A 56,322-nucleotide genomic window follows, 5' to 3' on the forward strand; every position below is an offset into this window, starting at 1 on the left:
CCAGCTGTTCCTGGCCGGGCACGTGGTAGTAGTTGCTGGTGTGGATCAGCTTGGCGATCTGCTCCTGCAGCGCCGGCACCAGCTTGGGGTGGTTGTGGCCCAGGGTGTTGACGGCAATGCCGCCCAGACCGTCCAGGTATTCCTTGCCGTTCACATCCCACACGCGGCAGCCTTGGCCTCGTTCCAGCGCGATGGGAACGCGGCCATAGGTGTTCATTACGTGGGGCGAGGTTGCCTCGATGTGAGCGGTCATGAATACTCTCCTGACAAAGCAGTGGTGGCGCATATCTTGCTGGTATTTTGGATACTTGCTGCACGATGGAGCGCCAGGTTGGCAAAGCGCAATTCTAGAGTGCGCGTGCTGTGCGAGAGTTGAGGATTGCGCATCACAGCCATGCGAACGCACCCAGGTTCTGGTCGGGTAGCTGCCTCGCAATAAGGCCGGTCTTGTATAAGAGCTAGAATCCCAGGGCTTGGCACACCTGGCGGCGATCCTGCAGTTGTGGCCTGTCTCTCTTAGAAATCGATCCGATGGTCTCCCCTACCTCCAAAGAACTCTTTATCCAGGGTGTCACCCTGGATGGAAAAACCTTCCGCCCCAGTGACTGGGCCGAGCGCCTGGCAGGGGTGATGAGCCAGTTCCGGCCTGGTGGTGCCACGCGCGGCAGCCACCTCAGCTACTCGCCCTGGTGCGTGCCCACCTCGATCGACGGGGTCAAGTGCGTGATCATCCATTCCGACCTGCGCGCCCATGAGCCCATGGCCTGGGATTTCGTGCTGAACTTTGCCAAGGACAACCGCCTGCAGGTGGTGGAGGCGTGCACGCTGCCGGATGCGCCCGAGGCCTGACCACGGCCTTTTGAGGCGACAGAACAGACCGAGGGCTTCCGCAGGAAGCCTTTTTTATGCCCGCAATTTTTTGAGGGGGAATGCCCTGCAGCCAGGGGCGGGCCACCGCCACAGCGGCCCAGGCCCCCTGCGGACCCACAAGCATAAGCATGCAGGCACAAAAAAACCGCCCGAGGGCGGTTTTCTTGTTTCGCTGGCAGCGCACCGAAGCAAACAGCAGATGGCCTAAGCCATCCGTGCGATGCCTAAAGTGACTTTTAGGCGGCGGCCAGGGCCTTGACCTTGGCGGACAGACGGCTCTTATCGCGAGCAGCCTTGTTCTTGTGGAAGATGCCCTTGTCGGCAATCGTGTCCAGCACGGATTGCGCCTTGGCGAACAGTTCGGTGGCCTTGGCCTTGTCGCCGGTCAGAACAGCCTTTTCGACGTTCTTGACAGCGGTGCGGTACTTGGAACGCAGCGAGGTGTTGGCTGCGTTCAGCTTGACGTTTTGGCGAGCGCGCTTGCGGCCGGAGGCCAGGCGGGGGTTCTTTTTGGCTTTGGTTGCCATGATCTATATTCCTTGAGTGTGTCTGGGATGATGCCAGCGAAGCCGAGCAGTATAGCATTCCCGGCGGTCCCCTGGGTTCTGCCTCTGCGAAGGGCCGGCACCACGCAGGTGGGCATGCACGGCGGCACGCGGCACAGCCCGGGCGCCGGCAGTGGGTGTGCGCTCTCGCTACACTGCCGGGGTGTCACTCTTCAAAGCTGCCTCCACCGTCTCCCTGTTCACGCTGGCCTCCCGCGTCACAGGCCTGCTGCGCGATCTGATCATGGCCTCCATGTTCGGGGCCAATGCCCTGACGGACGCCTTCAATGTCGCTTTTCGCATTCCCAATCTGTTTCGCCGGCTGTTTGCCGAAGGGGCCTTCAGCCAGGCCTTTGTGCCGGTGCTGGCCAGCACCAAGGCCCAGGACGGCGAGGAGCGCACGCGGGCACTGATCTCCGACGTGGCCACAGTGCTGTTCTGGGTGCTGCTGCTGGTGTGTGTGGTGGGCGTGGTCGGTGCCCCGGCACTGGTGTGGTTGCTGGCCAGCGGGCTGGAGCAGGACCCCGGTGGCATGGATGCGGCCGTGCAGATGACGCGCTGGATGTTTCCCTATATCGGCTTCATGTCCCTGGTGGCGCTGTCGGCCGGGGTGCTGAACACCTGGCGGCGCTTTGTGGTGTCGGCGGCCACGCCGGTGCTGCTCAATCTCAGCATGATTGCGACGGCATGGTGGCTGGCACCGTACTTCCAGTCGCGCGGGATCGAACCCATCTATGCCATGGCCGCCGGGGTGATGCTGGGCGGCGTGCTGCAGCTGGGGGTGCAGATTCCCGCACTGCGCGGCCTGGGTCTGCTGCCGCGCATCGGCATGTCTTGGTCGGCCATCCGCCAGGCCTGGAGCGATGCCGGGGTGCGCCGCATCCTGCGCCTGATGGGCCCTGCGCTGCTGGGCGTGGGCGTGGCGCAGATCAGCCTGATGATCAACACCCAGATTGCCTCGCACCTGGCGCCCGGCAGTGTGACCTGGCTGTTCTATGCGGACCGCCTGATGGAATTTCCCACGGCCATGCTGGGTGTGGCGCTGGGGGTGGTGCTGACGCCACAGCTGGCTGCCGCCAAGGCAGCGGGGGACAGCGAGAAATACTCCGCCATGCTGGACTGGGGCCTGCGCCTGGTGCTGTTGCTGGCCGTGCCCTGTGGCGTGGGGCTGCTGGCCTTTGCCACGCCGTTGGTGGCCACCTTGTTCCACCGCGGCGCCCTGCATGCCAGCGATGTGGGCCAGATTGCCATCGCCCTGATCGGCTATGGCGTGGGGTTGGTGGGGCTGGTGGCCATCAAGGTGCTGGCGCCGGGCTACTACGCCAGCCAGGACATCCGCACCCCGGTAAAGATTGCTATCTGTGTGCTGGTGTTGACGCAAATTTTCAATTTGCTGATGGTGCCCTGGTTGGCCCATGCTGGTCTGGCACTGTCGATAGGGCTGGCGGCGTTGGTGAATGCCGCCTGGCTGCTTGTAGGACTTATCCGACGCAAGGCCTTCGTGCCGGCGCCGGGCTGGGGCAAACTATTGATGCAGGTCACGGCGGCGGCCATTTTGCTGGCGGTACCCTTGCTGTGGTTTGCACAATCTTTTGACTGGCTGGCGCTGGGCGAATGGAAGCGCGCCGGCCTGATGGCGGGAGCGTTGGCGCTCTCCTCCTGTGTGTATTTCGGGGTATTGGCAGTGACTGGCTTGCCCTTGCGCAAGCTGTTGCGCCGGTGATCCCGTGCTCAGCAGCGTGAAGTGAATCGAATGACGCTTGATTTTGGACTGCCTACTCCCCTGGAATATTTTGAAACCCTGGTGCGCCGTGATGAGCCGCGCCTGCTGCTCGAGGCGGCCATCAGCCTGGGGCAGGATGCCGATCCGCAGCTGGATATCGAAGACGCGCTCTACCAGTACGAACGCACGCTCAAGCTGCTGCGCGACTGCGTGCCATGGGGTGCCAATGGCCTGCAGCGCCTGACCATCCTGAACCAGTTCTTCTACGAAGACCTGGGCTATGCCGGCAACCACAACGACTTCTTCCACCCGGACAACAGCTATCTGCACCGGGTGATGGACACGCGCCGCGGCATTCCCATCTCGCTGGGCGTGCTGTGGCTGGAGCTGGCCCATGGCATCGGCCTGACGGCGCACGGGGTGTCGTTCCCGGGGCATTTCCTGGTCAAGGTGCAGCTCAAGGAAGGCATCATCGTGCAGGACCCGCTGACCGGCCAGGGGCTGTCGCATGCCCAGCTGGGCGAGCGCCTGGAGCCCTTCAAGCAGGCCTGGGGCCTGGAGCAGGAGGACATGGCGCCGCTGGCCATGTACCTGCAGCCGGCCGGCCACCGCGGCATTCTGGAGCGCATGCTGCGCAACCTGAAGAACATCCACCAGCAGCAGGGCGATGAGGCGCAGACGCTGGCCGTGATGAACCGCCTGATCACGCTGACACCCACCGCCTGGGGCGAGTACCGCGATCGCGGTCTGGTGCGCATGGAGCGTGGCGAGCGCCGCGCCGCCATGCAGGATCTGCAAACCTATGCCCAGCACGCCGGGGCCGCGCAGGATCTGGACATGGTGGAAGAGCAGCTGGCCCAGCTGCGTGCCAGTTCCTGAGTCGGTGCTGGCGAGCCTGTGAGCTGCCCTTGCACAGATGGCAAGGGCTGAAAGGTGAAAGCCTTGGACAGAAAAAGATAAAGATAAAGAGCAGTGCACAGGCACTGCTCTTTTTTTTGCGTGAGGGTGGCGGTCCGCTCCCTCCGTGCGAGAAGGCGGGGCCGCCGCAAAAAACGCGCTGCGGGCTCCGGTGCAACAGGCCCTTGTGGCGGAAAGGCGGCAGGAGGGATGGGGCGTTGCCCTGTGCCCCGGCGCTGCAGGCAGCAGGGCGCGCGCTGCGTCAGATCATGCGCGCGTCGTGCAGCTCTTTTTTCAGGTAGGCGTAGAACAGCGGGGCGGCCACCAGGCCAGCGGGGCCGAACACCGATTCGGCCACGAACATCACCGACAGCAGTTCCCACACGGCCATGTGGGTGCGCTGGCCGATGACCTTGGCGTTGATCACGTACTCGGCCTTGTGGATCAGGATCAGAAAGGCCAGGCAGGCGGCCGCGGCAATCGGGGAGACCGACAGGCCCACCACCGTCAGCACCACATTGCACAGCAGATTGCCCACGATGGGGATCATGCCGGCCACAAAGGTCAGGGTGATCAGGGCCGGGGTGTAGGGCAGGGACAGGTCCCACACCGGCAAGATGATCAGCAGGAACAGCGCGGTCAGCAAGGTGTTGAACAGCGCAATCCAGAACTGGGCGGCCACGATCTGGCGGAAGGACTCGCCCAGCAGCGTCACGCGGCGGTGCAGGGCCTGGGTCAGCGGATGGTGCGGCACGGTGCGCGGGCGCACGGCGGCCAGAGCGCCGATCAGCAGACCCACATAGGCGTGCAGCACGCCGGCCAGCCAGGCTTTGCCGGCCATGGCCAGGGTGCCGGCCTTGTTGGCCAGGTAGTTGGCAATGATGTGCTGGATCTCGGCTGCGCCCTGGGGCAACTGGGCCGTCAGGTCATGGGGCAGCTTGTCGCGCAGTTCCAGCACCGTGCGTGCCAGGTAGTCCAGCAGTTCGCGGTACTGCTGGGGAGCGTCGACGATGTAGCTGCGGGTGTGGGTCAGGGCGCCGGTCAGCAGCAGCAGCGGCGCCAGCATGATGATGCCGGCCGCCAGATTCTGGACCCAGCGCTCGGGCATGGCGCCCTGGGGGCGGCGCTGCAGCCGGGTGATGCCGCCGGCCAGCGCACGGGTGAGCAGAAAGCCCACGCAGGCGCACAGCAGGCCGGGCAGAAGGCCGCGCCACATCACCAGCAGCAAGGCACCTGCCATCAGCAGATAGCTGGCAATCACTACGCCGCGTGGCGGCGTGGGGGGCAGGGAAGGACAAATGCTGGGAAGCTGGGAAGAGTTCTGGCCCATGGTGTCCGCGCCCTGCTGCTGTCTGCTGCGCGATCAGCGAACCTGAACGGCAGCGCCTTCGCTGCGCTCGACGATCTGGCCGATTTGGTAGACCGTCTCGCCCAGGCCGCGCAGCGTGGCCGCGGTGGCTTCGGCGTGCTCGGCGTCGATGACCAGCACCATGCCGATGCCGTTGTTGAAGGTGCGGTTCATTTCCACATCGTCAATGCCGGCAGTTGTCTGCAGCCAGGCAAACAGCTCGGTCTGAGGCCAGCTGCCAGCCTTCAGGTCGGCACCCGTGCCTTCGGGCAGCACGCGGGGGATATTTTCCAGCAGGCCGCCACCGGTGATGTGGGCCAGGGCCTTGATGGGGTGCTGTTCCAGCGCGGCCAGCACGTTCTTCACGTACAGACGGGTGGGTTCCATGATGGCGGCCTTGAAAGGCTTGCCGTCCAGCGTGGCAGGCACCGTGCCGTTGGCTTCGGCGCGCTCGATGCACTTGCGCACCAGCGAGAAACCGTTGGAGTGCACGCCGTGCGAGGTCAGGCCCAGCACCAGGTCACCGGGCTTCACGTTCTGGCCGGTCAGGATCTTGGACTTTTCGACCGCGCCCACGGCAAAGCCGGCCAGGTCGTATTCGCCATCGGGGTACATGCCGGGCATTTCAGCGGTTTCGCCGCCGATCAGGGCGCAGCCGGACAGCTCGCAACCCTTGGCAATGCCGCCCACCACAGCGGCGGCCGTGTCCACATGCAGCTTGCCGCAGGCAAAGTAGTCCAGGAAGAACAGGGGTTCGGCGCCTTGCACCAACACGTCGTTCACGCTCATGGCCACCAGGTCGATGCCGACGGTGTCGTGCATATTCCACTCGAACGCCAGCTTGAGCTTGGTGCCCACGCCGTCGGTGCCGGAGACCAGCACCGGTTCCTTGTAGCGCTTGGGCACTTCGAACAGGGCGCCGAAGCCACCGATGCCTGCCATCACGCCTTCACGCATGGTCTTCTTGGCCAGCGGCTTGATGCGCTCGACCAGGGCGTCGCCCGCATCGATGTCAACGCCAGCGTCTTTGTAGGAAATGGGGGTGGAGGCAGAGGTGGAGGAGCTCATGGGGTCGTCAGTGCAGGAGATGCCCTGGGGCGGGCTGAATCTGCTGATTCTAAGGCGAGACCCCATTCACCGGGCTGGAGGTACGGCGTTTGCAAGGCCTTTTGTCCTTGTCGCCAGCCCTGCGTTGCATGCCTTCTGTCCATGGGGTCGTGCGCTACGGTCTAAAATCTTCCAGCGCAGCCTTGTTACGGGTTGTGTGCAAGATGCTCTGCTTCGGTGGGGCGCACTGCCTGTCCCTTGTTCTGTCTGGAATGCTGCCACCCTTGTCTGTGCCTGCTTTGATCGTCTGGACCCTGTCGGTCCTTCCCCGGGAGGAGGCCTGCGCATGGCCGCGATGAAGCAGCTGGCTCTGGACATCGGCCTGGCGACCGGCCCCTCGCTGTCGCGTTTTTACGAAGGCAGCAACGCCGCCGTGGTGCAGCATCTGCGCACCTGGGTGGGCGAAGGCCTGTCCTCGGATGCCGCCCGCGCCCCGGTGCCCACCTACCTGTGGGGCGTCTCCGGTTCGGGCAAAAGCCATCTTCTCAAGGCGGTGTACGCCGCGCTGCGCGAGCAGGGCGCCGAAGTGGGCTGGATGGATGCCAGCACCGGCTTCCCCCCGGAATTCGATGAGCGCTGGGCCGCCGTCATCATGGACGATGTGCACCTGTACACCCCCATGCAGCAGTCCCGGGCCTTCAACTGGTTCGTCAATGCGATTGCACCGCCGTCCGGCTCGCCGCGCTGGGTGCTGGCCGCAGGCGATGCGCCGCCGGCCGATCTGACCTTGCGCGACGACCTGCGCAGCCGCCTGGGCTGGGGCCATGTGTTCCAGCTGCACCTGCTGGACGAGCCCGAACGCCGGGCCGTGCTGAGGCAGGAGGCCGATGCACGCGGTGTCTTCCTGAGCGATGATGTGATGGATTACATGCTCAATCGCTTCTCGCGCGATCTGGGCAGCCTGATGCAGCTGCTGGGCATGCTGGACGGTTTTGCGCTGCGCAACAAGCGCGCCATCACCATTCCGCTGCTCAAGACCATGCTGGAAACCGAGTAGGCCATGGCCATTTCGCCGCAACCTGCAACTTCTTTCGACACCATGTCCGCACCCACTGCACCGCAGCGCCCCCGGCTGGCGCTGTTCGATCTTGACCACACGCTGCTGCCGCTGGATTCCGACCACGGCTGGGGCGAATTCTCCATTGCCATCGGCTGGTGCGACCGCACCGAGTTCGGCCGCCGCAACGACGAATTCTTTGCCGACTACCTGGCTGGCCGCCTGGATGTGCCCGATTACGTGCGCTTTGCCACCGCCGCCGTGGTGCAGCGCGGACCCGAAGCCGCTGCGGCGGCCCATGCACGTTTCATGGACGAGGTGATCCGCCCGGCCATGACGCCCGCAGCCCTGCAGCTGGTGCAAGGCCACCTGGACGCGGGCGATACCGTGGTCATCACCTCGGCCACCAATGAATTTGTCACCCGCCCCATTGCCGAAGCCTTTGGCGTGCAGGAGCTGGTGGCCACCTCGCTGGCCCGCGACGCCCAGGGCTGGTTCACCGGCGAGATCGACGGCATCCCCAATATGCGCGAAGGCAAGGTGGTGCGTATGGACGCCTGGCTGGCCGCACGGGGGCTGTCCTGGAGCGATGTGGAGACCACGTTCTACAGCGACTCCATGAACGACGTGCCCCTGCTTGAGAAAGTGGACCATCCGGTCGCCACCAATCCTGATACGCGCTTGCGCGCCCTGGCCCAGGAGCGTGGCTGGCGCGTGCTGGACCTGTTTACCGAGACACCATGATCAAAACCTTTATCGACAAACTGCTGGGCAAGGCCCCGGCCGCCACCCGTTCGCGCAAGCCGCAATTCGGCAAGCGCGAAGACGTGCCGGCCGAGGTGCACGGCATCGATCCCGAGCTGGTGGACCGCCGCGCCGTGGATGTGGTGCGCACCCTCAAGGATGCCGGCTACGAGGCCTACATCGTTGGCGGCGCCGTGCGCGACCTGCTGCTGGGCCTGCGTCCCAAGGACTTTGACGTGGCCACCGACGCCACGCCCGAGCAGGTGAAGAACCTGTTCCGCCGCGCCTTCATCATCGGCAAGCGCTTTCGCATCGTGCACGTGGTCTATGGCCGCGGCCGCGAGAACGAGGTGATCGAGGTCTCCACCTTCCGCGCCTTCCTGGACAACAGCCTGGCCGAGCAGGTCAGCGGCAACGAACGCACCAGCAAGGCCGCGCTGGCCCACATGCAGCATGCGGTGGACGCCAGCGGCCGGGTGCTGCGCGACAACGTCTGGGGTCCGCAGGACCAGGACGCCACGCGCCGCGACTTCACCATCAACGCCATGTACTACGACCCGGAAACCCAGGTCGTGGTGGACTTCCACAAGGGCATCCAGGACGCGCAGAAGAAGATGCTGCGCATGATCGGCGACCCGGCCACGCGCTACCGCGAAGACCCGGTGCGCATCATCCGTGCCGTGCGCTTTGCCGCCAAGCTGTCGCCGCTGGGCTTCAAGCTCGAGCCCAAGACCGCCAAGCCGCTGCTCGAATGCGAGCCGCTGCTCAAGGAAGTGCCGCAAAGCCGTTTGTTCGACGAAATGCTCAAGCTGCTGCAGACCGGCCATGCGCTGTCGTCCGTCGAGCAGCTCAAGAAGCTGGGTCTGGAAAAAGGCATCTACCCGCTGCTGGATGTGGTGGTGGAACGTGCCGACCATCCCTTCGTCACCGCCGCGCTGACCGACACCGACCGCCGCGTGGCCGAAGGCAAGCCCGTGGCGCCCAGCTTCCTGCTGGCCTGCGTGCTGTGGCAGGACGTGAAGACCGGCTGGGAAAAGCGCCTGAACAAAGGCTTCCACGCTTTCCCCGCGCTGCAGGAAGCCATTGACGAGGTGTTCGACCAGCGCATCGGCGATGTCTCCGGCCGCGGCAAGTTGGCCGCCGACATGCGCGAAATCTGGGTCATGCAGCCGCGTTTCGACAAGCGCACCGGTTCCACGCCGTTCGGCATGGTGGCCCAGGGCCGCTTCCGCGCAGGCTTCGACTTCATGCGCCTGCGCGCCGATGTGGGAGAGGTCGAGGAATCGCTGGCCAACTGGTGGCAGGAGTTCCAGCAGGCCGACGATGCCCGCCGCGAAGACCTGGTGGCCCAGGCCCGCGAAGAACAACGCCAGCGCCAGAAGAGCCAAGTACCGGCACCAGCCCGCCGTGCGCCCAAGAAGGCCGCAGCAGCCGAAGGCGGCCCCGCGGCCGCCCCGGCTGCACCCGGTGCTGACACGCTGGATGCCCTGTTGGGCGACAGCGATGCCCCGGCCAAGAAGCGCCGCCGCCGTCGCCGCAAGCCCGCCGGCGCGGGCGGTGCCGAGGCCGCAGGCGAGTGAGCGTGGCGGCCGCCAGCCCGTCCTCCTCCCCGTCCGGCCAACTCGCGCAGTCCGCCTTCATCGGTCTGGGCGCCAATCTGGGGGACCGGGGCCAGGCCCTGGCCCAGGCCGTGCAGGCCATGGCCCTGTTGCCCGACACGCAGGTGGTTGGCGTGTCGTCGCTGTATGTCAGCGCGCCGGTGGATGCCGGCGGGCCGGACTACCTGAACGCTGTGGTGGCGCTGCAGACGGCGCTGGCGCCCCTGGCCTTGCTGCACGCGCTGCAAACCATCGAGCAGGCCGCCGGGCGCGAGCGCCCCTACCGCAATGCCCCGCGCACGCTGGATCTGGACGTGCTGCTCTATGGCGACCAGCAGATCGCCAGCCCGGTGCTGACCATTCCCCATCCCCGCTTGGCCGAACGTGCCTTTGTGCTGCGGCCGCTGGCCGAGCTGGCGCCTGAACGTGTTTCCGCCGCACAGCTGGCCGCCGTGGCGGAGCAGCGCATCGACCGCTTCCAGACCGCCGCCGACTGGTGTCCGCAGGTGACCACACCGCACTGAAGCCTCCGCTTGCAGGCTCCATGGCTGCCCAAAGGCCTTCAGCGCCATTGGGCCGTTTTTTTTTATGGGAAATCCGGCGCCGGTGCGCGCTGCATTGTGTGCCCCCGGTGCTAGTGGGAACTGTCGCTGCCAGAGGATCATGTGCCGTGTGCCCGACCTGTACCGGAATGCATAGCGGCTGGTGCCGCGCAGGGGGGCGTTGCGCCCGATCCGGCAGGCAATGCCACGCCTGGCAGTGGGTGATTGGACAGGGCCCGACTGGCGCTGCGCGCCGCACAGGCGCCTAATGGTGGGAGATCGCGCAGGCGCTAGTGGCGGGGCACGCCCCCACCGGCGGGCTGTACAGGGTGCTGGCTTCAGGAGAATCACCATGTCTGTGCACAACGCTCTGGATGTGGCCCTGCACGCAGCGGTGGCCGACTATGTGGCTCACAACCCGCGCAGCCAGACCTTGTGCGAGGTGGCGGCCCATGTGCTGCCCGGCGGCAACACCCGCTCGGTGCTCTACCACCCGCCTTTCCCCCTGACCATGGTGCGCGGTGAAGGCTGCTGGCTCTGGGATGCGGATGGCCATGTCTACATCGACACCCTGGGCGAATTCACCGCAGGCCTCTTTGGTCACTCCGACAAGACCGTGCGCGCTGCCGTGCAGGAAGCGCTGGTGGGCGGGCTCAACCTGTCCTCCCACACGGCACGGGAGGCGCGGCTGGGGCAGGAGATCCAGCGCCGCTTTCCCTCCATGGCACTGATGCGCTTCACCAATTCCGGCACCGAAGCCAATCTGATGGCCCTGGCCGCCGCCACCTTGCACACCGGCCGGCACAAGGTAATGGTGTTCGACGGCGCCTACCACGGTGGCGTGCTGAGCTTTGCAGGCGGTGGATCGCCGGTCAATGTGCCCCACGACTGGCTGGTAGCGCCCTACAACGATCTGGAATACGCCGCGGCGCTGGTACGCCGGCATGGCGCCGATCTGGCCGCGATCCTGGTGGAGCCCATGCTGGGCTCGGGCGGCTGCATTCCCGGCACGCCGGCCTTTCTGCGCGGGCTGCGGGATCTGGCCAGCGACTGCAATGCCTTGCTGATCCTGGACGAGGTGATGACCTCGCGCCTGTCCTTTGGCGGGCGGCAGGCGCTACTGGACATCACGCCGGACCTGACCACTGCGGGCAAATACCTGGGCGGCGGGCTGTCGTTCGGCGTGTTCGGCGGACGCGCGGACGTGATGGACCGGTTCGATCCGCGCCGCAGCGATGCGCTGGCCCATGCTGGCACCTTCAACAACAATGTGCTGAGCATGGCCGCAGGTCATGCCGCCCTGTCCCGGGTGCTGACGGCCGAGGCCCTGGATGCGCTGAACGCGCGGGGTGATCACCTGCGTGAGCGGCTGAATGCCCTGTTCGCCTACGAAGGCGTGGCCTTGCAGGCCACGGGCCTGGGATCGCTGCTGACGCTGCATGCCACCGACCGGCCCATCCGTAACGCAGGCGATCTGGCTGGCAGCGACCTGCGCGTGAAAGACCTGCTGTTCTTCGACCTGATGGCGCGCGGCATCTTCCTGGCGCGGCGCGGGATGATGGCCTTGTCGCTGCCGCTGGGCGAGGCGGAATGCGACTGCGTGCTGGGCGCGATGCTGGAAATCGTGGAGCTGCGGCAGGCATTGCTACCGCAGCGCCATGCCGTGCAACTGATGTAGCCCATCTGATCGAGGCCGTTCGAGGCCGTGCTGCTTGTGCCAGCCTCTGCGCTCAGGCGGTGCGCCACCGTCCCGTGTGACACGGTACGTACCGTCCCCGCCGCGCCTGCAAAAACGCCCTGCGGTGCGGGCACCCAGGGCGTTCTCTTTGAAGCAGCTGTGCAGGTAGCAGGGCAGCAGACTGGAGGTCAGTCCACCTTGGCGCCGGAAGCGGCCACCAGGCCTTTGTACTTGGCGCGTTCGGCGGCCATGAAGTCCTCGAACTGCTTGGGTGTGGTGGCCACGGGCTCGGCCAGCAGGGTCTTGAAACGGGTCTGGGTTTCGGGCGTGTTCAGGGCGTCGGTGAAGGCCTTGTTCAGCTTGGCCACCACATCCTTGGGGGTGGCCGCCGGGGCGATCAGGCCCCACCAGGTGTCAATCGCAAAACCGCGCAGCGTGGCGGCCAGCGGCGGCACATCGGGCAGCATGGGCGAGGCCAGCAGCGACGTCACGGCCAGGGCCTTGAGCTTGCCGCTCTTGATGTTGGGGGCAGCAGCGGCCAGGTTGTCGATGTTGAAGTCCACTTCGCCCGCCAGCAAGGCCAGCTGGGCGGGGTTGGCGCCGCGGTAGGGAATGTGCAGGGCGTGGATGCCGGCACGCTGCTTGAGCAGCTCGCCTGCCAGGTGGCCGGCGCTGCCATTGCCGCCGCTGCCGTAGTTCAGCTTGGCGGGATTGGCCTTGGCGTACTTGATCAGGTCCGCCACGGAATGGATGTTCAGTTGCTCGGCGCGGGCGGCATTCATCACCAGCACATTGGGCACGCGCACCATCTGGGTGATGGCGACAAAGTCCTTCTCGGCGTCGAACGGCAGCTTGGTGTAGAGCCAGGGGTTGACGGCGTTGGTGGCCGTGGTTGCCAGACCGATGGTCAGGCCATCGGGAGCGGCCTTGGCAATGGCGTCCACGCCAATGTTGCCGCCGGCACCGGCCTTGTTCTCGATGATCACGGTGCCCAGGGTGTTGCGCACGCTTTCGGCCAGTGCGCGCGAGGTCACATCCAGCGGGCCGCCGGGTGCAAACGGCACGATCAGGCGGATGGGCTGTTGTTGGGTGCCAAAGGCTTGGGCCAGGGGGGCGAATGCGGTCGCAGCGAAAGCCGCGGTGGCCAGGGCAAGGGTTCTACGCTTCATCATGGTGACGGTATTGTGCAAAAAAATTGCGTGACCATGTTTCGCATGGTTGCATTTCTGCGTTTTCTTGCATGAATGGTGGTCATGCAGGTGCTGTGCGGCACAAATGCACTGCAGTGGTGCGGAATCGTGCGCGCTAACACAGAGCCCATTTCCGTGCACACCGGGCGAGGCCCCGGTGCCGTAGGCCTGCGGCGGTGTGCCAGGCGGCCAGGCCAGCCCCTGCGGCGGTCAGGCGCAGCCGGTCCGGGCGTGTGCTGCCCCGGCCGGGCTGCCGGGCTTACTTGTCGGCTTCCGAGGTGAAGGCGTCGGCGAAGAAGGCTTCCTCCGGCAGGCCGCGCTGGCTGGTGTAGCTGGCGCGGGCCGAATCCACCACGATGGGGGCGCCGCAGGCGTAGACCTCATGGCCGGACAGGTCGGCAAAGTCGTCCAGCACGGCCTGGTGCACAAAGCCGCTGCGGCCGGTCCAGGCGTCTTCGGGCTGGGCGTCGGAGACCACCGGCACATAGGTCAGCGTGGGCAGGGCGGCGGCCAGTTCCAGCAGCCAGCTGTGCATGTAGAGGTCGGCCGGACGGCGACCGCCCCAGTACAGGGCCACGGGGCGGGTGATGCCCTGGTGCTGGATGTGTTCCAGCAGCGCCTTGATGGGCGCAAAACCGGTGCCCGACGCCAGCAGGACGATGGGCTTGGCCGAGTCCTCGCGCAGGAAGAAGCTGCCGAACGGGCCTTCCACGCGCAGGATTTCCTTTTCCTTCATGCCGCCGAACACATGGTCCGTGAACTTGCCGCCCGGCATGTGGCGGATGTGCAGCTCCACGCCGGGGGCCGTCTCCTGCAGGTGCGGGGCGGTGGCCATGGAATAGGCGCGGCGGCTGCCGTCGCGCAGGATGAATTCGATGTACTGGCCGGCGTAGTAGCGGAACTTCTCGGCGGCCGGCAGCTGCAGCTTGAGTTGCATCACATCGTGCGACATCGGGGTCAGACCTGCCACGCGCACCGGCAGCTTCTTGATGGGGTAGGCATTCACATCGGTGACCTGGCGTGACTCCAGCACCACATCGCTCAGGGGCGTGGCGCGGCAGGTCAGCACATAGCCATCGGCCTCTTCGGCCGGTGTTAGCGCCTTGTCGGAATGGGTGTCATGCACCACACTGCCGCTGAGCTTCTTGCACTTGCACGAGCCGCAGGCGCCGTCCTTGCAGCCGTAGGGCAGGCCCACGCCGCTGCGGATGGCGGCGGCCAGAATGGTCTCTGCACCCTGGGTGGCAAACTGGCGGCCACTGGGCTGGACGGAAATCTGGTGGGTGGAGCTGGCAGTATCGGTCATGGGTTTTGGCTATCCTTGGCGGCTGTCACGGGCAGGGGCTGCTGCTGCGCCTGCCTTTTGCAATGCGTGAAAACCTCGCGCGAAAAAACAACCTTCCATTGTGCCTTCAAACCAAAATCCTCTCGGTGCGCTGCCAGCGCGCTTTCGCCGCCAGCGCCTGCTGATCGTGGGCTGCGGTGACGTGGGCCTGCGCGTGGTACGTGCCCTGCAGGCCGGCGGCACGAGCCGCCACGGCCCGCGCGTGCTGGCGCTGACCAGCAGTAGCGACCGGGCGCCCCTGCTGCGCGCCGCCGGCGTGCAGCCCCTGGCGGGCGATCTGGACCAGCCGGCCACCCTGGCCCGGCTGGCCGGTCTGGCCCAGCGTGTGCTGCACCTGGCGCCGCCGCCCACGGAAGGGGCGGGCCCCCAGGCCTGGTGGCGCGATCCGCGCACCGAACACCTCCTGCAGGCCCTGGCACGGCGTACGCTGCCGCAGGCCCTGGTCTATGCCTCCACCACCGGCGTGTATGGTGACTGCGGTGGGGCCTGGATTGACGAAACCCGTGGCATCGCTCCCGGCAATGCCCGCGGTCAGCGCCGCGCCAACGCCGAGCGTGCGGTGCGCGGCTGGGCGCTGCACAGCGGGGTGCGTGCCACGGTGCTGCGCGTGCCCGGCATCTACGCCCTGGACCGCGAAGGCGGCACGCCCGTGGCACGGCTGCGCAAGGGGCTGCCGCTGCTGCAGGCCAGCGACGACGTCTACACCAACCACATCCAGGCCGATGACCTGGCCCGCGCGTGCGTGGCGGCGCTGTGGCGCGGCAAGCCCCAGCGCGTGGTGCATGCCAGCGACGACACCGAGATGTACATGGCCGACTACGTGGACCTGGCCGCCGACCTGTGCGGCCTGCCGCGTCCGCCGCGCATCAGCCGGACCGAAGCCCAGGGCAGCCTGCCGGTGTCGCTGCTGAGCTTCATGGGCGAATCGCGCCGTCTGCGCAACCGGCGCCTCAAGACCGAGCTGCGCGTGCAGTTGCACTATCCCACGGTGGTGCAGGGACTGGCGGGGCTGACGGCGGATTGAGCGCGGCCCGTGTTCGCGGGGCGGGCGCCGGTGGTCGCAACCGCAGGCACCGCCGGCGGTCGTGCAGTCCTGGCGCAGCGGGGTCGGCTGGGCGCAAGCTGACACCCGGCTGAAGACCGGTGTTGCAGGGGCGGCCCGCGCAGCACCACCGCTGTGCGCCATCTTGCGCTGCAGCAAGGGTGGCACAGGCCTGGTGCAGGCGCTGCTGTAGCGCAGCCGAAGACGGTGCGCACCTTGGGGTATCCCCGCGTTTCCGCGGCGCGACGCCACACGTTGTGGAAGGCAGGAGCGAGGAAAAATGTCGCCCATGGGGCCAAAACAGCCGCCGCAGGCACGGTTTCTGCAAAGGGAAAGCACCGATGTGGAATCGCGGGCCAAGGCAATAGCTTGGCAACTTGTTTAACCAATGGAGATAGTCGCATGCGCGTTAAGGCAGTTTCGCTCGCAATCGTGGGCTTGGTAGGTGGTTTGGCAATGTCTGTGGCCAATGCCCAGGAAATCATCAAGATCGGCCACATCGGCCCTGTCTCCGGTCCCCAGGCCCACTTCGGCAAGGACGACGAAAACGGCGTGCGCATGGCCATCGAGGACCTGAACGCCAAGAACCCCGAAATCGGCGGCAAGAAGGTCAAGTTCCAGCTGGTGGCGGAAGACGACGGTGCCGATCCCAAGCAAGGCACGGCCGCTTCGCAGAAGCTGTGCGACAGCAAGGTCGCCGGCGCGGTGGCATTCGTGAACTCGGGCGTGGCCATTCCCTCGTCCAAGATCTTCAATGACTGCGGCATCCCCATGATCACGGGCGCCGCCACTAACCCCGCGCTGACCAAGCCCGGCTACAAGACCACCTACCGTGTGATCGCCAACGACAACGCCCTGGGCGCTGCGCTGGCCACCTACGCTGCCAAGACCCTGGGTCTGAAGCAGGTGGCGGTGGTGGACGACCGCACCGCATACGGCCAGGGTCTGGCAGATGTGTTCAAGAAGGAAGCCGAAAAGCTGGGCGTGAAGATCGTGGCCACCGAGTTCACGAACGACAAGGCCACCGACTTCATGGCCATCCTGACCTCCATCAAGGCCAAGAAGCCCGAAGCCATCTTCTACGGCGGCATGTACGGCCAAGCCGGCCCCATGCTGCGCCAGATGGCCCAGCTGGGCATGGGCGAAGTGAAGATGTTCGGCGGCGACGGCATGTGCGTGCCCGAGCTGGCCAAGGTGGCGGCCGGCGCCAAGCCGCTGGACCACGTGGTCTGCGCGGATGGCGGCTCTTCGCTGGCCAAGATGCCTGGCGGCACCGAGTGGAAGAAGCGCTATGACGCCAAGTTCCCGGGCCAGTTCCAGGTTTACAGCCCGTACTTCTATGACGCGACCATGCTGCTGGCTGACGCCATGAAGCGTGCCAATTCCTGGGATCCCAAGGTCTACATCCCCTTCCTGCAGAAGACCGACTACCAGGGCGTGACCTCCAAGATCGCGTTCGAACCCAACGGCGAAATGAAAAACCCGACCTACACGCTCAGCCGCTTTGTGGGTGGCAACAAGACGGCCATCGAGTAAGCCGTCGGTCGTGGCGGTGCGCAGCCCGCGCTGCCTGCCGCACAAGTCAGGGCCCGCTTCGGCGGGCCTTTGTTTTGGGCCGCTGAAAACACCTGCAGACCCAAGACCCGGCAAGTGCTAAGGTCATTGCCAGAACCCGTGTGGCGATGGGCGGTGGCTGCCCGATGGCAGTCCGCCCCGCCACTGCCAGGAAAGCTGTATGACGACCCGAACCACCCACCGATCCACCTCCACTCCGGCCCGCACCGCGCGCGCCTCCGCCGCGCAGCCCGCCAAGACCCTGGCAGCTGCCATCGAAAAAAGCAGTGCCAGCACCGCGGTGGAACTGCCGCTGCCAGCACCCCAGGCTGCCCCCGGCAAGCGCAGTGCAGCTTCCCAGGTGGCCGCACCCTCCAAGCCTGCGGCCAAGGTGGTGACCGGCAGCACCGCGGCACGCAAGTCCACGGCAGGCAAGGCGGCGGCCACCGTGCCCACAGTGACCGCACCTGCCGCGACCGGTGCTGCGGCGCCGGTGCCCGTTGCCACCGCGCAGAAGGTGCTGGGCAAGGCTTTGCACGGCAAAAAGCCCATGCATGGCCCGCGCCCGGCCGACCAGGGCGATGTGGCGCAGGGCATTCACAGCGGCAAGGCGCTGGAGGAATATGTGGCCGGCCAGGCCACCCAGGCTGCGCAGAAAAAGCGCATTGCCGCCGTCATGGCAGTGCTCGATGGCCCGGGGTCCGAACAGGAGCGCGCCAAGGCGCTGCGTACCCTGCTGGAAGGTGCGGACGCTGACGACAAGCGTGCGCTGGCCAAGGCACTGAACAAGCTGGGCAACGAGCCCGAAGGCAAGGCCAACCCCGACGAAGAGCTGGCCAAGGACTGGAAGGACGGCGGCTACCCTTATGCCAACCTGCTGCGCCGCTCGGTCTATGAAAAAGAGAAATTCCGCCTGCAGGTTGAACTGCTCAAGCTGCAGGCCTGGGTCAAGGAAACCGGCCAGCGCGTGGTCATCGTCTTCGAAGGGCGTGACGCAGCCGGCAAGGGCGGCACCATCAAGCGCTTCATGGAGCATCTGAATCCCCGTGGCGCACGTGTGGTGGCTCTGGAAAAGCCCAGCCAGACCGAGCAGGGCCAGTGGTACTTCCAGCGCTATGTGCAGCACCTGCCCACGGCCGGCGAGATCGTGCTGTTCGACCGCAGCTGGTACAACCGCGCCGGCGTGGAGCGGGTGATGGGCTTTTGCTCCGACTCGCAGTACCGCGAATTCATGCGCCAGGCGCCTCAGTTCGAGCGCATGCTGGTGGGCAGCGGCATCCATGTGATCAAGTTCTGGTTCAGCGTCAGCCGCAAGGAGCAGCGCCGCCGTTTCAAGGAACGCGAGGCCCACCCGCTCAAGCAGTGGAAGCTGTCACCCATCGACACCGCTTCGCTGGACAAGTGGGACGACTACACCCGCGCCAAGGAAGCCATGTTCTTTGAAACGGACACGGCCGATGCGCCGTGGACCGTGGTCAAGAGCGACTGCAAGAAGCGCGCACGCCTGAATGCCTTGCGCTATGTGCTCACCCGCCTGCCTTACACCCAGCGCGATGTCGCCCGCATCGGCCGTGTGGACCCGCTGATCGTGGGCCGTGCGCACGCCATCTACGAACGTGGCGAGCCGCACAGCCGCAACGACAACGAAAACGATGCCTGATGACTGGTGAGGGACAGGCCGCGGCCACCGACGGTGGCTGGGGCCTGTCCCCTGCACATGCCGGCGTTGCTGGCGGCCCGGGCCTGCCCTTTGGCGGACGGGTCACCGCAGCGCCTCAGGCGGTGCGGACCACCCCTTCCAGCTGGCCAAAGTAGGCGCGCAGCACCTCCACGGCCTGGCGCACCTTGGCGGGCAGGGCGTCGCGCTGCGGGGTAACGGCCCACAGGTCCAGCAGGCCCATCTCCCAGTCGGGCAGCAGGCGCAGCAGCCGGCCTTCGCGCAGCGGCCGAACCACGTCCAGCAGCGTGAGCTGGGCCACGCCCAGGCCGGCTTCGCACAGGTACTGCACCGTGCCGCGGTGGTTGCTGGTCATGCGTGGCTGGGCCTGCAGTGCGGCAACGTCACCGGTGGCGCTGTGGCGCCATTCCTGGGCTAGCTGCGGGGGCTCGGTGCGGGACTGCTCCAGCCAGGTGGCGGTGGCCAGATCGGCCGGATGGGCGGGCAGGGCGCCGGGTGCTCGGCCGGCCTGCAGGTTCCAGGTTTCCAGCCACTGTGGCGCGGCGCACAGCACCGTAGGCGAAGCCCCGAGATGGCGGGCTACCCAGCTGGAGTCCTGCTGAGGGCCAAAGCGCAACGCCAGGTCCACCCGGGCCTGGATCAGGTCAATCGGGGCATCGTCCACCAGCAGGCGCAGGCGCAGCTGGGGGTGCTGGCCCAGCCAGGCGCCCAGTGCGGGCGCGGCATGGCGGGCAAAGCCCACGGGGGCGGACAGACGCAGCTCGCCACTGGGCTGCTGGCGCTCGGCCGCCAGCTCGGCCCGGGCGCGGGTGGCCGCCTCGCTCAGGGCCGCGCACTGGGTGTAGAAGCGCTGGCCGGCATCGGTCAGGCCCAGCTGGCGCGTGGAGCGGTGCAGCAGGCTGACGCCGGCTTCGCGCTCCAGCTGGCGGATGTGCTGGCTGACGGCCGAGGGGCTCATGTCCAGCAGGCGTGCGGCGGCGCTCATGCTGCCCTGCTGCACCACGGTGGCAAAGATGGCCATGCGTTTGAGGTCTTCCATGGCGCTTGATTATGAAGCTGTGCTTCAAAGTAATGGTGGTCCAGAGGGCTGTTTCAGGCGCAGGCCGCGGCGTAATCTTGCACCCTGTTGAAACAAACCACTCTCAAGGAGTTCTCTCATGCAAGTCGCTCTGATCGGTGCCACGGGTTTTGTCGGCGCCGCCGTGTTGAAGGAATTGCTGCAGCGCGGCCACCAGGTCGTGGCCCTGGTGCGCGACCCGGCCAAGCTCGCCGCCCAGCCCGGGCTGAAGGCCGTGCAGGCCGATGTACTGGATGCCCAGCAGGTGCAGCAGGGCGTGGCCGGTAGCGATGCCGTGCTCAGCGCCTACAACGCCGGCTGGACCAACCCGAACATCTATGAGGACTTCCTGCGTGGCTCGCGCGCCATCGTCCAGGGGGTGAAGGCTGCTGGCGTGGCCCGTTACCTGGTGGTGGGCGGTGCCGGCAGCCTGTATGTGGCGCCCGGCGTGCAACTGGTGGACACCCCGGAATTCCCGGCTTTCATCAAGCCCGGCGCTAGCGCCGCCCGCGATATGTACACCGAACTGCAGAAGGAGAGCGCGCTGGACTGGACGCTGCTGAGCCCGGCCGTGGGCTTCCACGGCGGCTCCGACGCGCAATCCCGGGGCCGCACCGGCCAGTACCGTACCGGCCAGGATGCGCCGCTGATGCAGGCCGACGGCCAGCCTGGCGATATCTCGGCGCAGGACCTGGCCGTGGCCCTGGTCGATGCGCTGGAGCAGCACCTGCACAGCAAGCAGCGCTTCACGGTGGCGTACTGAGGCATGGGCATGGGGCAGTGAGCGGCACAGCCGCCGCTGCCTTGTGCTATCCCTGTGCCGGGAAGCCAGGTAGGGGGAGCATCCCGATCAGTACCGGCACTGGAGTCAGGCCTTGGCCGCCGGTGGGGTGGCGCCGGCGCTGGGGCGGGGGCGCGTGAATTGCTGCTCGGTCACGGCGTGGCCCCACTGGCTGCCGGGGGCCTCGTGCACCAGGGCAAAGCCGTGGGCTTCATACAGGGCGCGGGCGGCATCCAGCCCTTGGAATGTCCACAGTTGCGTGGCCGCAAAGTCCTGCCGATCGCAAAAGGCCAGCGCCTGATGCAGCAAGCGGCGGCCTGTACCGCAGCCCCGGCAGCCGTCATCCAGAATGAACCAGCGCAGATGGGCCTGGCCCTGGCCCAGATCCTGCCCGTCGATGGCGATGGCACCCACGATCCGGTCCTGCTGCATGGCGCACCATATCTGGTTGCCGGTCTGGTCCAGCCGGCCAACGAATTCCGCCAGACCGCCGGCCACCTTGCTTTCAAAGAGCGCTCCGAAGCCGGCATGCCGGGCATAGAAACGGGCATGCATTTCCGCCACGCGGCCAATCACCCCCGGCCGGTAGCCGGCATGAAGGGTCACCAGAGGCGGTGTGGCCTGCCCCTGGGTGGGCTCCTGCGTCTGTCCCTGGCGGCAGCTTTGCAGCGCTCCGGCGTAGGCGTTCAGGCCCTGGGCCACGGTCTGCTGCACGGTGGGGCTGAGCTGCTGCAGCGCAGCCTCTACCCGCTGCCGGCCGAAGCGGTGGATGGCGGCCGCCGTGCGCCGGCCTCGCGCGGTCAGCTGCAAGGGCTTGATACGGGCATCCGCCGCCATGCCGGCCGGTGGCGCGCACTCGGTCACTTCGCCTGCAGCGGCCAGCTTGGCCAGCATGCGGCTGACGCTGGATTTCTCCAGCCCCAGCAGCTGTACCAGCTGGGCGGCAGTGAGTGCGCCTTGCATGTCCAGCTCCAGCAAGGTGTGCACGGCCGACGGGGAGTAGTCCGTGGCCGCCAGGGTGGTCTGCATGAAGCCCAGTTCGCGCACCATGGTGCGCGAGGCAGAACGGACGAGGGCAACCAGATCGGTATCGGTGGACATAAGGGGCAGTCGAAAAAATAATGGTTGCATCGTACAACTGTTTGCGTGCGCTGTGTACCTGGATAGCCAGGGCCTGGCCCAGCATGGGGATGGCACAGACAGCGTCATGGGGCGCAGACGCCAGGCAGACGTCCGGCAGATGCCATGGCATATTGGCGCCTGTCCGTCACCTGCCTTGCCTGCGCCACAGCGGGTGGGGCATGCACCAGCCTGTCGCCGTGGAGGAACCCCCATGTCAGCCCGTATCGGTCAGATCGATTTCATCGAATTTCCCGGCGCCGATGCCGCCACATTGCAACGGGTGAAAGCCTTCTACGGCAAGGCCTTTGACTGGGAGTTCCAGGACTGGGGAGGCACCTATGTGGACACCGCCTCCAGCGGTCTGGGCGCCGGTTTCAATGCCGATGCGGCCCAGGCGCCCCGGCAGCCGCTGCCGGTGATATTTGCGGTGGATCTGGAAAAGGCCCTGGCGGCGGTGCAGGCCGCCGGCGGCACCATCAGCAAGGCGATTTTTCCCTTCCCTGGCGGGCGGCGTTTCCACTTTCATGACCCGGCAGGCAATGAACTGGCGGTGTGGTCGCCGGAGTGAGCGCCGCCGCCGCACCAGCGACGCCCCCCCGCGGGCCTGTGAAGCGCGGAGCCGGCTGTGAATGCGCGCGTCCGGGTCCGTGCGGCCCGTAGTGCCACGCCCCGCAGGGCATTGCTGCGGCTAGCGCCGCGTGTGCTGGCTGAACGCCGTACCATCCCAGGTTGCGCGGCGTGTGCTGCAGCGGTGGGCAACAGGCCGCCAGGGCCTGTCTGAGGGCGCGCCACCGCATGCAGACCGATTGCCGCAAGGCGCAGCAGGGGCGCAGGGTCTGCCTGTCGTCCTTCTTCTGTGGGCTGTGCGCCGGCCTGTGTGAATCTCTATGTCCGAATCTCTTTCCTCCGCTGCCTCCGCATCTGCGCCGGCTCCCGTGTCCGACGCCCGTGCCTGGGTGGGTGTGATCGCGCTGGCGCTGGCCGCTTTTGTCTTCAACACCACGGAATTCGTTCCCGTGGGCCTGCTCAGCGACATGGGCGCAAGCTTTGGCATGCGCACCGAACAGATCGGTCTGATGCTGACCATCTACGCCTGGGTGGTGGCGCTGGCCTCACTGCCCGGCATGCTGCTGACCCGCCACTGGGAGCGCCGCCGCCTGCTGATGGGCGTGTTCGCGCTGTTCATTGCCAGCCATGCGCTGTCGGCGGTGGCCTGGAGCTACCCGGTGCTGCTGGTCAGTCGCATCGGCATTGCGTTGGCGCATGCGGTGTTCTGGTCCATCACCGCGGCCCTGGCGGTGCGCGTGGCACCGGCCGGACGCAAGGCCCAGGCCCTGGGTCTGCTGGCCACCGGCACCACGCTGGCCATGGTGCTGGGCATTCCCTTGGGGCGTGTGGTGGGCGAGGCCCTGGGCTGGCGCACCACCTTCGGCGCCATCGGGGTGGCGGCGCTGGCCGTGATGCTGGTGCTGTGGCGCCTGCTGCCGCTGCTGCCCAGCGAGAACGCCGGATCCGCCCGCTCCATCCCGGTGCTGCTGCGCCGCCCGGCCCTGCTGGCCACCTACGCGCTGCTGATCTTGATGGTGACGGCGCAGTTCACCGTCTACAGCTACATCGAGCCGCTGGTGCAGCAGGTCGGCGGGCTGAGCAACCATGTGACCACCATCGTGCTGCTGCTGTTTGGCGGCATGGGCATTGTGGGCAGCATGTGCTTCAGCGCCTTTGGTCTGCGCTTTCCGCGCAGCTTTCTGCTGCTGGCGCTGGCGGTACTGACCGCCAGCCTGTGGCTGCTGCTGCCCAGCACGGCCTGGCTGCCGGGTCTGTACCTGGTGTGCTCCATCTGGGGGGTGGCCATGCTGTGCATGGCGCTGGCGTTGCAGGCCAAGGTGCTGCGGCTGGCATCGGATGCCACGGATGTGGGCATGTCGCTGTTCTCCGGCCTGTTCAACGTGGGGATCGGCGCCGGTGCGCTGCTGGGCAGCCAGGTGGGCACGCATGCCGGCCTGCAGCACCTGGGTGCCGTGGGCGGCAGCCTGGCCGTGCTGGGCCTGCTGTGGTGCGCATATGCCACCTGGAAGTGGGCGGGCAGCTTTCACCCCGCGCCGCAGCGCTGAACGCTCATCCAGTTTGTTGCCTGCGTGTAATCAAGGTGATGGACGGTAAATCCGGCCCACCGATGATGTAACAGCCCGTCTGCCCGCATCCCGGGCAGACGGGCTGCTCTTTTTGGGGGAGTGCGTGCCTGCAACACCGCCCTGCGCAATGACCGCTGGTGCGCTGCAACACCCTGTGGAGCGCGTCACCGGGTCAGACACCACCGCACCCGGGCGGGCGGTGCTGGCAGGGCGCAGGCCATGGTGTCAAGATGAAATCCAGTCCATCCGGAGTGGCGGTTGAAGCGTTTTTCTCCCAGGCCGGAGGCTGGTTTTCAGGCGTGAACTTCGTCACCACGTGGAGGCGCACCATGGACCGCGAGACCAAATGGACAAGTTTCTTTCTGCTGGCGCTGGGGCTGCTGGGCATGCTGGTGGGCGGCATGTCGCTGCTGGCGCTCCAGCAGGTGGCCGAGGGCAGCAACTGCGTGGCGCTGTGTGCGGTGGAACAGGTGTTTGCCGACATGGTGGGGCCGCGCGTGAGCCAGTTGCTGGTGGGGGTGCTGTGGCTGCTGGTGGGGCTGACGTTCAGCAGCGCGGGGGTGAGCGTGTGGCGCAACCGGTGAAAATCGGTGGCCAGCAGGCGGGGGCTCGGGCATAAAACAGTCGATCCAGGGTCTGCCAAGCTGCAGCCTTCGCACCGGTCCGCATGCAAAAGACTGCTCTGGCAGTCTTTTTTTCACAGGAGCCACGGTCGGTGCACCGCAATCGCCATGCACGCATGGATACCGCATATTGCTGGAGATACAGGGCAGCCGGTGCGATTATTTATTCCTTATATAAGGCACACCTGAATGGGTATTTTGATCACCACGCATGCCATGGGCTTGGAAAATAAAAAACCCCGCAGTGCGGGGTTTTTTGATACTGGTCAGGAAATATTTATTCCATCGTCAGCTTTTGCTTGTCGACCACGGCCTTGTACGCGGTGTATTCGGCCTTGATTTCCTGGGCAAACTTCTCGGGCGTGCCGGCCACGATCAGCGAGCCGGTGTCTTCGATGCGCTTGCGCACGGCCGGATCCTGCAGCACCTTGTGCACGGCGGCATTCACCTTGTTGACGATGTCCTTGGGCAGGTTCTTGGGGCCGACGATGCCGTAGTAGGCCATGCGGTTCACGCCAGGGGCGCCGACTTCGGCCAGCGTGGGCACATCGGGCAGCACTGCCAGACGCTGGGGCGCAGCCACCACCAGGGCGGTCAGGCGCTTTTCCTTCACAAAGGGCAGCGTCGAGGGGAAGTTGTCAAACAGCAGCGGAATCTGGCCTGCGACTGCGTCGTTGATGGCCGGGCCCGAACCACGGTAGGGCACGTGCAGCATCTTGGTGTCGGTGGCCAGCATGAACATTTCCATCATCAGGTGACCGATGGAGCCGGTGCCGGGCGTGCCGTAGGAGTACTTGTCGGGATTCTTCTTGATTTCTTCCAGGAAGCTCTTGTAGTCCTTGCCCACGAACTTGGGGTTGGCGGCAATCACGTTGGGCGTGGCTGCGATGTTCACAATGGGCGTGAAATCCGTGAACACGTTGTACGGGATCTTGGGATTGATGGCCGGGTTGGTGGCCGTGGTGGACACGGTGGCAATACCCAGGTTGTAGCCGTCGGCCGGAGCGCGGGCGGTTTCGGCGGCACCGATGGCGCCACCGCCACCGCCGCGGTTTTCCACGATCACGGGCTGGCCCAGTTCACGGCTCAGGGGATCGGCCACCACGCGGGCCACCAGGTCGGTGGTGCCGCCGGCGGCAAAAGGCACCAGCAGCTTGATGGGCTTGGTGGGGTAGCTTTGGGCGTGGGCGGCGGTGCCGAACGCGGCCAGGATGCCCAGGGCGAGCAGGCTGCGACGAATCATGTTGTCATCTCCGTATTGTTTTGTTGAAACTACCGTTTGGGTAAAACGTGGGAAGAATCGTACGGCCCGGCTTCTGAAAGCGCTATATGCGAAATGCGGTTTTGATTCGGTAGTTACCCTGGGGTGAACGGATTATGTAGATAATCCAGAAATACGATTATCCCTCGCGCATGAATATGCTGCGAAGGATATAAAAGCCAGAGGAGAAAATCCTGCAGCGCCGGGCGCGTGTGGCGCCGGCGGCGCTGCAGGGAAGGTGCCTCTGAAAGCAGCTGCGCCAGGGCAGCGGGGGACTGCGTGTCAGATCACCTGCTGGGCTTGGAGCTGGGCCAGCTGGGCGGCGTCCAGCCCCATTTCGGTCAGCACCTCGGTGGTGTGCTGGCCCAGGGACGGGGGCGCGCTGCGGTAGACCACCGGGGTGCCCGACAGGCGCATCGGGCTGGCCACCGTGCCCACCGTGCCCAGTCCTCCTGCGGCCGGCAGCTCCTTGCGGATGCCGCGCGCCCGGACCTGTGGGTCGTCGAAGGCCTGGGCCACGGTGTTGATGGGGCCGCAGGGCACGGCCTTGTCTTCCAGCAGCGTGATCCAGTCCTGGGTGCCGCGCGTCTGCATCAGCGGGGTCATCAGCATCAGCAGATCGGAGCGGTTCTGCACCCGGGCGGTGTTGGTGGCAAAGCGTGCGTCCTGGGCCCAGCCGGGGTGGCCGACGGCGGTGCAGAAGCGGGCGAACTGGCCGTCGTTGCCAATGGCCAGCAGCACATTGCCGTCACGGGTCTTGAAGTCCTGGTAGGGCGCCAGACTGGGGTGGATGTTGCCGGCCCGGCCCGGTGCCTTGTCGGTGGCCAGGTAGCCGGCGGCCTGGTTGGCCAGCACGGCCATGCCCACGTCCAGCAGCGCCATGTCGATGTACTGGCCTTCCCCGGAGCCATGGCTTGCGTTGTCGCGGGCATGGAGCGCAGCGATGATGGCATTGCTGGCGTACAGCCCGGTGAACACGTCGATCACTGCCACCCCCACCTTCAGCGGGCCGCCGCCGGGTTCGTGGTCGGCGTGGCCGGTGATGCTCATCAGCCCGCACATGGCCTGCACCATCAGGTCGTAGCCTGCGCGTTCGGCATACGGGCCGTCCTGGCCGAAGCCGGTGATGGAGCAGTAGATCAGCCTGGGGTTCAGCGCCTTCAGGCTGTCGTAGTCCAGCCCGTATTGCTGCAGGCCGCCGACCTTGAAGTTTTCCACCACCACGTCCGCCTCGGCTGCCATGCGGCGCAGCAGGGCCTGGCCTTCGGGGTGGGCCATGTCCACGGTGATGGAGCGCTTGTTGCGGTTGCAGGCCGTGAAGTAGCTGGCTTCGCGCGTGTCGTTGCCGGCCGTGTCCTTCAGGAACGGAGGGCCCCAGTGGCGGGTGTCGTCGCCGGCCACCGGACGCTCCACCTTGACCACATCGGCGCCCAGATCGGCCAGTAGCTGCGTGGCCCAGGGACCGGCCAGCACACGGGACAGGTCCAGCACCTTGATGCCGGCCAGCGCGGCGGGACGGGAAGCAGCGGGTGTGGAAGCAGGGGAGGAGGCGGTCATGGAGGATCCGATCCGGCGGGATGTGAGGGGGATAAAGCCAGAGAGCCCGAGGGCTCTGCCAACCAGGGCAGTTGGTGCGCCAGGTGATTGGGCTCTGGAGGTAAAACACAGCCAGAACCCAATCAGCTAGCGCCGGGGCGGCGGTGCATGGTGCAGTGCCGCCCCGGCGGTGCCTACGGACGCTAAGGTGAGGGGTGTGGAGTCGCAGGTCGTCGCAGCGCTGCGACCCGGCTCCACCACCCCGCACCCGAGCGTGCGGGCGCCGCGACCTCAGTTCGCGAATGCGGCGATGCCGGTCTGTGCGCGGCCCAGAATCAGGGCGTGCACATCGTGCGTGCCTTCGTAGGTGTTCACCACTTCCAGGTTCACCAGGTGGCGGGCCACGCCGAACTCGTCGGAAATACCGTTGCCGCCCATCATGTCGCGCGCCAGACGGGCAATGTCCAGGGCCTTGCCGCAGTTGTTGCGTTTGATCAAGGAGGTGATTTCCACCACGTTCTGGTGCTCGTCCTTCATGCGGCCCACGCGCAGGGCGGCTTGCAGGCCCAGCGTGATTTCGGTCTGCATGTCGGCCAGCTTCTTCTGGATCAGCTGGTTGGCAGCCAGGGGGCGGCCGAACTGCTTGCGGTCCAGCGTGTACTGGCGGGAGGTGTGCCAGCAGAACTCGGCGGCACCCATGGCACCCCAGGCAATGCCGAAGCGTGCGCTGTTCAGGCAGGTGAAGGGGCCCTTCAGGCCGCGGACTTCGGGGAAGGCGTTTTCTTCGGGCACGAACACATCGTCCATCACGATTTCACCGGTGATGGAGGCGCGCAGGCCCACCTTGCCGTGGATGGCGGGAGCGGACAGGCCCTTCATGCCCTTTTCCAGCACGAAGCCGCGGATCTGGCCCACGTTACCGCCTTCGGACACTTCCTTGGCCCAGACCACGAACACATCGGCCACGGGCGAGTTGGTGATCCACATCTTGCTGCCCTTGAGCTTGTAGCCGCCGTCCACCTTGTAGGCGCGGGTGGCCATGGAGCCGGGGTCGGAGCCGTGGTCGGGTTCGGTCAGGCCAAAGCAGCCGATGAATTCACCGGAAGCCAGCTTGGGCAGGTACTTCTGCTTCTGGGCTTCGGTGCCGAATTCGTTGATGGGCACCATCACCAGGGAGGACTGCACCGACGCCATGGAGCGGTAGCCGCTGTCCACGCGTTCGATCTCGCGGGCCACCAGGCCGTAGCTCACATAGTTCAGGCCGGCGCCGCCGTATTCGGTCGGGATGGTGGGGCCCAGCAGGCCCAGTTCGCCCATCTCGCGGAAGATGGAGGTGTCCACAGACTCATTGCGGAACATGGACTGCACGCGGGGCATCAGCTTGTCCTGGCAGTAGCTGCGCGACGCGTCGCGGATCATGCGCTCGTCTTCGGTCAGTTGCTCGTCCAGGTGGAAGGGATCGTCCCATTGGAAGTTGGCCATGTTGTGTCTCCTTGAATCCGTGAAGGTGGGGGGGAAGAGGTGCTTGTCGCCCGCAGGCATTGCCGACGACAACTGGATGGGAACGCATGGTAGGTGGCGCCGACCGGTGCCGCAAACGATTTGATTGCATCCATGTATGCGTGAAACGCATTTATGGAACCAATTTCTGCCAGCTTTAGGTATGCTGGAGTCTGTAATTCACTTTTTGCATGAAGGTTTTGCATGCGTCGTGCCATTCCCTCTACCCAGGCACTGGCCTGTTTCGAATCCGCCGCCCGCCACGAGAGCTATACCAAGGCGGCGCAAGAGCTGGCGCTGACGCAGAGCGCGGTCTCGCGCCAGATCATTGCGCTGGAAGAGTTTGTCGGCCTGCCCCTGTTCAAGCGCACCCGCCACGGCGTGCTGCTGACCGAAGCCGGCCGCCAGTACGCCCAGCAGGTGGCCCGCTGGCTCCAGGGGCTGGAGCGCGACACGCTCGACCTGATGGCCCACCAGGGCGAGGGCGGCACCATCAACCTGGCGGCCGTGCCCACGTTTGCCACGCGCTGGCTGCTGCCGCGCCTGCCGCAGCTGATGAAGGCCCACCCCGATATCCGGGTGCACATCGATGTGCAGACCCGCCCCTTTCTGTTTGCTGACACCGGCTTCGACGCCGCCCTGTACGCCGGCACGCCTGAACAGGTGGCCCACTGGCCGGGCGTGCAGGCCCAGTGGCTGATGGACGAGGAAACCCTGCCGGTGTGCAGCCCCCAACTACTGGCCACCGCCCAGGAGCGCGACCTGGGCCGCGCCTGGCAACCCGTCAGCCCCGCCGTGATCGCCGGCATGCCGCTGCTGCAGCAAAGCACGCGGCCCTACGGTTGGCAGCAATGGTTCGATGCCATGGAAGTCAGCGCCCCGCGTGCGCTGGATGGCGCGCGGCTGGAACTGTTCTCCATGCTGGCCGTGGCCGCCAGCCAGGGCCTGGGCGTGGCGCTGATTCCGCCCATGCTGATCGAGCAGGAGCTGGCGCGGGGCGATCTGGTCATTGCCTGTGACCGCCCGCTGCGCGGCAACCGTGCCTACTACCTGGTCACCCCCGCACTGGCGGAAGGCGCACCCCAGGCGCCTGCGCTGCGCGTGTTCAGCCAGTGGCTGCTGCAGCGGGCCGAAGCCGTACGTCCACCCGCAGTGGTGATGCTTAAAAAATAAGCAGCAACCATATTGTCCAATGCTGACAACTGCTTAGTTGACTTATCCCATGTGGACAATGAGCTTGTCCACAAGCTTGGTCAGATCGGATGGGGACAACCGGTGCGGACCGGGCTGGATGAGGCTGGATCTGTCCCTGAACGTGCCCACGGCAGGCTGTGGAGTGCTTTCGCGCCATAATTTCTGCCCCTGATTGCCATGCCGAGGCCGGTTTGCATAAAAAATAAGCAGCAACCGGAAACCCCTGTGCTGGCAGTCACTTAAGCCACTTATCCCGCAGGCGGGTGGCATTTGTCCACAAGCTTGGGCAGCCCAATTGGGGAAAACAGCCGCGTGCACGGCGCGGGCGAGGCGGAGGCTGCGGTTTCTGTCCCTGATTGTCTCTGTAGGATAGATGCTGCTTAAAAAATAAGCGGATATGGGAAAATCATTGTGAATCAAATGCTTGTCTCACTTATCCATGTGCCGGTGCAGACTTTTCCACAAGTTTGATGGGGTGCGGCGGGGACAAGTGGCGGCAGGTAGGGAGGTCTGCTTTTTATCGGGGACAGATGTTGTGCGACGACATGGTGCCAGTGCGCGCAGGAAGACCGTGGTGTTCTCTTTCGATGCAACTTCGAGATGCGTCCTTCCACAAGCCGGGAAGGCACCGCTCTCACCGATGCTGTTACATTGCCTGCCGATCCGTTCGGCGGCACAGCGCGCAACCGGGGCTGGCAGCACACCTGTTTCCGCCTGATAGGGCCGGACGGAGCCTCCCACCCCAGCACCTGGGCGCCCCGAGCAGTGGGGCAGGAGCCTTCGCCGTGGGTCTTTACCTCCATCCAAGCCATGAAATTCAAGCGGGTGCTGCGTGAAACGCTGCGGTTCTGGCCGTCGCAGATACCGATTGCCGATGGGGAACCCATGGCCGGCAGTGGCGGCGTGTTTCCGCAACTGTCCAGGCTGTGGGACCGGGCCGAAGCCCACGCACAAGCATGGAGCGAAGCGCACCAGTTGATGGTGTGGGCGGCCTTCTGCGCCTGGCACAAGGCTGCGCTCCTGCGCCGGCAGGCGGGCCAGGACTGGGTTGCCAAAGCGGATCTGGATGGCAAGTACCTGCGCCGGAAGTACGAAGAGAGCCTGTTTGCCCCCAGCAGCGCTTACCCACGCCAGATGCTGCGGGCATACCGCCGCGAAATGAAGGCCAGGCAAGGCCGGATCCGTCGCTCCCGTTGAGCCGTGCCGGCAGGCCAGCGCCTGCGGTTCAGCATCTGCATGGAAGATCTGCCTGTGGGGATCACACACCGTGGCCCATGGCCGGGCGCTGTGGACGAGAGCGGCGCGGCGGTCCTCACGCCGCGGCCTGCACCAGATGGTCGATCAGCGCCCGCACCTTCAGCGGCAGATGGCGTGTGGGTGAATACAGGGCGTAGGCCGTGCGTGCGGCATAGCTGCCGCCCAGTTGCCAGTCGGGAAGCAGCTGCACCAGACGGCCTTCTGCAAGTGCTTGTTCTGCCGCAAAGTCGGCGGCAATGCCCACACCCTGGTGCTGCAGTGCCAGGGTGACGATGCCGGTGCTGCTGGCTACGGTGATGGGGGTGTGCACGGCCAGCTCCAGCGGTGTGCGGTCGGTGGCAGGGGCTGCGGTCGGTGAGGTGCCCGCAGCCGATGGCGGGGCAGGTGCGGCGGATGGGGCTTTGGCCTGCGCTACCGGCTCCCAGCGCAGCTGGTTCTGAAAATCCCCGTAGCCCAGGGTGATGCAGGGCAGGCCGGCCAGCGCACGCGGGTGGGTGATGGGGGCGGGCAGCTGCTGGAGCCAGGCCGGTGATGCCACGGGGATGTAGCGCACCGTGCGCAGCGCGCGTGCCACCAGGCCAGGAGGCAGCTGGTCGGGGGTGGTGATGCGCAGTGCCAGGTCCAGCCCTTCTTCGGTCAGGTCCACCATGCGGTCGCTCAGCTGCATGGCGATTTCCACGGCCGGCCAGCGCTGGCGCAGTGCCGGCAGCTGCGGGGCCAGCCAGATGTCGCCAAACACCACCGGTGCGCTGATGCGTACCGTGCCCCGCGGGATGTCGCCGTAGTGGCCGGCGGTGGCATGCACTTCGCGCGCCAGGCGGGCCATCTGGGCGCAGCCGGCATAGACCTCGGCCCCCAGCTCGGTCAGCGAGACCGAGCGCGTGGTCCGGTGCAGCAGCCTGGCACCCCAGTGCGCTTCCAGCCGGCCCACGCTGCGGCTGATGGCCGAGGTGGTCAGCCCCAGCTGGCGTGCGGCGGCGGCAAAGCCGCGCAGCTCCACCACTTTGGCAAAGACCAGCATTTCAGGCACCAGCGTGTGTTCGGTCAGCATGGGAGCAAGGGTAAAGAGGGTAGTTGTTGAATCAGATGCAACAGTGCTTTGCATGATGTCTCATTGATGCTTTGCAGGCAATGCGTCACGCTGCAGCCATGCACATCTCCTCTCTCTCTTCTGCGGCCTCCGGCGCAGACCAGCCTGCTGCAACGACCCTGGCGCCACCGGCTGCCGCAGCAACGGCTGCCGCAGCTCCGACGGTGCTTCAGCCTGCTTCGCTCCGGGGGGGCACTTGGCGCATGGTGCTGGCCATGGCGCTGTCCGGCACCATCGGTCTGCTGGTGGTGGAAAGCGGGCTGCCCGCGCTCTGGGTGGTGTGGCTGCGCTGCCTGTTCGGCGGCCTGGGTCTGGCGGCCTGGGTGGCATACACGCACCAATGGCAGTCGCCCACGCGCCGGGAATGGGGCTGGCTGGGTGTCGGTGGTGTGGCGCTGGTGTGCAACTGGGTGGGGCTGTTCAGCGCCTACCGCTACAGCAGCATTGCAGTGGCCACCGTGGTCTACCACGTGCAGCCGTTTGTGTTGCTGGTGCTGGCGGCGGTGTTCCAGGGCGAAGCCTTGCCGTTCAGGAAGCTGCCCTGGCTGGGCCTGGCGCTGCTGGGGGTGGTGCTGAGCAGCGGGCTGGATGGCACGTACGCCAGCCGTGCGGCCTGGCCCGGCGTAGCGCTGGCCCTGGGGGCTGCCACCTTGTATGCCGTGGCCACCTTGGCCACACAGCGCCTGCGCCGTCTGGCGCCGGCCCAGATCGCCATGCTGCAAATGGGCCTGGGCGTGCTGGTGCTGGCGGGACCGGTGGCCGTGTGGGGTGGGGCAGTCGTGTTCAGCGCCAGGGCCTGGGGGGCCCTGCTGGTACTGGGCCTGATGCACACGGCCTGCATGTACACGCTGATGTATGCCGCCTTTCAGCGGCTGCCTGCCCAGGCGGTGGCCGGTCTGTCCTTCATCTACCCGGTGGTGGCGCTGGGGGTGGACCTGCTGTGGTTTGGTGCCAAGCCCACCATGGCGCAGTGGGCCGGCATGGCCCTGATTCTGGGCGCGGTGGCGGCATACCGGCGCAAAGTGTGAATGATTTTCCTAAATGAATATCGATGAAATATCAATAGGAAATAGGATTTTCAGTATGTAGTTTGTTTATTAAGGTATTCGTAATTCGATAGTTTTTGGTAATTGTTCGTAAGCGTGCGAGCCAATATTTAAATTGGAAGACCAACGGTATCGACCAGACCATCCGCCCTACCAAGTCCGCTGGTTCCTTGCGGGCAGCACGCAGCACCGCTGTAGGAGGTCGATATGCGTACGAAACAACTGACAGTGCGGTTAGCCGCTGTTCACAGTGTGGCCGAGGAATCTCGCATGGCCGTCACATCCACCCGCTGGCGCGCTGCCACGGCGATCGTTCTGGCCCTGGGGCTGGCAGCCTGTTCTTCCAGCGGATCGCTGCGTTCGGATGCCGGGCCAAGCGGCTCGGGGGGCGGAACGGAGGTCGCTGGCGGTGGCGGCAGCACGGGCGGCGGCAGTGGCGGTACGGGTGGCACCGGTGGCGGCAGTACCGGCGGTGGTGATGGCGGCGGCACCGGAGGAGGGGTCTCGGCCCCGGTGGCGGCCATCAACGATCTGACGGGCGGCACCAGCAACATCGTCACGTCCACCGGCAATCTGCTGGACAGCGTGGCATCCGGTGTCGGAGGCGTTGGGTCCAACACGGCCCTGGCGCCCACTACGGCGGCGCTGGGGGACACACTCTCCCATCCGGCTGCAGCCGTGCAGGCGGTGGGTACCGCCTTGAGCGATGGTCTGGGCTCCATTGGCACGAATCCGGACGTGATTGGCACCACCGCCAAGGTGATCGAGCCGGTGGTGAATGAGCTGGGGCAGACCGTCTCCGGCGTAGGCACGACGCTGTCCACACTCAACACCCCGGCACTGGGTCCGGTGGGCGATGTGGTGGGCCTGGCCGGCAGCGCGGTGGATGGCGTCGGCCAAGGCGTCTCGCAGCTGTCGGCGCGGGTCGGCTCGGTTCTGGACAGCACGGCGGTCAACCAGCTGACGACCACGGGCAGCCAGTTGGTCACGCCCTTGCTGGTCACGGCCATTGGTGCCACGCAGTCCATCGGTGGGGCGACCCAGTTGGGCGCACCGGTCAACAACCTGCTGCAGACCGCCGGTGGCGCGGTCAACCAGCTGGGGCAGTCCATCGGCCAGTCGCAGGCCCCGCTGGCTTCGCCACTGGGGCAGGTGGTCTCTAGTGCCGGGCAGACCGTGGCGGCCGTCGGCGGGGTGCTGAATGGTGGCGCTAGCAGCGGTGCGGCGGGTGGCCTGGGCAATCTGCTGGGCGGCAGCACCGGCCTTCCCGTCGTCAGCGGCACTGCGACGGCAGGGGTCACGGCAACGCCTGTCGTCACGCTCGTCAGCAGCGTCACAGGTGCTGTCGGTGGCACGGTAGGATCGACGACAGGAACCGGAACCCAGGCTGCCATCACGGGAACGGTTTCCGCAGGAACCACCACCACACCGGCTGCGCAGACCGGCAATGTGCTGAGCAATGTGCTGGGTGGATTGTTGGGCAAGCGTTGAACCGCATGGTCCTGCAGCCGGCCTGAAACGGCCGGCTGCCAGGGCTGAGGAGGAGAACTGGCCTGTATGAAGCTGTACCTGCGTGTGTTGGTGGTCGGGTGGGCGGTGTGCCCCTGGGGGGCATATGCCCAGGCAGTTGCTCCGGCGGGCAATCCGCTGGATTCGCTGCCGCAGACGCCGGCGGTGCCCCCTCCGCCCAAGCCCCAGGTGCAGATCACGCCGCCACAGCAGAGTGCAGACTTTCTGGCGCAGACCGTGGTGCCGCGCCAGTTCGATATCGTGGGGGTGCGCTCGGTCCCGTTCGACAGCGTGGCCAAGGTCTTCGCACCGTTGGCAGGCCAGCCGGTCACCTTGGCGCGGATTGTGGAGACGGGGACCGAGATCACCCGCATCTACCAGCAGGCCGGTTACGCGCTGTCCTTCGCTTTCGTGCCCCCGCAGGATTTTCGCAACGGGGTGGTGAAAGTCACCGTGGTGGAAGGCCACATCGCCCAGCTGCGCATAGAGGGCCAGGCCGGCAAGTCCGAAGCCCTGCTGCGTGAACTGGCAGAGCCGCTGCTGGCGGAAAAGCCGTTGCGCAGCGAGACCTTCCACCGCCAGACGCAGCTGATGGCGCGCATTCCCGGTGTCCGTGTGACGGCATCCGCGCAACTGCCCACCACCACCGATGGCGCCACCACCTTGGTGCTGGCGTCCACCCACCAGCCTGTCAGCGTGTCTCTGGGCGCAGACCTGCGACAGGGCCATTCCAAGGCCATGGCCACCGTGCTGGCCAATGATGTGTTGGGAGCCGGCAGCCAACTGACGGCCACCAGCCTGCTGCGTCCCTGGGATGAAGAGCGGTTTCTGGCCGTGGGCTACCGCCAGTGGCTCAACCGGCAGGGGAGCATGCTCAGGGTCAACGCCTCGGAATACCGCCAGACCGTGCAAGATGGCCCGGGTCTGGTCGGCATCGATGACCTGACCCAGCAGCGGCGGATCGATGTGTCGGTGCAGCATCCGCTGCGGCTGGACCAGCGCACGGTGCTGATGGCGGCTGCCGGCATCTATGGGCTGAACTACCAGCGCGGTTTCACCGAAAGGGCCTCCGGTGCGCAGCTTGTGACGCAAGAGCATGTGCGGGCCCTGTATGCGCAGCTGGACTGGACTTCAGCGCAGGAGCGCACCCTGCGCAATGCCTCGCTCATGCTGGTGCATGGATTGAATGCACTGGGCGCGGGCACTGAGCGCAGCACCAATTTCGGGGTGGAGCCAGCGCCCAATCCGGCCAAGCTCGCTTTCTGGCGGCTGGCCTGGGATGCCGGCCTGCGCAGCAACAAGGCCAGCGGGGTGGGCGCAGCGGTGTCCTTCGGCGGCCAGTACAGCCCGGACATCCTGCCCATCGCCGAACGTATCTCCTTTGGCGGCAGCCGTTTTGGCCGCGGCTACCAGGCCGGGGAAGTCACCGGGGATTCGGGCATCGGCGCTGCCGTGGAGCTGAACTACAGCTGGCCGGTCCAGCAGAAGTGGCTCAAGCAGGTGCAGCCCTATGTGCTGTACGAAGCCGCCCGGACCCGGCAGGAGCAGCGGGGCGTGCCGTCGGCCAGCCTGCGCTCGGCCAGCGTGGGGGTCCGGCTGAACAACCAGCGCTACTACAGTGCCGACTTTGCGCTGGCCAAGCCCCTGGGCGATCCGGCCTTCAACAACCCCGACCGCAAACTGCGGGTGAGCGTGCTGCTCAGCTACCAGCTGGATTGACGGCGACGGGCCCGCAGGTCCGGGGTACCGGTGTGCAGGTCGCCGGTGCGTTCGCGGCCGGGCCAGAGGGACCGCATTCCGTCTCTGCCTGTGCAGTGCCATGGTGCCGCGCAGGGGACGGGAGGCTTACAGCAGGGCCATCAGCAGCGGCATGGCCACCGCCGTGGCAACGCCGTTCAGGCCCATGGCCAGGGCGGCAAAGGCGCCGGCCGTGGGGTGCTGCTGGATGGAGCGGGCCGTGCCGATGGCATGGGCCGTCAGGCCCAGGGCAAAGCCTTCGACAGCCGGGTCGGTGCAGTGCAGCACGCGCAGCAGCCAGGGCGCGACGATGGTGCCCGCAATGCCGGTGATGGCCACGGCCACGGCAGCCAGCGAAGGCAGTCCGCCAAAGCGCTCGGCAAGCGGCAGGGCGATGGGGATGGTGGCCGACTTGGGCGCCAGGGAGACCATGCTTTCCATGGAAGCGCCAAACAGCCAGGCAATGCCCATGGCCGACAGCAGGGCCACCACGCAGCCCACCACCAGCGACACGGCAATCGGGCGCCACAGGCGGCGGATGCGGTCGCGCTGGGCATACAGCGGCAGCGCCAGGGCCACGGTGGCCGGGCCCACCAGCAGGCTGAGCCAGGCCGTGCCCTGCTGGTAGGTGGCGTAGGGCGTGCCGGTGAGCAAGAGCACGCACACGATGACCGGCACGGCGGTGAACACCGGAATCAGCCAGGGCTGCTGGCCGCTGCGCTTGTACAGCCAGACGGCGCCCAGGTAGCAGGCAATGGTCAGCACCAGCCAGGGCAAGGGGCCGGCGGTCATGCTGGCCAGGGTGCGGGTGAGAAGCTCGCTCATGCCTCGTCCTCCACGGCGCTGCCATGGCGGGCGCGCTCGCGGCCCATCATCCATTTGAAGGTGAGCGCCGTGGCCACCAGCGTCAGCGCCGCCCCCACCACGCAGGACAGCACAAACGGCAGCCATTCGCGCGAGAGGCGGTCAAAGTGCAGCATCACGCCCGCAATGGTGGGGATGAACAGCAGCATCATGTTCTGCAGCAGGAAATGGCCCGACTGCTCCAGCCACGTGGGCAGCGTGCGTTTGTAGAGCAGCGCAATCAGCAGCAGCAAGGTGCCCGCCAGCGCACCGGGAAAGGGGATGCCCAGGGCGGTGACCAGCACCTGGCCCAGCCATTGAAATACCAAAAGAACCAGCAAGGCCTGCAACATGCCAATAACGTCAATTCAAGGTGGAAAAGAGGAAGCCCGCCCCTGCCCGCCGGGGCACAGGGAGGGGGACGCGGCCGTGGCTAGCACTGCCGCAGGCTGGCAGTCTAGGCCGGCTGGGCATTGGCTGCTGTGCGCGCGCGACAGTCTGCGTCGCCTGCCTGCTTTCTGGGCAGGCTAAGCCGTCGGCAATGAAATCAAACACTTGGGGGCGGTTTGCACCCGCGGGAAACGACTTGTCCACAGGGTTGTGCAGGGAAGCTGTGGGGAAGGTCTAGGGTAAGTACCTAGAATACACCCTTTGGCCGTTCGCCAGCACCGCAGGTGCGCTGCCCCTGTGGGGGCCCATGCGGGGGTCCATGCGCATCCCCTCGGCTTTCCCTGCTGGTGGGCGTCTGCCGGCTGCGCCTGCTGCGCGCCCATAGACAGCTGCGGCACCGCAATGCACGCAGGCCTGCAAGGGCATGCCGGTGTGCGGACACTTCCGCCTCCGCTGCAGTGGCCCCACCGACCGCCAGCGGGTGGGTGGGCAGCGCGCCGCTGCCGCCCGGCTTTTCCCATTTTTCGACCGACGACAACCTATGACCGCCAATACACCCACCGTGGTGATGTTTGCCATTTACCTGCTGGGCATGCTTGCCATCGGCTGGGCTGGCTACAAAGCCACGGACAACCTTTCCGACTACATCCTGGGCGGGCGCAGCCTGGGCCCGGTGGTCACGGCCCTGTCGGCCGGCGCCTCGGACATGAGCGGTTGGCTGCTGATGGGCCTGCCTGGTGCCGTGTTTCTGCAAGGGCTGTCGGCCTCGTGGATTGCGATCGGCCTGTGCCTGGGGGCCTGGCTGAACTGGCGCTTTGTGGCGGCGCGCCTGCGTATCTACACCGAGAAGGTCGGCAACGCGCTGACGCTGCCGGACTACTTCACCAACCGTTTTGAAGACCGGAGCAATCTGCTGCGCATCGTCACGGCGCTGGTGATTCTGGTGTTCTTCACCATCTACTGCGCCTCGGGCGTGGTGGCAGGCGCGCGCCTGTTCGAATCCATGTTCGGCATGGACTACCAGACCGCGCTGTGGGTGGGGGCCGTGGCCACCATGGCCTATGTGTTCATCGGCGGCTTCCTGGCCGTGAGCTGGACCGACACCATCCAGGCCTCGCTGATGATCACCGCGCTGATCCTGGCGCCGCTGATGGTGATCTACGCCGACGGTGGCGTGGGCCCCAGTGCGGCCATCATCGACACCGCCCGCAGCGGTGCGTTCGACATGTTCCAGGGCCAGACCGTGATCGCCGTCATCTCGCTGCTGGCCTGGGGGCTGGGCTACTTCGGCCAGCCGCACATCCTGGTGCGTTTCATGGCGGCGGAGTCGGTGCAGACCATTCCCAATGCCCGCCGCATCGGCATGACCTGGATGGTGCTGTGCCTGGGCGGCGCCGTGGCCGTGGGGTTCTTCGGCATCGCCTTTTTCAACGGCCGGCCCGATCTGGCCGGCGGCGTGAATGCCAATGCCGAAACCGTGTTCCTGGAAGTGGCCAAGCTGCTGTTCAATCCCTGGATCAGCGGCGTGCTGCTGGCCGCCGTGCTGGCGGCCGTGATGAGCACCTTGTCCTGCCAGTTGCTGGTGTGCTCCAGCGCGCTGACGCAGGACATCTACAAAACCTTTTTGCGTAAGCAGGCCAGCGAACGGGAGCTGGTCTGGTTCGGCCGTGCCATGGTGTTTGTGATCGCGGTAATCGCCATCGTGATCGCCCAGGACCCCGAAAGCAAGGTGCTGGGCATGGTCAGCAACGCCTGGGCTGGCTTTGGCGCAGCCTTCGGCCCGCTGGTGCTGCTGTCGCTGCTGTGGAAGCGCATGACGCGCAATGGCGCGCTGGCCGGCATGGTGGTGGGCGCGGTTACGGTGCTGGTCTGGCAGCACTACCAGTGGTTCAAGCTGTATGAGATCGTGCCGGGCTTTGTGCTGTCCACCGTCGCCATCGTCGTGGTCAGCCTGCTGGGCAAGACGCCTTCGGCTGCGGTGCAAAAGACCCACGCCGAGGTGGAAGCCGAGATCGCCGCCCAGGGCGAGTGAGCGGCTGCGCTCTCCGAAAAAAAGCCCGCCGGCTTGCAGCCGGGCGGGCTTTTTTATGGGCGGCCTGCGTGGCCGGCTTCAGCCTTTGACCAGGCCGCAGTCCACGATCAGGTTCTGTCCGGTCACGGCACGCGACCAGGGCGAGAGCAGCATCAGCACGGCATCGGCAAACTCGGCCGGCGTGGTCACGCGGCGCAGCGGGGTCATGCTGGCGATCAGGTCGAACACCGCTTCCGGGGTGGCGCTGCTGGCGTCGGTGGTGCGAAGCAGACCGCCGGACAGCATGTTCACCGTGATGCCGTCCGGGCCCAGGTCGTTGGCGGCGGTGCGTGTCAGCGACAGCAGTGCCGCCTTGGCTGCGGTGTAGTCGTGGTAGGGCACCACCGGGTTCTGGAACAGGTTGGTGCCCACATTCACCACGCGCCCAAAGCCGGCCGCGCGCATGGCGGGCAAGGTGGCCTGCATGGTGTTGAGCGCGCCTTTGATGGCACCGTCAAACTGCTGGCTGAAGCGCTCCCAGGCAATGGTGTCCAGCTTGGGGCGGGCATCGCCGTCGAAGGCAAAGCTGGTCAGGGCGTTGTTGACCACGCTGGTGATGACGTGGCCGGTGCGTTCCTGGGCGGTGCGCACCAGGTGCTGTACCGCGGCGGCATCGGTCACATCGGCCTGCAGTGCCACTGCGCGCGGACCCAGTTCTTCGGCCAGCGCTGCGGCTGCCTTGTCGCTGCGGTGGTAGTTGATCACCACGCCCGCGCCTTCGCGCGCGACGGCGCGGCTGATATGTGCACCCAGACCGCGGGCACCGCCGGTCACCAACACCCATTGCTCAGAAATCTGCATCACTTGCCTCATCCACATGAAAGCAGGGATTGTGCAGCGCGCCCGGTCCCGTGCAGGCCGGCAGGGCTTGCGGGGACAAACGAAGTCAGCGGGTGTGGCTGACGTTGGCGTCGATGTCGCCGAACACGGTGATGCCGCTGCCCGAACTTCCGGAGCTGCCGGAGGCACTGGGCATGGTGCCGCCGCAGGCGCTCAGGCCCAGGCAGAGCAGGGTGGCGGTGGTGAAAAGCAGGCGTCGCAACATGGAAGGCTCCTGAAGAGGGAATGGGTTGGCCGCGGCGCGGGGGCGCGCTGGCGGATGGGATGGGGTGGATAGGCACTGCCGTGCGGTGGCACGGGGGGCGCAGAGGCCGCAGGGTCTGCCATCCAGTCTCCGGGTCCATGGTAGCGGCCCCTGCGCACGGCACGGGTTTGACACAGCGCGCAGGCCGCGCAGACAGCCCCACCAGGGCGCACCGGAAGGCCTTGGTAACGACCGCTGGGCGGGCGGTTCCCCCTGGGATGGGGTGAAAAGCTTGCAGGTTTGCGCTGGATCAGAAGTTGGTTCGTAACTTCGTGTATCAATCGCGCACCTCTGCAGGGTGGTCTGCGGATTTCTTGTTTTTCCTCCTCACGCTTTTCATGTCACTTCCTCATTTTTTGTCGACAGGCCGTGGCCTGCGCATCGGTGCCAAGCTGGGTTTGGCTTTTTTTACGATCAATGTGCTGATGTTCATCATCATCGTGGTGTCGGTGGTGCGCCTGACCGGCGTGACCCACACCACGCGCGACATCATCGAGGTGGAATGGGTCAAGACCGAAGCGGCCAACACCCTCAGCAGCATCGCCCTGGCCAACGGCCGGCGTACCGTGCAGCAACTGGTCAGCGCGCCGGCCGAGCGCCAGGCGCTGCGCAACGAGATCACCGAAGGCCGTGAGCGCTTCATCGCCGCCTTCAAGCTGCTCAGCGAACAGGTCAAGCGCCCCGAAGCGCGCGAGCTGCTGAAGAAGGCCGAAGCTGCACGCGGCCTGTATGTGGAATCGCAAAAGCGCTTCTATGAACTGCTGGACGCCGGCCAGGAAGATGCCGCCCGCCAGGAGATGCTGGGCACCACCCTGGTCCAGCTGGGGTTGGTGCAGCAGAACGCCGACGCGCTGGCCGTGATTGAAAAGCAGCTGGTGGTGGACGCCGGCCACAAGGCCACCGAGGACACCGAATCCGCCCGCCTGTGGGTGTCGGTGATCGGCTTTGGCGCCATGTGCCTGGGCCTGTTTCTGGCGTGGCGCATCACCCGTGCCATCGTGCGGCCGCTGGGCGAAGCGGTGCAGGTGGCCCAGGCCGTGGCCTCCGGCGACCTGAACAGCCGCATCACCGTGCGCACCACCGACGAAACCGGCCAGTTGCTGCAGGCGCTGCAGACCATGAACCACAGCCTGTCGGGCATCGTGACCGAAGTGCGCAACGGCAGCGACGCAATCGCCACCGCCACGTCGCAGATCGCCACCGGTAACCTGGACCTGTCCGGCCGCACCGAAGAGCAGGCCAGTGCGCTGGAGCAGACTACGGCCGCCATGCAGGAGCTGGCCGGCACCGTGGGCCAGAACTACGCCAACGGCCGCCAGGCGGCCCAGCTGGCCGAGACCGCTTCGCAGGTGGCCGTGCGCGGCGGCCAGGTGGTAGGCGACGTGGTGCACACCATGGAAGCCATCAACACCTCGTCGCGCAAGATCGCCGACATCATCGGCATCATCGACAGCATTGCCTTCCAGACCAATATCCTGGCGCTGAACGCCGCCGTGGAAGCCGCACGCGCCGGCGAGCAGGGCCGCGGCTTTGCCGTGGTGGCATCCGAAGTGCGTTCCCTGGCCGGCCGCAGCGCGGAAGCCGCCAAGGAGATCAAGGGCCTGATCGACGAGTCGGTCAGCAACGTCAGCAACGGCTGCACGCTGGTGGAGAAAGCCGGCAGCACCATGGACGAGATCGTGGTCAGCGTGCGCCGGGTGGCGGACATCATGAACGAGATCAGCGAGGCCAGCGAAGACCAGACCCATGGCATCGAGCAGATCAACCAGGCCATGATGCAGATGGACCAGGTCACCCAGTCCAACGCGGCCCTGGTGGAGGAATCCGCTGCCGCCGCCCAGTCGCTGGAAGGCCAGGCCCAGGCCCTGGTGCAGGCCATCAGCGTGTTCAAGGCCGATGCCGTGCTGGTGCAGCGCAGCGCGCCCGCGCTGGGCATGCGCCCGGTGGTGCCGGCGCTGGAGGCCTGAGCGATGGCGTATTTCGAGTGGGCCGATGACATGGTGATCGATGGCGGCCCCATCGATGCAGACCACCGCCTGCTGGTGGATCTGGTCAATGAACTGCACACCGCCACCCGCGAAGGCCAGGGCCGGGCGGTGGTGGCGTCCATCCTGCACCGCGTCATCACCAGCACCCAGGACCATTTGCGCAATGAAGAGAACCTGATGGCGCAGATGGGCTTCCCCGATCTGGAGAACCACAAGGTCGGGCACAACCATTTCATGGACCAGCTGTGGGACCTGGAAAAAAAACTGCAGGCCGGCAGCATCACCGTGGCGGCGCAGCTGTCTGCCGTGCTGCGGGACTGGCTTTCGCTGCACATCCGCCGCAACGACAAGGAATTGCTGCGCTTCCAGCGCCGCAAGGCGCGCGAACAGGCCCGTGCGGCAGCGGGCACCAAGGCCCCGTTGCTGGCACCGGCCAAGCCGTCGCAGGCGGCAGCCGCCCCCGGCGTGGCGCTCGCGAAGCCGGTGACCAAGGTCTAGGGCGCACCCAGTCCACCTGGCCCCCAGGCCTGGCGGCGGCCTACCTCCGCCCTATCGCCACCCACCCCAGGCGCCTGCGCAGCCATGCCAGGCGCCTTTTGCATGCCGCGGTGTCACCCGGTGGGCAAAGGCTTGCCTAGGTGGCGCCGCAGCCTGCCTGTTCCTGCACCACGATCACCATCCAGGGCACGCCGAAACGGTCTTTCAGCATGCCGAAGGACGGGGAGAAAAACGTCGGCCCCAGCGGCATGGTGACCTCTCCCTGGGCGGACAGCGCATCAAAGTGCTTGCGCGCCTCGGCGGCATCGGTGCAGTTCAAGGTCAGGCTGAAGCCGGTAAAGAGGCGGATGCCGGGGCTGGGGTCGTCGCTGGCCATGATCAGGGTCTCGCCCACCTGCAGGCTGGCGTGCATCACCATGTCGGGCCGTGCGGGTGTGCATTCGGGCGGCGGCGGCTCCGGGCTTTCGCTGTAGCGCATCAGCGCCTGGATGGTCGCCCCAATCGCATCGCGGTAAAAGTTCAGGGCCTCTTCGCAGCGGCCCTGGAACAGAAGATAGGTCTGGACTTGCATGCATGCCTCCGGTGGTTAGACAGCGGTTGTACGGCAGCGGCGCCAATGCAGGTATGACAGAACGTAGCCGGGCCGACCAATGGCCAGGGCCGCATGGCGGGCACGTCGGGAAGGGCGGGAATGGCGGGAATGGCGGGTGGCACGCGGTGGCACGCGGTGGCAGTGTGCCGCCGCCGCAGGCGCCATGCCGCCATTACCAGTCTTCCTTCACCGCCAGCACCGCGTCCTCTCCGGTGGCCTGGCGGCCGGCCCACCAGGCCGTCAGCGTGCCGGCCAGCACCACGGCACAGGCCAGGGCCAGCAGGCGCCCGGCGGGCAGGCGCAGCTCCATGGTCCAATGAAAGCTTTGTGGGTTGACCACGTGCACCAGGATGGCGGCCACGCCCAGGCCCAGCAAGGTGCCGGCCAGTGCGCCCATGGCCGTCCAGGCCGCGCCCTCGCCGGCGACCACCGTGAGGATCTGCCGGCGCGTCAGCCCCAGGTGGGTCAGCAGCCCAAACTCCTTGCGCCGTGCCAGCACCTGGGCGCTGAAGCTCGCAGCAATGCCGAACAGCCCGATGCCGATTGCCACCGCCTGCAGCCAGTAGGTAACGGCGAAGCTGCGGTCAAAAATCTCCAGCGAGCGCTGGCGCAGCGCGGCGCTGCTGGTGAGTTCCAGCGGCGGTGCCTGTCCGCCGGACAGTCGGGCCAGCGCGGCTTCGATGCGCGGCTGCAGTGTGGCCTGACCCTCGCCCGCAGCAGGCCACAGCGACAGCTCGGACATGCGGGCATCGCCCGTCAGCCGCTGGTAGTCGCCCCAGTCCATGGCCACCGCGCCGAACTGGCGGATGTAGTCGCGCCAGATGCCGGCAATGAAAAAGCGCGTTTCCGCTGCGCCGGCCGTGGGGACGGTGGCCGGGTCGTCTGCCCCGGCAGCACTGCCGTCGGCCAGCCCGGTGCTGAACGCACGGTCCAGCAGCGGCCAGGGCTGGCCGGCCTGCACGCCATACAGCGTGGCCACGGCCTCGCTCACGTAGACGGCAACCATGCTGTCCGGAACGGGCTGTGCAGGCGCGGCCCCCACCCACGGCAGCTGCTGGGCCTGCGGGCCGTGCAGCGGGCGCAGCAGCAGGCTGATGGCCGGGCGCTGCGGGTCCAGCCACAGGCTGGTGGCCCGCATCGGCTGGGCGCGTTCCACCCCGGGCAGGTCGCGCACGGCTTGCAGCAGCGCGGGCGGCAGCAGTGCCGCATCGGATTTGGACGAGCCGCCGGCCGCACGCAGGTACAGCGGTGAGGGCAGCACGGCGTCCAGCCAGTCCAGCATGCTGCCGCGAAAGCTGGTGACCATCACCGTCAGCGCCACGGCCAGGCTCAGGCTGGCCACCACGCCGCCCACGGCCACGCTGGCGCTGGCCCGCATGCGGCGGGCACGTTCCAGCGCCAGCATGGACAGCGGCTGCCGCAGCGCGCCCGGCCACAGCTGCTGCAGGCCGCCCAGCACGCGATCCAGCAGCCAGGGCAGCAGTGCCATGCCGCCCAGCAGCATCAGCCCTACGGCCACATAGGCGGCCAGGGGAATGCCCCCAATAGGCGGCACGCTGGCCAGCAGCGCACTGGCGGCCACCAGGGCCAGGCCGGTCCAGGCGCGCGCAGGCGTCTGGCCCACGGCGCCCAGCCCCTTGAGCGTGGCGGCGGGCGGCAGCGCCCGCGCGGTGCGTGCCGGCCACCAGGCGCCGGCCACGGTGGCGGCCAGGCCCAGGGCAAAGAAGGTGGCGGCGGCCGGTGCGCTCCACAGCAGTGGGGGCTGGCCGCCGGCAAAGTAGCCGCCGCCCAGGTCCCCTCCCAGCATGCGCAGGGCCAGCCAGGCCAGTCCGGTGCCCAGCGCAATGCCGGCCGCGCTGCCGACCATGCCCAGCAGGGCGGCTTCCCACAGCACCAGGCGCATGCGCTGCGCGGGCGTGAGCCCCAGCACGGCCAGCAGCGCCAGTTGCGGTGCGCGCCGCGCCACGCTCAGCGCCAGCACGGAAAACACCAGAAACGCCCCGGTGAACAGCGCCACCAGAGCCAGCACGGTCAGGTTGACGCGGTAGGCGCGTGACATCTCGGCCGCACGCTGCTGCTCACCGCCCGGCTGCTGCACCAGCACCTGGGCCGGCCAGCCGGGCAGGGCACGCAGCGCAGCGGTGAAGGCACTGCGGTCGGTGCCGCTGCGCAGCAGCACATCCACACGCTGGATCTGGCCGTCCTGGCCCAGCAGGTCCTGGGCGGCGCCAATGTCCATTACTGCCAGCGGGGCACCGCCGGCTGCCACCGTGCCGGCCACGCGCAGCGTCACGGCATGGGTGTGCACGCGCACCGGCAGCAGGGCGCCGGGGGCGCTGGCTTCGTCCAGGCCCAGGGCCTGCAGTGCCGCCGGGTTCAAAAACACCGCGTCGGGTGCGAACAGCCGCAACCGGTCCTGGCCGGCAAACAGCCGGGGCTGCAGCGCAGGGGCCAGCGGGGCCGACTGCAGCGCGTCGCCGCCCAACAGGCGCAGCGACAGCGGTTCCGGTGGCGCGTGCGGGGCCTGGCCGGACGCAGCGGTTGTGGCGGGCGGGTTGTCGATCTGCACCGTGCCTTCGATCCACGGCGCGGCATGCTGCACCTCGGGCCGCAGCGCGATCAGCGGGTAAATGCTCTGGGGCAGGCTGGAGCGCATGCCACGGAATTCCAGATCCGGCTGGCCGTTGACGCTGCGCACCGCGCGGGAAAACTCATCCAGCGCCGACTGGTTGATCACATGCACCGCAAAACCCAGGGCCACGCCCAGCGCAATGGCCAGCAGGGCGGTCAGGCTGCGCCAGGGCTGGCGCCGGTACTCCTGCAGCGAAAAACTGGCCAGCAGGCGCGGCAGCGGAGAAGCGGTGAGAGAGGGTGAGGCGGGCACGGAGGTTCCAGGGCAAAACAGCGGTGTGCACCGCCGCCAGGGCGGGTGGGCACGCCAGCGCGGCCCACGGTTCCATGGGCAGGGCATTCGCCATCCTACAAGCCCCGTGTCAGCCTGCTGCCTACAATGCGGGGTTTTGGTGCTTGCAGCGCTGTTCTGGCGCTGCGGTTAAACGGGAAACATGGACGCCGGCGCCCGCGCTGGCACAGCATGTACTGCCCCCGCAACAGTGAGCGCACAGGTCCCGCAGGACCCGCTTGCCATCTCTTGCCACTGGAGCCATGCGCTCTGGGAAGGCTTGGCAAGCCGTGCGCCAGTCTGGATACCGGCCAAAACAGGTCCAGCATCCGCTGGCGTGCCGCTGTGCATGCAGACCCGGGTTGCTGGTTGTGTGAAGCACGGGCGGGGACGCCGGTGCCAACCATGTGTGCATCCATGCGAAATTTCCAACCATTCCCAGCGGAAGGCCAGCGCGCTTCCGTGCGTTTTCCTCTGGCGGCCGTGGCCCTGGCCGCGGCCTGCCTGGCCCAGCATGCCGCTGCGCAGAGCGTGCCCCTGTCCACCACGGTGGTGACCGCCACCCGCTCTGAAACGCCGCTGGACGAAACCCTGGCCGATGTGCGCGTGATCACCGAAGAGCAGATCAGCAATTCGGCAGGCCGCTCGCTGGCCGAAGTGCTGCAGCGCTTTGCCGGCGTACAGATGTCCAGCAGCGGTGGTCGTGGCAACCTGCAAAGTGTGTCGATTCGCGGCAGCAAACAGGTAATTTTGCTGGTGGACGGGGTGCGTTTTGGGTCTGCTACCGCCGGGGATCCTTCGCTGGCAAGCCTGCCTCTGGAGCAAATTGAGCGCATCGAGGTGGTGCACGGCCCGGCATCGGCCCTGTATGGCAGTGATGCCATTGGCGGGGTGATCCAGATTTTTACCAAACAGGGAAAAGGGTTGACGCAAGCTTTTGTGCCCCATGCGCAGCTGACCTGGGGCAGTGGTGGCTACAAGGATGCCAGTGGCGGCTTTGCAGGTGCACAGCAGGGCTGGAACTACAGCCTGCATGTAGCGCGTGTGGTGGACCCCGGCTTTTCTTCCACCAACGAAAAGAGCGCGTACTACCACCGGGACGCAGACAAGTTTGACCAGACTTCGCTGACAGCTTCACTCGGATATGCCTTCAATGACGCCTGGCGTCTCGATGCCAATTTGATGCAGGCGGATGGCTATGCCGAATCGGACAATGGCAGCACCACGCATTCGTGGCTGGATTCGAACGCGGGAACCCGTTCACTCAAGCTCTCGGGCACTTTGAGCGAGGCCTGGAAAACCCAGCTGAGCGTGTCCCGCTCCATGGACAAGCAGTGGAACCGTGACCGCAGCATCGCTACGGGCATGTTGGTCAGTTCAACCTTCAATACCGCCCAGGATGAGTACAAGTGGGGCAACGAAATCAAAACACCGATTGGTTTGGTTGTTGCCGGGCTGGAGAGGTTGGAACAAAGCATTGTGTCGACCACGAAGTTCGACCGCTCCGAACGTAGCACCAATGCTGCCTATGCAGGCCTGAATGGCAGCCACAGTGCGCATTCCTGGCAAGCCAATCTGCGCCGCGATGACAACTCTCAGTTTGGTAGTTACAACACCTGGGGTATTGGTTATGGCTATCAGGTGCTACCCACTTTGCGAGCTTACGCATCGCGTGGAAAGAGCATCAATGCACCTACATTCAACCAGCTGTACTACCCTGCAGACCCTGTGTGGGGTGGGGGAGGGAATCCCAACCTTCAGCCAGAGGAAGGGCAGAACACGGAAGTGGGCCTGAATTGGGACCTTGCAGGTCACGAATTCAAGTTGGCACACTTTGACAACAAAGTGCGTAACTTGATCGTTTGGGGCAGCACGGTGGAGAATGTGGACCGGGCCCGCATGAAGGGGTGGTCGCTGGGCTATCAAAAGTCTGTCGATACTTGGCGTTTTGCGGCAACCTACGAACACCTGGATGCGCGCGATAACGAAGGCGAACGCATCACACGGCGCCTACCTGAAGCACAGGCCACTTTGTCTGTGAACAAGACGCTCGGGGCGTGGAAATTGGGTGCCAATGCGCTGTACGTAGGCAAGCGCACGGATGCTGTCTATGGCGTTGGTACGGTTGACTTGAAGAGCTATACCACCGTGGACCTGCACGCCGAATACCAGTTTGCCAAGGACTGGGCGGTGCAGGCCCGTGTGGCCAACCTGACCGACAAGGTCTATGAAACCGCCTACGGCTACAACCAGCGTGGCCGTGCCGGCTTTGTCACCTTGAAGTGGACGCCGCGTTGAAGCTGCGCCGCTAGCACGGCCCCGCGGTCCGGCGCTGTTCAGGCCGCCGCAATGCCCCGGGCCGTCAGCCGCAGCACCCGGTCAGCGCGGGCTGCCGCGTCCGGGGAGTGGGTGACCAGCACCAGGCTGGCGCCGGCTTCGCGGGTCTGGGCCACGAGCAGGTCCATGGTGCGGGCGGCCGTGTCCGGGTCCAGGTTGCCGGTGGGCTCGTCGGCCAGCAGCAAGGCCGGGCGGTGCACCAGGGCGCGGGCAATGGCCACGCGCTGCAGCTGGCCGCCGCTGAGTTGCTGGGGCAGGCGCTGCCCCATCTCGCCCAGGCCCACGGCTTCCAGCATGGCCTGCACGCGGGCGTCCTGTTCGGCCGGGGTGCCACGCGCCAGCAGCATCAGCGGCAGGGCCACGTTCTGCGCCACGCTCAGATGCGGCAGCACGTGAAAGGCCTGGAACACAAAACCCACATGGGCGCGGCGCCAGACGGCCAGACCGGCTTCATCCAGGCGGCCGATGTCCTGTCCCTGGTGCAGCACCTGGCCCTGGTCCCAGCGGTCCAGCCCGGCCAGGCAGTTGAGCAGCGTGGACTTGCCCACGCCCGAATCGCCGACGATGGCGACAAACTCGCCCGCCGCCACCTCCAGGTTCACCTGCTCGAACACCGTGGCCGCATCGGCCCCTGTGCCATAGCGTTTGGCCAGATCCACGACCTGAACGTTGGCGGGCGGTGTGCTGGCAGATGGCAAGGACATGGTGAATACGGTCAACGGCGGGAGACGGGAGCAGCGGCTTACTTGGGCAGGCTGGCCTGCACCACACCCCAGGCAGCTTGCACCAGCTGCACGATGGCGTCGGGGGCCTGGCAGTCAATGGCGTGGCGCTGGGGCATGCTGCGCAGCCAGGTGATCTGGCGCTTGGCCAGCTGGCGCGTGGCGGCAATGCCTTTTTCGCGCACCAGGTGCATGTTCAGCGCGGGCTTGTCGCGGCGCTCCTGCCAGTCCAGTTCTTCCCACACCTGGCGGTAGCCCACGCAGCGCATGCTGGGCAGGTCCAGGTGCAGATCGGGACGGGCGCGCAGCGTGCGCACCTCGTCCACCAGGCCGTGCTCCAGCATCTGCTCGAAGCGCTGGGCAATGCGCTGGTGCAGCCAGGCCCGGTCGGTCGGCTCCAGCGAAAACAGCGTGGCATCGAAGCGCGGCGCCGATGCATCTTTCGCGGTGTGGAAGCTGGACAGCGGCTTGCCGGAGATCTTCCACACCTCCAGGGCACGCTGGATGCGCTGGCTGTCGCCGGGCGCCAGGCGCTCGGCAGTGACCGGGTCCACCTGCGCCAGCAGGGTGTGCATGGCGGGCCAGCCGATCTCGGCGGCCTGGGCATCCAGCGCGGCGCGCACTTGCGGGTCGGCGGCCGGCATTTCGTCCAGTCCTTCAAACAGCGCCTTGAAGTACAGCATGGTGCCGCCCACCAGCAGCGGCACGGCGCCACGGGCGCGGATCTCGGCCACCAGGCGTTCGGTGTCGCGCACGAATTCGGCGGCGGAGTAGCTTTGTGTGGGCTCCAGGATATCGATCAGGTGGTGGGGCACGGCGGCCAGCTCGGCCGGTGTGGGCTTGGCCGTGCCAATGTCCATGCCCCGGTAGACCAGCGCGGAATCGACGCTGACGATTTCAGCGGCCAGGCCACGCTGCTGCAGCACGGCGGACAGCGCCAGCGCGGCAGCGGTTTTGCCGGAAGCGGTGGGCCCGGCAATGGCAATGCAGGGCAGGGAAGAGGCGGAAGCGGTCACGGTCACAGAAAACAGATCAAAAGCGGGGCAGGAAAAAGGGCAGGAGAAAGGGCAGACAAAGGCTCAGGCGGCCGGGGCCACGCCCCAGCGGCGCACCAGCACCCAGGAGGCCAGGGCCGTCCAGGCTGCCCAGAAGGCCGTGCCGAAGACCAGAGGGTACACCGTACCGTCCAGGTGCTGGCCCAGCCAGGCGCCCATGGCAAAGGCCGTCAGGGTCATGGCGCAGCCGTTGAGTGCCGCGGCGGTGCCGGCCGCCTGCGGAAAGGCGCTGACGGCGCCGCTTTGCCCGCAGGGCTGCTGGATGCCGTGGGCCACCATGTACAGGCTGAACGGCAGGGCATAGGCCCAGGCATTGGTCACCTCCAGCAGGGCGGCGGCCAGCAGGCTGCCGTTGCCCAGCACGGCCAGCAGCCCGGCCAGGGCCACGGTGCGGCGCACGCCCAGGCGCTGCAGCAGGCGGCGGCAGAGGATGGTGCCGGCGATATAGCAGGCACCGTTCACGCCCAGCAGCAGGCCCACATCGGCGGCGGTCCAGCCCAGCACACCGATGAAGGTGAAGGATGAGGCCGCCAGGAAGGTGAACAGCCCGGCGTACGAGCCGCTGGTGGTGGCCGTGTAGGCCAGAAAAGTGGGGTGGCGCACGATGGCCGCCCAGGTGCGGGCCAGCTGGCGCGGCTGGGTGGCATCCGGGCGCGGGGTGGCCAGGCTTTCGCGAAAGCACAGAGCCACCAGCACCAGTGTGGCTGCGCCAAACACCGCCAGCGCGGCCATGGTGGCACGCCAGCCGAAGTGCTGGGCCAGCTGGCTGCCGGCGATGGGGCTGGCACAGGCGATCACGCCCAGACCGGTCAGCGCCTTGGACATGGCCTGGGCACCGGCCGTGGGGGTGTACAGATCACGCACGATGGCGCGCGCCGCCATCACGCCCGCGCCGGTGGCCACGCCCTGCAAGGTGCGCCAGGCCACCAGCCAGTCCATGCTGGGCGCCAGTGCGCAGCCCAGGGCGGCCACCACATACAGGGCCAGACCGGCCAGCAGCACCGGACGGCGGCCCCAGCGGTCGGACACCGGGCCCCACACCAGCTGCGAACCGCCAAAGGCCAGTAGCAGGGCGGTGAGTGTGAGCTGGGTCTGCGCCACCGGGGCCTGCAGCTGCGCCGTCAGCAGCGGCAGCGTGGGCAGGTAGAGGTCGGTGGTGATGGGCTGCAGCCCCAGCAGCAGCGCCAGCAGGCCGATCACCAACAGCGGCGACATGCCGCGCAGCGGGGTGTCGAGGTGGTGGGCAGGGACAGAGTCCGCAGGGGCGGAGGCCGATGAGGGAGAAGCGGGCGCGGCAGGCATACAGGGCCGCGAGCCTATCAGATTGCGCAAGGCTGCGCGGCGGGCCGGGGCCGCTGCTCGTGGAGCAGGGGCCGGTCATCTGTGTCCGCAGCAGTCTGGCCCAGCGGGCAAACCGCTGCGGACACAGATACCAGCCCCGATTTCACCTTGCCACACTCCCGATGCCAAGGTGTCCAAGAGGCTTGCAATGTAGCGGAGCCGGCCCAAGCCGTTCTGCCCGCTGGTCTGGTTGCCGCGCGACCGGCCGGTCGTGCTTTCCCGGCGGGCATCTGCAGGCTGCCACCGGGGCCGGGCTCAGTTCCTGTCCCGGCCTTTGTCGGCAGTGGTGCTGCGCCCCTGGCCCAGCTCGGCCGGCCACAGCTGCTGCAGTGCCACGCGGTACTGGGCCAGGCCCAGGGCCCCCGCGTTGTGGTGGGTGGCGCCGTCCACCAGCACCCAGCGCTTGGGTGTGGGGGCGGCTTCGTAAAGGCGCTGCCCCAGGCTGGAGGGAATCAGCTGGTCCGCGCTGCCGTGCACCACCAGCAGCGGTGCCTTGAGCTGCGGCACCTTGTCCACCGAATCGAAAGGCTGGGTGATGAACGGCTGGAACGGCAGCCAGCCCCATTTGAAGGTCCGCGCCACGTCGGCAATGCGGGTGAACGTACCTTCCACGATCAGTCCGCGCACATCGGGCACGCGCGTGGCCAGGTCCACTGCAATTGCGCCGCCCAGCGAATGGCCGAAGATGAAGCGCGGCCGGTCGGGGTACTGGTCGGCCAGCCAGTCCCAGGCGGCCTGTGCATCGGCACGGGCCGAGGCTTCGGACGGCAGGCCCTTGCTGCTCTGGCCAAATCCCTGGTAGTCCACGGCCAGCACGGCAAAGCCCAGCGACTGCATGCGGCGCATGCGGGCCGTGGAGCCGCTGACGTTCCAGCGCGCGCCGTGCAGGTACAGCAGCACCGGGGCATCGGCGCGCTGCCCATCCAGCCACAGGGCATGCAGCCGCGCTTCATGGGAAGCACCTTCCTGGTCCGCCTCCACCCGGTGAGGGTGGGTGATCCAGACCTCCTGCATGCCCTGCTGGTCGCTGCGCGGCCAGAGGCGGTCACTGGGCTGGAAGATCATTTCGCGCTGCTTGGCGTCGATGGCGGCGCAGCCCCCGCCCGCCAGCAGGGCGGCCGTGGCCAGGGCGAGGAACAGACGTTGCAGGCGCATAAAGAGGTGACGGCCCAGGAAAAGGGGGTGAAAGATGCGGCAAAACTGCCAGGGATCTGTCGTATTTTGGGTCTATGCTCGGTAATCCAACCAGTTTTATGGGAATGCTCCGACATGCTCTTGGGTCTTGCCGCCAACCGACTGCACCACCAAACCGAAGATGGCGCCCTGTTCGCCCTGCTGCGCGCCTGTGAGCCGGGCATCCGCGAGCTGCAGCTGGGCCTGCATGTGGTGGGCCGCACCTGCGACGCCATTGCGGCGGCCGAAATGCTCAAGGGCTACAAAGGCCTGGTGCGCTATCCCTATGGGCGCGACGGCGGGCTGATGAAGCTGGTGGCCGAGGTGGTGGGCATGCCCGGGGAAGGGCGCACGCTGGACGGTGCCATCTATCTGACCGACCCGGTCGATCCCTCGTCCATCTTTCCCGAGGCGCTGGCCCTCAAGCGCCAGTGCGTGATCCACGGCAAGCCGTTTCTGTCGACCGTGGCCAGCGCGCGCGACTGGGTGGAGATGGAACGCATCCATGCCGGTCTGGCGCCCGACCGCAGCGCCGACCGCTTTCACGATTTCGGGCACCAGACCGTGGCCCTGATTGCCCACGATGCCATGAAGCCCGCCATGCTGGACTTTGCGGCCCGCAACTTCGAGCTGCTCTCGCGCTTCCAGCGCCGGGTGGGCACCGGCACCACGGGGCAAAAGCTCAATGAACTGGCCTGGAGCAAGGGCTGGCCGGCCGACCGTCCCTGGGTGGACCGTTTCAACAGCGGCCCGCTGGGCGGCGACGCGCAGATTGCCGACCTGGTGCTGGAGCGCCGCTGCCAGCGCGCCATCTTCTTTGAAGACCCACATGTGGCGCGCCAGCACGAGGCCGACATCCAGTTGCTGGAGCGTGCCGTGACCACCATCACCCACGAGGCGGTTTGCGCCACCTCGCCCGCCGTGGCGCAGCGCTGGTGCGATGCGGCAGTGCGGCGCGCCGGGAGCTAAGCCGGTAACGCGTTGGCGGCGGTTGCTGCCGTTGCAGCCTTTGCAGCCGGGACGGCATTCCGCAGAGGCGTTCCAGACACTCCAGACACCACACAGCCGCCCCAGGGCGGCTGTGTGCGTTCAGGTGCGGTGCGCTCAGGGCGCAGGCGTGGCCAGCGGCTTGCCCTTTTCCACCACGTAAACGCCGATCAGCTTGACGGCCGCATTGCTGGCGTTGTGTGCGTCGTGCACCACGCCGGCGGGCACCACAAACGATTCACCGGCCTTGAGGGTGCGGGGCGGCTGGCCGTCCACCAGCAGATCGACCTGGCCTTCGCTGACGTAGCTGATCTCGTCACCCGGGTGGGTGTGCCGCCCGGCCCGTGCGCCGGGGGCCACTTCGACCCGGGCCACCACGGCTTCACGCCCGGGTGTGGACACATCGGCCTTGCCCACCAGGGTGCGCGACAGGCCGCTGGCAGGCGCGGGCTGTGCGGTCTGTGAGGCCTGTGAGGGGGGTGGGCTGGCCTGGGGGGCGGCGCAGCCGCCCAGCAGGAACAAGGCACTGGTGCACAGCACGCTGGCCACGGCCGCGCGGGAAGAAAAATGCATGGAACTCTCCTAGGCTGGGGTGACAGGGGAACAACCTGTCCCTTGTACCGGGGAGTGGGACCGGGTGGCCAGGGGGCCGGCCCTAGGTCGGGCAGCGCAGACGGGACCGTCAGGTGCCGCAGCAGGCCATGCGGCCGTACCGCCGATGCCATATCCTGTGCACTGCAACATTTTTCTGTCTGCGCGACCATGGACGCCATGCCATCTGAAAGGCCTTCGCCGATGTTGTTCACCCCCTACCGCCTGGGCGCACTGACGCTGCCCAACCGCCTGGTCATGCCGCCCATGACCCGTTCCCGCGCTGCCGCCGGCGACGTACCCACCGCGCTGATGGCGCAGTACTACGCCCAGCGGGCATCGGCCGGGCTGATCGTCAGCGAAGGCACGCAGATCAGCCCCCAGGGCCAGGGCTATGCCTGGACCCCGGGCATCTACAGCCCCGCGCAGGTGGCCGGCTGGAAGCAGGTGACCGATGCCGTGCACCAGGCCGGTGGCCGCATCTTTGCCCAGCTGTGGCATGTGGGCCGCATCTCGCATGTGGACCTGCAGCCCGGTGGTGTGCCTCCCCTGTCGTCTTCGGCCCTGCTGGCCGAAGGCGTGAAAGTGTTTGTGGATCCCGGCCAGCAGGGGCCGGAGGCCGGCGTGGGTGGCATGGTGCAGCACAGCATGCCGCGCGCGCTGACGCTGGAAGAGATCCCGGCCATCGTGCAGCAGTTCGCCCACGCAGCCCGGAACGCACTGGATGCCGGGTTTGACGGCGTCGAGCTGCATGGCGCCAACGGCTATCTGATCAACCAGTTCATCGACTCCCAGGCCAACGACCGCACCGACGCCTACGGTGGCAGCCTGGGCAACCGCCTGCGCTTTCTGAAGGAAGTGGTGGAAGCGGTGGTGGCGGTGGTAGGCAAGGACCGCATCGGCGTGCGCCTGGCGCCGCTGACCACGCTCAATGGCGCGGTGGACGACACGCCCCAGGCCACCTACCTGGCGGCGGCCAAGCTGCTCGACGACCTGGGCGTGGCCTATATCCACATTGCCGAGGTCGACTGGGAAGATGCGC

49 protein-coding genes and 1 riboswitch (2 of these 50 running past the window's edge) are annotated in these 56,322 nt (G+C 66.7%); of the genes, 26 read left to right on the plus strand and 23 right to left on the minus strand.

Annotated features, from left to right (window positions below):
- Window positions 1-253, minus strand: the 5' end (the start) of a protein-coding gene (locus KW830_RS15935; protein ID WP_218333691.1) for an aspartate aminotransferase family protein. Its footprint begins 944 nt before the window's first position; the window shows 253 of its 1,197 coding nt (coding positions 1-253); its start codon is at window positions 251-253; the stop codon falls past the left edge of the window.
- A gap of 278 nt (window positions 254-531) precedes the next feature.
- Here KW830_RS15935 and KW830_RS15940 point away from each other — a divergent pair, with 278 nt between their 5' ends.
- On the plus strand, window positions 532-849 hold the full coding sequence (locus KW830_RS15940) for a DUF3579 domain-containing protein (RefSeq protein WP_066536546.1): 318 nt from the start codon (window positions 532-534) through the stop codon (window positions 847-849).
- 257 nt (window positions 850-1,106) lie between these two features.
- On the opposite strand, the gene rpsT is transcribed toward KW830_RS15940, so the two are convergent.
- Window positions 1,107-1,397, minus strand: a complete 291-nt coding sequence (gene rpsT / locus KW830_RS15945) for a 30S ribosomal protein S20 (RefSeq protein ID WP_066536543.1) — start codon at window positions 1,395-1,397, stop codon at window positions 1,107-1,109.
- 181 nt (window positions 1,398-1,578) lie between these two features.
- Here rpsT and murJ point away from each other — a divergent pair, with 181 nt between their 5' ends.
- A complete protein-coding gene (gene murJ, locus KW830_RS15950) occupies window positions 1,579-3,138 on the plus strand; it encodes a murein biosynthesis integral membrane protein MurJ (RefSeq protein ID WP_218333692.1) in 1,560 nt (519 codons plus the stop codon).
- Between the two features lie 30 nt (window positions 3,139-3,168).
- Window positions 3,169-4,017: a SirB1 family protein gene (locus KW830_RS15955; RefSeq protein WP_066536540.1), complete on the plus strand. Its 849-nt coding sequence runs from the start codon at window positions 3,169-3,171 to the stop codon at window positions 4,015-4,017.
- Between the two features lie 280 nt (window positions 4,018-4,297).
- Here KW830_RS15955 and KW830_RS15960 read toward each other — a convergent pair whose 3' ends face one another.
- A complete protein-coding gene (locus tag KW830_RS15960; protein WP_066536538.1) occupies window positions 4,298-5,365 on the minus strand; it encodes an AI-2E family transporter in 1,068 nt (355 codons plus the stop codon).
- Window positions 5,366-5,398: 33 nt separating this feature from the next.
- Window positions 5,399-6,451 (minus strand): phosphoribosylformylglycinamidine cyclo-ligase, encoded by a 1,053-nt coding sequence (purM, locus tag KW830_RS15965; protein ID WP_218333693.1) that lies wholly within the window; start codon window positions 6,449-6,451, stop codon window positions 5,399-5,401.
- A 334-nt stretch (window positions 6,452-6,785) separates the two neighbouring features.
- Between purM and hda the strand changes: the two genes are divergently transcribed.
- The 5 genes from hda to KW830_RS15990 all read left to right on the plus strand — a co-directional run bounded on the left by hda (window position 6,786) and on the right by KW830_RS15990 (window position 12,049).
- A complete protein-coding gene (gene hda / locus KW830_RS15970; RefSeq protein ID WP_066537343.1) occupies window positions 6,786-7,487 on the plus strand; it encodes a DnaA regulatory inactivator Hda in 702 nt (233 codons plus the stop codon).
- Between the two features lie 42 nt (window positions 7,488-7,529).
- Window positions 7,530-8,231: an HAD family phosphatase gene (locus tag KW830_RS15975; protein WP_066537340.1), complete on the plus strand. Its 702-nt coding sequence runs from the start codon at window positions 7,530-7,532 to the stop codon at window positions 8,229-8,231.
- Window positions 8,228-9,811 carry a polynucleotide adenylyltransferase PcnB gene (pcnB, locus tag KW830_RS15980; RefSeq protein WP_218333694.1) on the plus strand — a complete coding sequence of 528 codons (1,584 nt, stop codon included), beginning with the start codon at window positions 8,228-8,230 and terminating at the stop codon, window positions 9,809-9,811. The genes KW830_RS15975 and pcnB overlap by 4 nt, the downstream gene beginning before the upstream one ends.
- A 2-nt stretch (window positions 9,812-9,813) precedes the next feature.
- The gene (gene folK, locus KW830_RS15985; protein ID WP_218333695.1) at window positions 9,814-10,353 is read left to right on the plus strand and encodes a 2-amino-4-hydroxy-6-hydroxymethyldihydropteridine diphosphokinase; all 540 of its coding nucleotides are present in this window, start codon (window positions 9,814-9,816) and stop codon (window positions 10,351-10,353) included.
- A gap of 370 nt (window positions 10,354-10,723) precedes the next feature.
- On the plus strand, window positions 10,724-12,049 hold the full coding sequence (locus KW830_RS15990) for an aspartate aminotransferase family protein (RefSeq protein WP_218333696.1): 1,326 nt from the start codon (window positions 10,724-10,726) through the stop codon (window positions 12,047-12,049).
- Window positions 12,050-12,237: 188 nt separating this feature from the next.
- On the opposite strand, the gene KW830_RS15995 is transcribed toward KW830_RS15990, so the two are convergent.
- A complete protein-coding gene (locus KW830_RS15995; protein WP_218333808.1) occupies window positions 12,238-13,218 on the minus strand; it encodes a tripartite tricarboxylate transporter substrate binding protein in 981 nt (326 codons plus the stop codon).
- A 280-nt stretch (window positions 13,219-13,498) separates the two neighbouring features.
- On the minus strand, window positions 13,499-14,545 hold the full coding sequence (locus tag KW830_RS16000) for a CDP-6-deoxy-delta-3,4-glucoseen reductase (RefSeq protein ID WP_066536527.1): 1,047 nt from the start codon (window positions 14,543-14,545) through the stop codon (window positions 13,499-13,501).
- Window positions 14,546-14,645: 100 nt separating this feature from the next.
- Here KW830_RS16000 and KW830_RS16005 point away from each other — a divergent pair, with 100 nt between their 5' ends.
- The 3 genes from KW830_RS16005 to ppk2 all read left to right on the plus strand — a co-directional run bounded on the left by KW830_RS16005 (window position 14,646) and on the right by ppk2 (window position 18,840).
- Window positions 14,646-15,608: an SDR family oxidoreductase gene (locus KW830_RS16005; protein WP_218333697.1), complete on the plus strand. Its 963-nt coding sequence runs from the start codon at window positions 14,646-14,648 to the stop codon at window positions 15,606-15,608.
- Between the two features lie 474 nt (window positions 15,609-16,082).
- Entirely contained in the window at window positions 16,083-17,162 is a 1,080-nt protein-coding gene (locus tag KW830_RS16010; protein WP_370510786.1) for a branched-chain amino acid ABC transporter substrate-binding protein, read from the plus strand.
- 199 nt (window positions 17,163-17,361) lie between these two features.
- On the plus strand, window positions 17,362-18,840 hold the full coding sequence (gene ppk2 / locus KW830_RS16015) for a polyphosphate kinase 2 (RefSeq protein WP_218333698.1): 1,479 nt from the start codon (window positions 17,362-17,364) through the stop codon (window positions 18,838-18,840).
- Window positions 18,841-18,955: 115 nt separating this feature from the next.
- Here ppk2 and KW830_RS16020 read toward each other — a convergent pair whose 3' ends face one another.
- Window positions 18,956-19,897, minus strand: a complete 942-nt coding sequence (locus KW830_RS16020; protein WP_066536520.1) for a LysR family transcriptional regulator — start codon at window positions 19,895-19,897, stop codon at window positions 18,956-18,958.
- Window positions 19,898-20,015: 118 nt separating this feature from the next.
- Here KW830_RS16020 and KW830_RS16025 point away from each other — a divergent pair, with 118 nt between their 5' ends.
- A complete protein-coding gene (locus KW830_RS16025; RefSeq protein WP_218333699.1) occupies window positions 20,016-20,678 on the plus strand; it encodes an NAD(P)-dependent oxidoreductase in 663 nt (220 codons plus the stop codon).
- Between the two features lie 105 nt (window positions 20,679-20,783).
- On the opposite strand, the gene KW830_RS16030 is transcribed toward KW830_RS16025, so the two are convergent.
- Window positions 20,784-21,797 carry a helix-turn-helix domain-containing GNAT family N-acetyltransferase gene (locus KW830_RS16030; RefSeq protein WP_218333700.1) on the minus strand — a complete coding sequence of 338 codons (1,014 nt, stop codon included), beginning with the start codon at window positions 21,795-21,797 and terminating at the stop codon, window positions 20,784-20,786.
- Window positions 21,798-22,029: 232 nt separating this feature from the next.
- Between KW830_RS16030 and KW830_RS16035 the strand changes: the two genes are divergently transcribed.
- The 3 genes from KW830_RS16035 (at window position 22,030) to KW830_RS16045 (ending at window position 24,537) form a co-directional block, all read left to right on the plus strand.
- Window positions 22,030-22,386, plus strand: coding sequence for a VOC family protein (locus tag KW830_RS16035; protein WP_218333701.1), 357 nt, complete (start codon window positions 22,030-22,032; stop codon window positions 22,384-22,386).
- Between the two features lie 319 nt (window positions 22,387-22,705).
- Complete coding sequence (locus KW830_RS16040; RefSeq protein ID WP_218333702.1) at window positions 22,706-23,932, plus strand: sugar transporter; 1,227 nt, start codon at window positions 22,706-22,708, stop codon at window positions 23,930-23,932.
- A 350-nt stretch (window positions 23,933-24,282) separates the two neighbouring features.
- Entirely contained in the window at window positions 24,283-24,537 is a 255-nt protein-coding gene (locus KW830_RS16045; protein ID WP_066536505.1) for a hypothetical protein, read from the plus strand.
- A 316-nt stretch (window positions 24,538-24,853) separates the two neighbouring features.
- Here the strand turns inward: KW830_RS16045 and KW830_RS16050 are convergent, their stop codons facing one another.
- From KW830_RS16050 to KW830_RS16060, 3 genes are all read right to left on the minus strand, one after another.
- On the minus strand, window positions 24,854-25,819 hold the full coding sequence (locus KW830_RS16050; RefSeq protein ID WP_066536502.1) for a tripartite tricarboxylate transporter substrate binding protein BugE: 966 nt from the start codon (window positions 25,817-25,819) through the stop codon (window positions 24,854-24,856).
- Between the two features lie 300 nt (window positions 25,820-26,119).
- The gene (locus tag KW830_RS16055; protein ID WP_218333703.1) at window positions 26,120-27,394 is read right to left on the minus strand and encodes a CaiB/BaiF CoA-transferase family protein; all 1,275 of its coding nucleotides are present in this window, start codon (window positions 27,392-27,394) and stop codon (window positions 26,120-26,122) included.
- Between the two features lie 270 nt (window positions 27,395-27,664).
- On the minus strand, window positions 27,665-28,855 hold the full coding sequence (locus tag KW830_RS16060) for an acyl-CoA dehydrogenase (RefSeq protein WP_066536498.1): 1,191 nt from the start codon (window positions 28,853-28,855) through the stop codon (window positions 27,665-27,667).
- Window positions 28,856-29,077: 222 nt separating this feature from the next.
- Between KW830_RS16060 and KW830_RS16065 the strand changes: the two genes are divergently transcribed.
- Together KW830_RS16065 and KW830_RS16070 are read left to right on the plus strand one after the other, a co-directional pair.
- Complete coding sequence (locus tag KW830_RS16065; protein ID WP_218333704.1) at window positions 29,078-30,046, plus strand: LysR substrate-binding domain-containing protein; 969 nt, start codon at window positions 29,078-29,080, stop codon at window positions 30,044-30,046.
- 831 nt (window positions 30,047-30,877) lie between these two features.
- The gene (locus KW830_RS16070; protein WP_218333705.1) at window positions 30,878-31,264 is read left to right on the plus strand and encodes a hypothetical protein; all 387 of its coding nucleotides are present in this window, start codon (window positions 30,878-30,880) and stop codon (window positions 31,262-31,264) included.
- Between the two features lie 115 nt (window positions 31,265-31,379).
- Here KW830_RS16070 and KW830_RS16075 read toward each other — a convergent pair whose 3' ends face one another.
- Window positions 31,380-32,375: a LysR family transcriptional regulator gene (locus KW830_RS16075; protein ID WP_218333706.1), complete on the minus strand. Its 996-nt coding sequence runs from the start codon at window positions 32,373-32,375 to the stop codon at window positions 31,380-31,382.
- A 242-nt stretch (window positions 32,376-32,617) separates the two neighbouring features.
- Here KW830_RS16075 and KW830_RS16080 point away from each other — a divergent pair, with 242 nt between their 5' ends.
- The 3 genes from KW830_RS16080 (at window position 32,618) to KW830_RS16090 (ending at window position 36,688) form a co-directional block, all read left to right on the plus strand.
- A complete protein-coding gene (locus KW830_RS16080) occupies window positions 32,618-33,442 on the plus strand; it encodes a DMT family transporter (protein WP_218333809.1) in 825 nt (274 codons plus the stop codon).
- A 288-nt stretch (window positions 33,443-33,730) separates the two neighbouring features.
- Window positions 33,731-34,951 carry a collagen-like triple helix repeat-containing protein gene (locus KW830_RS16085; RefSeq protein WP_218333707.1) on the plus strand — a complete coding sequence of 407 codons (1,221 nt, stop codon included), beginning with the start codon at window positions 33,731-33,733 and terminating at the stop codon, window positions 34,949-34,951.
- A 66-nt stretch (window positions 34,952-35,017) separates the two neighbouring features.
- Window positions 35,018-36,688, plus strand: coding sequence for a ShlB/FhaC/HecB family hemolysin secretion/activation protein (locus tag KW830_RS16090; RefSeq protein ID WP_218333708.1), 1,671 nt, complete (start codon window positions 35,018-35,020; stop codon window positions 36,686-36,688).
- Window positions 36,689-36,814: 126 nt separating this feature from the next.
- Here the strand turns inward: KW830_RS16090 and KW830_RS16095 are convergent, their stop codons facing one another.
- Window positions 36,815-37,531 carry an LrgB family protein gene (locus KW830_RS16095; protein WP_218333709.1) on the minus strand — a complete coding sequence of 239 codons (717 nt, stop codon included), beginning with the start codon at window positions 37,529-37,531 and terminating at the stop codon, window positions 36,815-36,817.
- A complete protein-coding gene (locus KW830_RS16100; protein WP_218333710.1) occupies window positions 37,528-37,902 on the minus strand; it encodes a CidA/LrgA family protein in 375 nt (124 codons plus the stop codon). Before KW830_RS16100 ends, KW830_RS16095 begins: the two co-directional genes overlap by 4 nt.
- A 578-nt stretch (window positions 37,903-38,480) precedes the next feature.
- Here KW830_RS16100 and putP point away from each other — a divergent pair.
- The gene (gene putP, locus KW830_RS16105; protein WP_218333711.1) at window positions 38,481-39,971 is read left to right on the plus strand and encodes a sodium/proline symporter PutP; all 1,491 of its coding nucleotides are present in this window, start codon (window positions 38,481-38,483) and stop codon (window positions 39,969-39,971) included.
- A 78-nt stretch (window positions 39,972-40,049) separates the two neighbouring features.
- Here putP and KW830_RS16110 read toward each other — a convergent pair whose 3' ends face one another.
- On the minus strand, window positions 40,050-40,811 hold the full coding sequence (locus KW830_RS16110) for a 3-oxoacyl-ACP reductase (RefSeq protein WP_218333712.1): 762 nt from the start codon (window positions 40,809-40,811) through the stop codon (window positions 40,050-40,052).
- A gap of 85 nt (window positions 40,812-40,896) precedes the next feature.
- The gene (locus KW830_RS16115; protein WP_218333713.1) at window positions 40,897-41,055 is read right to left on the minus strand and encodes a hypothetical protein; all 159 of its coding nucleotides are present in this window, start codon (window positions 41,053-41,055) and stop codon (window positions 40,897-40,899) included.
- Window positions 41,056-41,432: 377 nt separating this feature from the next.
- On the opposite strand from KW830_RS16115, the gene KW830_RS21475 reads away from it, so the two are divergent.
- Window positions 41,433-43,061: a methyl-accepting chemotaxis protein gene (locus tag KW830_RS21475; RefSeq protein ID WP_218333714.1), complete on the plus strand. Its 1,629-nt coding sequence runs from the start codon at window positions 41,433-41,435 to the stop codon at window positions 43,059-43,061.
- Between the two features lie 3 nt (window positions 43,062-43,064).
- Window positions 43,065-43,580 (plus strand): bacteriohemerythrin, encoded by a 516-nt coding sequence (locus KW830_RS16125; protein ID WP_218333715.1) that lies wholly within the window; start codon window positions 43,065-43,067, stop codon window positions 43,578-43,580.
- Window positions 43,581-43,716: 136 nt separating this feature from the next.
- Here KW830_RS16125 and KW830_RS16130 read toward each other — a convergent pair whose 3' ends face one another.
- Together KW830_RS16130 and KW830_RS16135 are read right to left on the minus strand one after the other, a co-directional pair.
- Window positions 43,717-44,151 (minus strand): VOC family protein, encoded by a 435-nt coding sequence (locus KW830_RS16130; protein WP_218333716.1) that lies wholly within the window; start codon window positions 44,149-44,151, stop codon window positions 43,717-43,719.
- A 193-nt stretch (window positions 44,152-44,344) separates the two neighbouring features.
- Complete coding sequence (locus tag KW830_RS16135) at window positions 44,345-47,023, minus strand: ABC transporter permease (protein ID WP_255578688.1); 2,679 nt, start codon at window positions 47,021-47,023, stop codon at window positions 44,345-44,347.
- Window positions 47,024-47,176: 153 nt separating this feature from the next.
- Window positions 47,177-47,405: riboswitch (cobalamin riboswitch) on the plus strand.
- Window positions 47,406-47,479: 74 nt separating this feature from the next.
- On the opposite strand from KW830_RS16135, the gene KW830_RS16140 reads away from it, so the two are divergent.
- Window positions 47,480-49,372: a TonB-dependent receptor domain-containing protein gene (locus KW830_RS16140; RefSeq protein WP_255578467.1), complete on the plus strand. Its 1,893-nt coding sequence runs from the start codon at window positions 47,480-47,482 to the stop codon at window positions 49,370-49,372.
- 38 nt (window positions 49,373-49,410) lie between these two features.
- On the opposite strand, the gene KW830_RS16145 is transcribed toward KW830_RS16140, so the two are convergent.
- The 4 genes from KW830_RS16145 to KW830_RS16160 all read right to left on the minus strand — a co-directional run bounded on the left by KW830_RS16145 (window position 49,411) and on the right by KW830_RS16160 (window position 53,684).
- Window positions 49,411-50,115, minus strand: coding sequence for an ABC transporter ATP-binding protein (locus KW830_RS16145; RefSeq protein ID WP_218333718.1), 705 nt, complete (start codon window positions 50,113-50,115; stop codon window positions 49,411-49,413).
- 38 nt (window positions 50,116-50,153) lie between these two features.
- Window positions 50,154-51,149: a tRNA (adenosine(37)-N6)-dimethylallyltransferase MiaA gene (gene miaA / locus KW830_RS16150; RefSeq protein ID WP_218333719.1), complete on the minus strand. Its 996-nt coding sequence runs from the start codon at window positions 51,147-51,149 to the stop codon at window positions 50,154-50,156.
- Window positions 51,150-51,212: 63 nt separating this feature from the next.
- Window positions 51,213-52,403 carry a multidrug effflux MFS transporter gene (locus KW830_RS16155; RefSeq protein ID WP_218333720.1) on the minus strand — a complete coding sequence of 397 codons (1,191 nt, stop codon included), beginning with the start codon at window positions 52,401-52,403 and terminating at the stop codon, window positions 51,213-51,215.
- A gap of 381 nt (window positions 52,404-52,784) precedes the next feature.
- Window positions 52,785-53,684, minus strand: a complete 900-nt coding sequence (locus KW830_RS16160; RefSeq protein WP_218333721.1) for an alpha/beta hydrolase — start codon at window positions 53,682-53,684, stop codon at window positions 52,785-52,787.
- A 114-nt stretch (window positions 53,685-53,798) separates the two neighbouring features.
- Between KW830_RS16160 and KW830_RS16165 the strand changes: the two genes are divergently transcribed.
- Window positions 53,799-54,671 carry a methylglyoxal synthase gene (locus tag KW830_RS16165; protein ID WP_066536436.1) on the plus strand — a complete coding sequence of 291 codons (873 nt, stop codon included), beginning with the start codon at window positions 53,799-53,801 and terminating at the stop codon, window positions 54,669-54,671.
- 135 nt (window positions 54,672-54,806) lie between these two features.
- On the opposite strand, the gene KW830_RS16170 is transcribed toward KW830_RS16165, so the two are convergent.
- Window positions 54,807-55,262, minus strand: a complete 456-nt coding sequence (locus tag KW830_RS16170) for a cupin domain-containing protein (RefSeq protein WP_218333722.1) — start codon at window positions 55,260-55,262, stop codon at window positions 54,807-54,809.
- A gap of 222 nt (window positions 55,263-55,484) precedes the next feature.
- On the opposite strand from KW830_RS16170, the gene KW830_RS16175 reads away from it, so the two are divergent.
- Window positions 55,485-56,322: the 5' portion of an alkene reductase gene (locus KW830_RS16175; protein WP_280025223.1), read on the plus strand. 275 nt of this gene lie beyond the right edge of the window; the window shows 838 of its 1,113 coding nt (coding positions 1-838); its start codon is at window positions 55,485-55,487; its stop codon lies beyond the right edge, outside the window.

Source organism: Comamonas sp. CMM03 (genome assembly GCF_019218715.1).
GTDB lineage: Bacteria > Pseudomonadota > Gammaproteobacteria > Burkholderiales > Burkholderiaceae_C > Comamonas > Comamonas terrigena.

Excerpts from the sequence above, each read along its gene's own strand:
- KW830_RS16165 (WP_066536436.1), top strand. The coding sequence starts at position 53,799 with ATGCTCTTGGGTCTTGCCGCCAACCGACTGCACCACCAAACCGAAGAT.
- KW830_RS16010 (WP_370510786.1), top strand. The coding sequence starts at position 16,083 with ATGTCTGTGGCCAATGCCCAGGAAATCATCAAGATCGGCCACATCGGC.
- KW830_RS16030 (WP_218333700.1), bottom strand. The coding sequence starts at position 21,797 with ATGTCCACCGATACCGATCTGGTTGCCCTCGTCCGTTCTGCCTCGCGC.
- KW830_RS16155 (WP_218333720.1), bottom strand. The coding sequence starts at position 52,403 with ATGTCGCCGCTGTTGGTGATCGGCCTGCTGGCGCTGCTGCTGGGGCTG.
- ppk2 (WP_218333698.1), top strand. The coding sequence starts at position 17,362 with ATGACGACCCGAACCACCCACCGATCCACCTCCACTCCGGCCCGCACC.
- putP (WP_218333711.1), top strand. The coding sequence starts at position 38,481 with ATGACCGCCAATACACCCACCGTGGTGATGTTTGCCATTTACCTGCTG.
- KW830_RS15960 (WP_066536538.1), bottom strand. The coding sequence starts at position 5,365 with ATGGGCCAGAACTCTTCCCAGCTTCCCAGCATTTGTCCTTCCCTGCCC.
- KW830_RS16055 (WP_218333703.1), bottom strand. The coding sequence starts at position 27,394 with ATGACCGCCTCCTCCCCTGCTTCCACACCCGCTGCTTCCCGTCCCGCC.
- KW830_RS16140 (WP_255578467.1), top strand. The coding sequence starts at position 47,480 with ATGTGTGCATCCATGCGAAATTTCCAACCATTCCCAGCGGAAGGCCAG.
- KW830_RS15995 (WP_218333808.1), bottom strand. The coding sequence starts at position 13,218 with ATGAAGCGTAGAACCCTTGCCCTGGCCACCGCGGCTTTCGCTGCGACC.
- KW830_RS15940 (WP_066536546.1), top strand. The coding sequence starts at position 532 with ATGGTCTCCCCTACCTCCAAAGAACTCTTTATCCAGGGTGTCACCCTG.
- KW830_RS16125 (WP_218333715.1), top strand. The coding sequence starts at position 43,065 with ATGGCGTATTTCGAGTGGGCCGATGACATGGTGATCGATGGCGGCCCC.
- KW830_RS16085 (WP_218333707.1), top strand. The coding sequence starts at position 33,731 with ATGGCCGTCACATCCACCCGCTGGCGCGCTGCCACGGCGATCGTTCTG.
- KW830_RS16100 (WP_218333710.1), bottom strand. The coding sequence starts at position 37,902 with ATGTTGCAGGCCTTGCTGGTTCTTTTGGTATTTCAATGGCTGGGCCAG.
- pcnB (WP_218333694.1), top strand. The coding sequence starts at position 8,228 with ATGATCAAAACCTTTATCGACAAACTGCTGGGCAAGGCCCCGGCCGCC.
- KW830_RS16160 (WP_218333721.1), bottom strand. The coding sequence starts at position 53,684 with ATGCGCCTGCAACGTCTGTTCCTCGCCCTGGCCACGGCCGCCCTGCTG.
- hda (WP_066537343.1), top strand. The coding sequence starts at position 6,786 with ATGAAGCAGCTGGCTCTGGACATCGGCCTGGCGACCGGCCCCTCGCTG.
- KW830_RS16070 (WP_218333705.1), top strand. The coding sequence starts at position 30,878 with ATGAAATTCAAGCGGGTGCTGCGTGAAACGCTGCGGTTCTGGCCGTCG.
- KW830_RS21475 (WP_218333714.1), top strand. The coding sequence starts at position 41,433 with ATGTCACTTCCTCATTTTTTGTCGACAGGCCGTGGCCTGCGCATCGGT.
- KW830_RS16115 (WP_218333713.1), bottom strand. The coding sequence starts at position 41,055 with ATGTTGCGACGCCTGCTTTTCACCACCGCCACCCTGCTCTGCCTGGGC.
- KW830_RS16045 (WP_066536505.1), top strand. The coding sequence starts at position 24,283 with ATGGACCGCGAGACCAAATGGACAAGTTTCTTTCTGCTGGCGCTGGGG.
- KW830_RS16060 (WP_066536498.1), bottom strand. The coding sequence starts at position 28,855 with ATGGCCAACTTCCAATGGGACGATCCCTTCCACCTGGACGAGCAACTG.
- KW830_RS16095 (WP_218333709.1), bottom strand. The coding sequence starts at position 37,531 with ATGAGCGAGCTTCTCACCCGCACCCTGGCCAGCATGACCGCCGGCCCC.
- KW830_RS16050 (WP_066536502.1), bottom strand. The coding sequence starts at position 25,819 with ATGATTCGTCGCAGCCTGCTCGCCCTGGGCATCCTGGCCGCGTTCGGC.
- KW830_RS16145 (WP_218333718.1), bottom strand. The coding sequence starts at position 50,115 with ATGTCCTTGCCATCTGCCAGCACACCGCCCGCCAACGTTCAGGTCGTG.
- KW830_RS16040 (WP_218333702.1), top strand. The coding sequence starts at position 22,706 with ATGTCCGAATCTCTTTCCTCCGCTGCCTCCGCATCTGCGCCGGCTCCC.
- KW830_RS16035 (WP_218333701.1), top strand. The coding sequence starts at position 22,030 with ATGTCAGCCCGTATCGGTCAGATCGATTTCATCGAATTTCCCGGCGCC.
- KW830_RS16025 (WP_218333699.1), top strand. The coding sequence starts at position 20,016 with ATGCAAGTCGCTCTGATCGGTGCCACGGGTTTTGTCGGCGCCGCCGTG.
- KW830_RS16170 (WP_218333722.1), bottom strand. The coding sequence starts at position 55,262 with ATGCATTTTTCTTCCCGCGCGGCCGTGGCCAGCGTGCTGTGCACCAGT.
- KW830_RS16130 (WP_218333716.1), bottom strand. The coding sequence starts at position 44,151 with ATGCAAGTCCAGACCTATCTTCTGTTCCAGGGCCGCTGCGAAGAGGCC.
- KW830_RS15975 (WP_066537340.1), top strand. The coding sequence starts at position 7,530 with ATGTCCGCACCCACTGCACCGCAGCGCCCCCGGCTGGCGCTGTTCGAT.
- rpsT (WP_066536543.1), bottom strand. The coding sequence starts at position 1,397 with ATGGCAACCAAAGCCAAAAAGAACCCCCGCCTGGCCTCCGGCCGCAAG.
- KW830_RS16020 (WP_066536520.1), bottom strand. The coding sequence starts at position 19,897 with ATGGAAGACCTCAAACGCATGGCCATCTTTGCCACCGTGGTGCAGCAG.
- KW830_RS16000 (WP_066536527.1), bottom strand. The coding sequence starts at position 14,545 with ATGACCGATACTGCCAGCTCCACCCACCAGATTTCCGTCCAGCCCAGT.
- KW830_RS15955 (WP_066536540.1), top strand. The coding sequence starts at position 3,169 with ATGACGCTTGATTTTGGACTGCCTACTCCCCTGGAATATTTTGAAACC.
- KW830_RS16090 (WP_218333708.1), top strand. The coding sequence starts at position 35,018 with ATGAAGCTGTACCTGCGTGTGTTGGTGGTCGGGTGGGCGGTGTGCCCC.
- KW830_RS16065 (WP_218333704.1), top strand. The coding sequence starts at position 29,078 with ATGCGTCGTGCCATTCCCTCTACCCAGGCACTGGCCTGTTTCGAATCC.
- purM (WP_218333693.1), bottom strand. The coding sequence starts at position 6,451 with ATGAGCTCCTCCACCTCTGCCTCCACCCCCATTTCCTACAAAGACGCT.
- KW830_RS16075 (WP_218333706.1), bottom strand. The coding sequence starts at position 32,375 with ATGCTGACCGAACACACGCTGGTGCCTGAAATGCTGGTCTTTGCCAAA.
- KW830_RS16080 (WP_218333809.1), top strand. The coding sequence starts at position 32,618 with ATGGTGCTGGCCATGGCGCTGTCCGGCACCATCGGTCTGCTGGTGGTG.
- KW830_RS15990 (WP_218333696.1), top strand. The coding sequence starts at position 10,724 with ATGTCTGTGCACAACGCTCTGGATGTGGCCCTGCACGCAGCGGTGGCC.
- KW830_RS16110 (WP_218333712.1), bottom strand. The coding sequence starts at position 40,811 with ATGCAGATTTCTGAGCAATGGGTGTTGGTGACCGGCGGTGCCCGCGGT.